52 protein-coding genes (2 of these 52 running past the window's edge) are annotated in these 56482 nt (G+C 69.8%); 20 read left to right on the forward strand and 32 right to left on the reverse strand.

The window, feature by feature from the left end:
- From ACLQ2O_RS22840 to ACLQ2O_RS22850, 3 genes are all read left to right on the forward strand, one after another.
- Positions 1-1362: the 3' portion of a serine/threonine-protein kinase gene (locus ACLQ2O_RS22840; RefSeq protein ID WP_425834588.1), read on the forward strand. It extends 99 nt beyond the left edge of the window; 1362 of the gene's 1461 nt are visible here — the last part of the coding sequence; its start codon lies off the left edge, out of view; its stop codon occupies positions 1360-1362.
- A gap of 110 nt (positions 1363-1472) precedes the next feature.
- Positions 1473-1760, forward strand: coding sequence for a YiaA/YiaB family inner membrane protein (locus tag ACLQ2O_RS22845; protein WP_425834590.1), 288 nt, complete (start codon positions 1473-1475; stop codon positions 1758-1760).
- 101 nt (positions 1761-1861) lie between these two features.
- Positions 1862-2686, forward strand: a complete 825-nt coding sequence (locus ACLQ2O_RS22850) for an alpha/beta fold hydrolase (RefSeq protein WP_425834592.1) — start codon at positions 1862-1864, stop codon at positions 2684-2686.
- Here ACLQ2O_RS22850 and ACLQ2O_RS22855 read toward each other — a convergent pair.
- The 3 genes from ACLQ2O_RS22855 to ACLQ2O_RS22865 all read right to left on the reverse strand — a co-directional run bounded on the left by ACLQ2O_RS22855 (position 2683) and on the right by ACLQ2O_RS22865 (position 3763).
- Positions 2683-3057: a YchJ family protein gene (locus ACLQ2O_RS22855; RefSeq protein ID WP_425834594.1), complete on the reverse strand. Its 375-nt coding sequence runs from the start codon at positions 3055-3057 to the stop codon at positions 2683-2685. The two genes, ACLQ2O_RS22850 and ACLQ2O_RS22855, sit on opposite strands and share 4 nt — an antisense overlap.
- 24 nt (positions 3058-3081) lie before the next feature.
- Positions 3082-3498, reverse strand: a complete 417-nt coding sequence (locus tag ACLQ2O_RS22860; RefSeq protein WP_425834596.1) for a hypothetical protein — start codon at positions 3496-3498, stop codon at positions 3082-3084.
- A gap of 85 nt (positions 3499-3583) precedes the next feature.
- On the reverse strand, positions 3584-3763 hold the full coding sequence (locus tag ACLQ2O_RS22865) for a hypothetical protein (RefSeq protein WP_425834598.1): 180 nt from the start codon (positions 3761-3763) through the stop codon (positions 3584-3586).
- Between the two features lie 152 nt (positions 3764-3915).
- Between ACLQ2O_RS22865 and ACLQ2O_RS22870 the strand changes: the two genes are divergently transcribed.
- The 3 genes from ACLQ2O_RS22870 to ACLQ2O_RS22880 all read left to right on the forward strand — a co-directional run bounded on the left by ACLQ2O_RS22870 (position 3916) and on the right by ACLQ2O_RS22880 (position 5912).
- Positions 3916-4599 carry a PadR family transcriptional regulator gene (locus tag ACLQ2O_RS22870; RefSeq protein WP_425834600.1) on the forward strand — a complete coding sequence of 228 codons (684 nt, stop codon included), beginning with the start codon at positions 3916-3918 and terminating at the stop codon, positions 4597-4599.
- Positions 4599-5099, forward strand: a complete 501-nt coding sequence (locus tag ACLQ2O_RS22875; RefSeq protein ID WP_425834602.1) for a DUF1707 SHOCT-like domain-containing protein — start codon at positions 4599-4601, stop codon at positions 5097-5099. The genes ACLQ2O_RS22870 and ACLQ2O_RS22875 overlap by 1 nt, the downstream gene beginning before the upstream one ends.
- 75 nt (positions 5100-5174) lie before the next feature.
- Entirely contained in the window at positions 5175-5912 is a 738-nt protein-coding gene (locus ACLQ2O_RS22880) for a DUF2993 domain-containing protein (protein ID WP_425834604.1), read from the forward strand.
- Between the two features lie 60 nt (positions 5913-5972).
- Here ACLQ2O_RS22880 and ACLQ2O_RS22885 read toward each other — a convergent pair whose 3' ends face one another.
- Positions 5973-6242: a DUF3817 domain-containing protein gene (locus tag ACLQ2O_RS22885; protein WP_425834606.1), complete on the reverse strand. Its 270-nt coding sequence runs from the start codon at positions 6240-6242 to the stop codon at positions 5973-5975.
- Between the two features lie 2 nt (positions 6243-6244).
- Positions 6245-6799, reverse strand: coding sequence for a hypothetical protein (locus tag ACLQ2O_RS22890; RefSeq protein ID WP_425834608.1), 555 nt, complete (start codon positions 6797-6799; stop codon positions 6245-6247).
- A gap of 142 nt (positions 6800-6941) precedes the next feature.
- Between ACLQ2O_RS22890 and ACLQ2O_RS22895 the strand changes: the two genes are divergently transcribed.
- On the forward strand, positions 6942-7913 hold the full coding sequence (locus ACLQ2O_RS22895; RefSeq protein WP_425834610.1) for a GlxA family transcriptional regulator: 972 nt from the start codon (positions 6942-6944) through the stop codon (positions 7911-7913).
- Positions 7914-7938: 25 nt separating this feature from the next.
- Entirely contained in the window at positions 7939-8619 is a 681-nt protein-coding gene (locus ACLQ2O_RS22900) for an ANTAR domain-containing protein (RefSeq protein ID WP_425834612.1), read from the forward strand.
- A gap of 375 nt (positions 8620-8994) precedes the next feature.
- On the opposite strand, the gene ACLQ2O_RS22905 is transcribed toward ACLQ2O_RS22900, so the two are convergent.
- Entirely contained in the window at positions 8995-12648 is a 3654-nt protein-coding gene (locus ACLQ2O_RS22905; RefSeq protein ID WP_425834614.1) for a CARDB domain-containing protein, read from the reverse strand.
- Between the two features lie 284 nt (positions 12649-12932).
- On the reverse strand, positions 12933-13757 hold the full coding sequence (locus ACLQ2O_RS22910) for an SAM-dependent methyltransferase (protein WP_425834616.1): 825 nt from the start codon (positions 13755-13757) through the stop codon (positions 12933-12935).
- A gap of 250 nt (positions 13758-14007) precedes the next feature.
- Between ACLQ2O_RS22910 and ACLQ2O_RS22915 the strand changes: the two genes are divergently transcribed.
- Together ACLQ2O_RS22915 and ACLQ2O_RS22920 are read left to right on the forward strand one after the other, a co-directional pair.
- Positions 14008-15435, forward strand: a complete 1428-nt coding sequence (locus tag ACLQ2O_RS22915) for a polysaccharide lyase 6 family protein (protein WP_425834618.1) — start codon at positions 14008-14010, stop codon at positions 15433-15435.
- A 61-nt stretch (positions 15436-15496) separates the two neighbouring features.
- The gene (locus ACLQ2O_RS22920; RefSeq protein ID WP_425834620.1) at positions 15497-16039 is read left to right on the forward strand and encodes a dihydrofolate reductase family protein; all 543 of its coding nucleotides are present in this window, start codon (positions 15497-15499) and stop codon (positions 16037-16039) included.
- Here ACLQ2O_RS22920 and ACLQ2O_RS22925 read toward each other — a convergent pair.
- Positions 16017-16340 (reverse strand): YciI family protein, encoded by a 324-nt coding sequence (locus ACLQ2O_RS22925; protein ID WP_425834622.1) that lies wholly within the window; start codon positions 16338-16340, stop codon positions 16017-16019. The two genes, ACLQ2O_RS22920 and ACLQ2O_RS22925, sit on opposite strands and share 23 nt — an antisense overlap.
- A gap of 285 nt (positions 16341-16625) precedes the next feature.
- Positions 16626-17552, reverse strand: a complete 927-nt coding sequence (locus ACLQ2O_RS22930) for an SDR family oxidoreductase (RefSeq protein ID WP_425834624.1) — start codon at positions 17550-17552, stop codon at positions 16626-16628.
- A gap of 94 nt (positions 17553-17646) precedes the next feature.
- On the opposite strand from ACLQ2O_RS22930, the gene ACLQ2O_RS22935 reads away from it, so the two are divergent.
- Positions 17647-18321: a TetR family transcriptional regulator gene (locus ACLQ2O_RS22935; RefSeq protein ID WP_425834626.1), complete on the forward strand. Its 675-nt coding sequence runs from the start codon at positions 17647-17649 to the stop codon at positions 18319-18321.
- On the opposite strand, the gene ACLQ2O_RS22940 is transcribed toward ACLQ2O_RS22935, so the two are convergent.
- Positions 18302-19141 (reverse strand): HAD family acid phosphatase, encoded by an 840-nt coding sequence (locus tag ACLQ2O_RS22940; RefSeq protein WP_425834628.1) that lies wholly within the window; start codon positions 19139-19141, stop codon positions 18302-18304. The two genes, ACLQ2O_RS22935 and ACLQ2O_RS22940, sit on opposite strands and share 20 nt — an antisense overlap.
- Before the next feature lie 225 nt (positions 19142-19366).
- Here ACLQ2O_RS22940 and ACLQ2O_RS22945 point away from each other — a divergent pair, with 225 nt between their 5' ends.
- Positions 19367-20542: an MFS transporter gene (locus tag ACLQ2O_RS22945; protein ID WP_425835269.1), complete on the forward strand. Its 1176-nt coding sequence runs from the start codon at positions 19367-19369 to the stop codon at positions 20540-20542.
- A 56-nt stretch (positions 20543-20598) separates the two neighbouring features.
- On the opposite strand, the gene metH is transcribed toward ACLQ2O_RS22945, so the two are convergent.
- The 5 genes from metH to ACLQ2O_RS22970 all read right to left on the reverse strand — a co-directional run bounded on the left by metH (position 20599) and on the right by ACLQ2O_RS22970 (position 29213).
- Positions 20599-24201, reverse strand: a complete 3603-nt coding sequence (gene metH, locus ACLQ2O_RS22950) for a methionine synthase (RefSeq protein WP_425834630.1) — start codon at positions 24199-24201, stop codon at positions 20599-20601.
- 145 nt (positions 24202-24346) lie between these two features.
- The gene (locus ACLQ2O_RS22955) at positions 24347-24901 is read right to left on the reverse strand and encodes a TetR family transcriptional regulator (protein WP_425834632.1); all 555 of its coding nucleotides are present in this window, start codon (positions 24899-24901) and stop codon (positions 24347-24349) included.
- On the reverse strand, positions 24898-26313 hold the full coding sequence (locus ACLQ2O_RS22960; RefSeq protein WP_425834634.1) for an MFS transporter: 1416 nt from the start codon (positions 26311-26313) through the stop codon (positions 24898-24900). Before ACLQ2O_RS22960 ends, ACLQ2O_RS22955 begins: the two co-directional genes overlap by 4 nt.
- Positions 26314-26726: 413 nt before the next feature.
- The gene (locus ACLQ2O_RS22965) at positions 26727-28100 is read right to left on the reverse strand and encodes a S1C family serine protease (RefSeq protein WP_425834636.1); all 1374 of its coding nucleotides are present in this window, start codon (positions 28098-28100) and stop codon (positions 26727-26729) included.
- A 480-nt stretch (positions 28101-28580) separates the two neighbouring features.
- Entirely contained in the window at positions 28581-29213 is a 633-nt protein-coding gene (locus tag ACLQ2O_RS22970; RefSeq protein WP_425834638.1) for a TetR family transcriptional regulator, read from the reverse strand.
- Between the two features lie 103 nt (positions 29214-29316).
- On the opposite strand from ACLQ2O_RS22970, the gene ACLQ2O_RS22975 reads away from it, so the two are divergent.
- Entirely contained in the window at positions 29317-30144 is an 828-nt protein-coding gene (locus tag ACLQ2O_RS22975) for an oxidoreductase (protein WP_425834640.1), read from the forward strand.
- Here ACLQ2O_RS22975 and ACLQ2O_RS22980 read toward each other — a convergent pair.
- Together ACLQ2O_RS22980 and ACLQ2O_RS22985 are read right to left on the reverse strand one after the other, a co-directional pair.
- Complete coding sequence (locus ACLQ2O_RS22980; RefSeq protein WP_425834642.1) at positions 30138-30941, reverse strand: alpha/beta fold hydrolase; 804 nt, start codon at positions 30939-30941, stop codon at positions 30138-30140. The genes ACLQ2O_RS22975 and ACLQ2O_RS22980 overlap by 7 nt on opposite strands.
- A 10-nt stretch (positions 30942-30951) precedes the next feature.
- A complete protein-coding gene (locus ACLQ2O_RS22985; protein WP_425834644.1) occupies positions 30952-31884 on the reverse strand; it encodes a helix-turn-helix transcriptional regulator in 933 nt (310 codons plus the stop codon).
- Positions 31885-31947: 63 nt separating this feature from the next.
- On the opposite strand from ACLQ2O_RS22985, the gene ACLQ2O_RS22990 reads away from it, so the two are divergent.
- Complete coding sequence (locus ACLQ2O_RS22990) at positions 31948-33096, forward strand: epoxide hydrolase family protein (protein ID WP_425834646.1); 1149 nt, start codon at positions 31948-31950, stop codon at positions 33094-33096.
- On the opposite strand, the gene ACLQ2O_RS22995 is transcribed toward ACLQ2O_RS22990, so the two are convergent.
- The 9 genes from ACLQ2O_RS22995 to ACLQ2O_RS23035 all read right to left on the reverse strand — a co-directional run bounded on the left by ACLQ2O_RS22995 (position 33077) and on the right by ACLQ2O_RS23035 (position 45035).
- The gene (locus ACLQ2O_RS22995) at positions 33077-33496 is read right to left on the reverse strand and encodes a nitroreductase family deazaflavin-dependent oxidoreductase (RefSeq protein WP_425834648.1); all 420 of its coding nucleotides are present in this window, start codon (positions 33494-33496) and stop codon (positions 33077-33079) included. The genes ACLQ2O_RS22990 and ACLQ2O_RS22995 overlap by 20 nt on opposite strands.
- Before the next feature lie 28 nt (positions 33497-33524).
- The gene (locus ACLQ2O_RS23000; RefSeq protein WP_425834650.1) at positions 33525-34433 is read right to left on the reverse strand and encodes a ribonuclease Z; all 909 of its coding nucleotides are present in this window, start codon (positions 34431-34433) and stop codon (positions 33525-33527) included.
- A gap of 4 nt (positions 34434-34437) precedes the next feature.
- Positions 34438-36726 carry an aminotransferase class III-fold pyridoxal phosphate-dependent enzyme gene (locus tag ACLQ2O_RS23005; RefSeq protein WP_425834652.1) on the reverse strand — a complete coding sequence of 763 codons (2289 nt, stop codon included), beginning with the start codon at positions 36724-36726 and terminating at the stop codon, positions 34438-34440.
- A gap of 2 nt (positions 36727-36728) precedes the next feature.
- The gene (locus tag ACLQ2O_RS23010) at positions 36729-37415 is read right to left on the reverse strand and encodes an MBL fold metallo-hydrolase (protein ID WP_425834654.1); all 687 of its coding nucleotides are present in this window, start codon (positions 37413-37415) and stop codon (positions 36729-36731) included.
- Positions 37415-38395: a threonine/serine dehydratase gene (locus ACLQ2O_RS23015; RefSeq protein ID WP_425834656.1), complete on the reverse strand. Its 981-nt coding sequence runs from the start codon at positions 38393-38395 to the stop codon at positions 37415-37417. Before ACLQ2O_RS23015 ends, ACLQ2O_RS23010 begins: the two co-directional genes overlap by 1 nt.
- A gap of 86 nt (positions 38396-38481) precedes the next feature.
- Positions 38482-39681, reverse strand: coding sequence for a C45 family autoproteolytic acyltransferase/hydolase (locus ACLQ2O_RS23020; protein ID WP_425834658.1), 1200 nt, complete (start codon positions 39679-39681; stop codon positions 38482-38484).
- A 65-nt stretch (positions 39682-39746) separates the two neighbouring features.
- Positions 39747-41540, reverse strand: coding sequence for an aldehyde dehydrogenase family protein (locus tag ACLQ2O_RS23025; RefSeq protein ID WP_425834660.1), 1794 nt, complete (start codon positions 41538-41540; stop codon positions 39747-39749).
- Between the two features lies 1 nt (position 41541).
- The gene (gene acnA, locus ACLQ2O_RS23030; RefSeq protein ID WP_425834662.1) at positions 41542-43968 is read right to left on the reverse strand and encodes an aconitate hydratase AcnA; all 2427 of its coding nucleotides are present in this window, start codon (positions 43966-43968) and stop codon (positions 41542-41544) included.
- The gene (locus ACLQ2O_RS23035; RefSeq protein ID WP_425834664.1) at positions 43965-45035 is read right to left on the reverse strand and encodes an isocitrate/isopropylmalate dehydrogenase family protein; all 1071 of its coding nucleotides are present in this window, start codon (positions 45033-45035) and stop codon (positions 43965-43967) included. The genes acnA and ACLQ2O_RS23035 overlap by 4 nt, the downstream gene beginning before the upstream one ends.
- Before the next feature lie 175 nt (positions 45036-45210).
- On the opposite strand from ACLQ2O_RS23035, the gene ACLQ2O_RS23040 reads away from it, so the two are divergent.
- The gene (locus ACLQ2O_RS23040) at positions 45211-45894 is read left to right on the forward strand and encodes a GntR family transcriptional regulator (RefSeq protein ID WP_425834666.1); all 684 of its coding nucleotides are present in this window, start codon (positions 45211-45213) and stop codon (positions 45892-45894) included.
- Entirely contained in the window at positions 45887-46885 is a 999-nt protein-coding gene (locus tag ACLQ2O_RS23045; RefSeq protein WP_425834668.1) for a GDSL-type esterase/lipase family protein, read from the forward strand. Before ACLQ2O_RS23040 ends, ACLQ2O_RS23045 begins: the two co-directional genes overlap by 8 nt.
- Positions 46886-47015: 130 nt before the next feature.
- On the opposite strand, the gene ACLQ2O_RS23050 is transcribed toward ACLQ2O_RS23045, so the two are convergent.
- The gene (locus tag ACLQ2O_RS23050) at positions 47016-47435 is read right to left on the reverse strand and encodes a DUF1761 domain-containing protein (RefSeq protein WP_425834670.1); all 420 of its coding nucleotides are present in this window, start codon (positions 47433-47435) and stop codon (positions 47016-47018) included.
- A 51-nt stretch (positions 47436-47486) separates the two neighbouring features.
- Between ACLQ2O_RS23050 and ACLQ2O_RS23055 the strand changes: the two genes are divergently transcribed.
- Complete coding sequence (locus tag ACLQ2O_RS23055) at positions 47487-48158, forward strand: winged helix-turn-helix transcriptional regulator (protein WP_425834672.1); 672 nt, start codon at positions 47487-47489, stop codon at positions 48156-48158.
- Positions 48159-48253: 95 nt separating this feature from the next.
- On the opposite strand, the gene ACLQ2O_RS23060 is transcribed toward ACLQ2O_RS23055, so the two are convergent.
- Positions 48254-51232 carry a glycine--tRNA ligase gene (locus ACLQ2O_RS23060; RefSeq protein WP_425835270.1) on the reverse strand — a complete coding sequence of 993 codons (2979 nt, stop codon included), beginning with the start codon at positions 51230-51232 and terminating at the stop codon, positions 48254-48256.
- A gap of 313 nt (positions 51233-51545) precedes the next feature.
- Here ACLQ2O_RS23060 and ACLQ2O_RS23065 point away from each other — a divergent pair, with 313 nt between their 5' ends.
- Positions 51546-52565 carry a methyltransferase gene (locus tag ACLQ2O_RS23065; RefSeq protein ID WP_425834674.1) on the forward strand — a complete coding sequence of 340 codons (1020 nt, stop codon included), beginning with the start codon at positions 51546-51548 and terminating at the stop codon, positions 52563-52565.
- Here the strand turns inward: ACLQ2O_RS23065 and ACLQ2O_RS23070 are convergent.
- Entirely contained in the window at positions 52558-52914 is a 357-nt protein-coding gene (locus ACLQ2O_RS23070; protein WP_425834676.1) for a winged helix-turn-helix transcriptional regulator, read from the reverse strand. The two genes, ACLQ2O_RS23065 and ACLQ2O_RS23070, sit on opposite strands and share 8 nt — an antisense overlap.
- A gap of 109 nt (positions 52915-53023) precedes the next feature.
- On the opposite strand from ACLQ2O_RS23070, the gene ACLQ2O_RS23075 reads away from it, so the two are divergent.
- Both ACLQ2O_RS23075 and ACLQ2O_RS23080 read left to right on the forward strand, forming a co-directional pair.
- Positions 53024-53971 (forward strand): NADP-dependent oxidoreductase, encoded by a 948-nt coding sequence (locus tag ACLQ2O_RS23075; RefSeq protein WP_425834678.1) that lies wholly within the window; start codon positions 53024-53026, stop codon positions 53969-53971.
- A 277-nt stretch (positions 53972-54248) separates the two neighbouring features.
- The gene (locus ACLQ2O_RS23080; RefSeq protein WP_344180851.1) at positions 54249-54875 is read left to right on the forward strand and encodes a superoxide dismutase; all 627 of its coding nucleotides are present in this window, start codon (positions 54249-54251) and stop codon (positions 54873-54875) included.
- Between the two features lie 57 nt (positions 54876-54932).
- Here the strand turns inward: ACLQ2O_RS23080 and ACLQ2O_RS23085 are convergent, their stop codons facing one another.
- From ACLQ2O_RS23085 to ACLQ2O_RS23095, 3 genes are all read right to left on the reverse strand, one after another.
- Positions 54933-55379: a YdeI/OmpD-associated family protein gene (locus ACLQ2O_RS23085; protein WP_425834681.1), complete on the reverse strand. Its 447-nt coding sequence runs from the start codon at positions 55377-55379 to the stop codon at positions 54933-54935.
- Positions 55376-56152 (reverse strand): alpha/beta fold hydrolase, encoded by a 777-nt coding sequence (locus tag ACLQ2O_RS23090; protein ID WP_425834683.1) that lies wholly within the window; start codon positions 56150-56152, stop codon positions 55376-55378. The genes ACLQ2O_RS23085 and ACLQ2O_RS23090 overlap by 4 nt, the downstream gene beginning before the upstream one ends.
- A 94-nt stretch (positions 56153-56246) precedes the next feature.
- A protein-coding gene (locus tag ACLQ2O_RS23095) for an RNA polymerase sigma factor (protein WP_425834685.1) crosses the window boundary here: on the reverse strand, positions 56247-56482 show its 3' portion. 1021 nt of this gene lie beyond the right edge of the window; 236 of the gene's 1257 nt are visible here — the last part of the coding sequence; its start codon lies beyond the right edge, outside the window; its stop codon occupies positions 56247-56249.

The raw sequence follows: 56482 nt of genomic DNA on the forward strand, positions 1-56482 counted from the left end.
GCGGTCAAGTTGCTGCTGCCGAACGACCACGACCCGAGCGCTGCCGAGCGGTTCCACCGTGAGGCGCGGGCGGCGGCGCGACTGAGCGACCCGCACGTCGTGTCGGTGTACGACTTCGGCAACCACGAGGACGGGTTCTTCCTCGTGATGGAGCTGGTCGAGGGCCCTACGGCGGCCGGCGAGCTCGAGGCCAACGACGGGCCGCTGCCGAAGGACCGGGCGATCGACATCGTCGAGCAGGCCGCCGCCGGTCTCGCGGCCGCGCACCGGGAGGACATCGTCCACCGCGACGTGAAACCCGGCAACCTGCTGGTCGCCGCGGACGGGACCGTCAAGGTCGCGGACTTCGGGATCGCGCACGTCGCGGACCAGGGATCGGCCACGCTGACCGCGACCGGGCAGATCATCGGCAGCTCGCGCTTCCTCGCGCCGGAGCGGGCACGGGGTGGGCGGGCCGGCCAGCCGTCGGACGTGTACGCGCTGGGGTGTGTGCTCTACCAGCTCGTCACAGGGCAGCCGCCGTTCAACGCGGACAACCCGACGGCGATCCTCTACCAGCACGTCGACGCGGTGCCGACGCCGCCGAGCGTGGAGCGGCCGGAGCTCGGCGGCGCGTTCGAGCAGGTACTGCTGAGCATGCTCGCCAAGGACCCGGCGGAGCGTCCGACGGCCGCCGAGATCGCGGGCGGGGCGTTGCGGGCTCGCAGCGTCGGGGACGACTGGCGCGGGCTTGCGGCGGGCGCTGCTGGAGCCGACGCGCCCACTGTCGCTGCTGGGGCTGCAGGAGCTGCGGGCCTCGCCGGTGCGACAGCCACGAGCCCTGAGCTTGCCGGTGGAGGCGCGCCTGGCGACCAGGGGCCGGCCGGCGGCGTACCGCCCAAGCCCAGCTCGCGGACGAAGCAGCTGCTGATCGGCGCCATCGCCGTACTGGCAACCGCCGCGGCCGCGATCACCGGCGTCGTGCTCTTCGGCGACGAGCCGAGCCAGCCGCCGACGACCGACCTCCGTCCCGACGTCACCCCGACGCCGGGCGTCAACCCCGGTACGACGGACCCGAGCACCAGCAACGACCCGACCCGGACCGGCCCCACAGGTCCGGCGACGTCCAGCCAGCCCACCCAGACGCCGTCGAACAGTCCGACCCCGACCACGACGCCGTCCAGCACGCCGACGCCGACGACGTCGCCCACCGTGCCGGTCCAGCCCAGCAACACCCCCTCCAGCCCGACCCAGACGACGTCGACGCCGGAGGACACCCCGTCGAGCACGCCGCCGCCCGACACCCCACCGCCGAGCACGCCGCCGCCCAACTCCCCCACCCCGCCCGACGAACGCAACAGCGCGACACCTCAGTCGGACTGAACTTGCTGGCAGTCGGCGGCCGCCCATGCCACATCGGCGGCAAAGGACTCTGACCGAGCTGAGTGTTTCTGCTCATGCGCCGAATCCTCCGGGCCCGGAGGATTCGGGGCATGACAAAACCAGTTCAGCCCTCCCAGACGGGGGCGTTCTACGCGCAGGCGGTGGCATCCTTCGGGATCTCGGTGACGGCGATGGTGATCGGCCTGATCTACCTGCCCGCCCAGCCCTGGGTGCGAGGTTTCCTCGCCTTGGGCCTGCTGTACGTCGTGACGTCAACAGTCGTGCTGTGCAAGGTGGTCCGCGACCGCCAGGAGCTGGCCGGCGTGACCAACCGGGTCGACCAGGCCCGCCTGGACAAACTCCTGAGCGAGCACGACCCTTTCAAGGTGGAGGTCTGATCGAGCTGGTCGCAAGCCATTGGAAGGGCTGCCTGGCCGGAGTTAGCGTGGGCAGGTGCTGGGGGCGCGTCTTCTACTCATCGAGAGACAGGGGCGGGACAGTGGGCACCATCACGACCAGCGACGGTACGGAGATCTTCTACAAGGACTGGGGTAGCGGGCAGCCGATCGTGTTCAGTCACGGGTGGCCGTTGTCGAGTGACGACTGGGACGCGCAGCTGCTGTTCTTCCTGCAGCAGGGGTACCGCGTCGTCGCGCACGACCGGCGCGGGCACGGGCGGTCGACGCAGACCAGCGACGGGCACGACATGGACCATTACGCCGACGACCTCAAGGCTGTCGTCGACCACCTGGACCTGAACGACGCGATCCACGTCGGGCACTCGACCGGCGGTGGCGAGGTCGTGCGCTACCTGGGCCGGCACGGCGACGGGCGCGCGGCGAAGGCGGCGATCCTGTGCGCCGTACCGCCGCTGATGGTGAAGACCGACGCCAACCCCGAGGGCCTGCCGAAGGAGATCTTCGACGACCTGCAGGTGCAGCTCGCGGCGAACCGTTCGCAGTTCTACCGGGCGCTGCCCGAGGGACCGTTCTACGGTTACAACCGCCCGGGCGCCGAGCCGTCCGAAGCGGTGATCGCGAACTGGTGGCGCCAGGGCATGATGGGCGGCGCGAAGGCGCACTACGACGGCGTCGTGGCGTTCTCGCAGACCGACTTCACCGAGGACCTGCAGAAGATCAGCATCCCGGTCCTGGTGATGCACAGCGAGGACGACCAGATCGTCCCGTACGTCGCCGCCGGCCCGAAGTCCGCCGAGCTGCTCGCGAACGGCACGCTCAAGACCTACCAGGACTTCCCGCACGGCATGCCCACCACGCACGCCGACGTCATCAACGCCGACCTGCTGGAGTTCCTGAAGGCCTAGCGAGCCTCGACGTAGACCCAGTCGCCGTGCTCGCGGGTGAAGTAGCTGTTCTCCTGCTGGGCGCCGCCGGCGTACGAGGCGCGGAACTCGACGGTTCCCTCGCTGTGGAAGGCGGTCCCGGCCGTCGTGCCGAGGATCTCGAGGCCGGTCCAGTCGGTGGCGTCGAGCTCGAGGGACGGCGGCCGGGTCTTCGTCGACCAGGTGCGCAGCAGGTACGTGACATCGCCGACGACGAACGCGGAGTAGCGCGAACGCATCAGCTGCTCCGCGGTCGCGGCGGTCTTCTCGCTTCGGTGGAGCAGCCCGCAGCAGGACTCGTACGTCGTACTCGAGCCGCAGGGGCAGAAGACCGCCGGTCGCCGTTTCGCCATGCCGACGATTGTCGCGTACGGCGTTTAGCGCTGCGTCGGGTCGATGTGGTTGCCGGCGTTGTCGACGTGCCCCTGGGCCTGGTCGGCGAGGCCGTCCACGTGGCCCTGGGCCTGGTCGGCGTAGCCCTGCGCGGCTTCGGTGGCCTGGTCGACGGGGACGTCCACACCGGTGGCTTCGGTGAACTGGTCCGCGGCGCCTTGCGCGTTGTCGACGTGGCCCTGCGCCTGGTCGGCGAGGCCGTCGACGTGGCCCTGCGCCTGGTCAGTGACGCCTTGGGCCTGATCGGTGACGCCCTGGGCTTGGTCGGTGACGCCCTCGGCGGCGCCGCCGACGTGGTCGGTGACGCCGCTGACGTCGATGCCGGTGGCCTCGGTGACCTTGTCACCGGCGCCCTGCAGCATCTCGGTCGCCTTGTCCTTGAACTTGTCGAAAATGCTCATCGCGAAATCCTTCGGGTCTCAGGGTTGGGGACGAGCTAGGAACTCTCCAACCTACAGACCGCGTTCAACTGAGCGCTCAACGTCGTCATTGGTCGTCGGCCGGCGGCGTCCCGTCGTCGTGCAGGACCTCGCGGTCGGCCAGGCCGGACTCCTCGACCACGCCGTCGCGCTCCAGGGCCTCGTTGATCTCGGAGTCGGTGACCGAGTGGGTCTTCTCGAACCGGGTCGGGGTGAGGTTCTCGTAACGGTTGCTGGGATTCGTCATCGCACATCCCTCCTAAGGCAGTGAACACCTCAGGTACCCGGCGGCACACCACCTCACGATCACCCCTTGGGTGGCGACAGTTCGCGATATATCGTCGAACTATCGCAACCTCTGGGCAAGCAACCTCTGGGCGAGAGAGACGGTGGTCGGAGATGGGTGGATCGGCGTACGCGGCGGGATGGCCGTTCTGGCAGTTCGGGCAGGACAGCCGCGGCTGTTCGTCGTTCGAGGAGATCAAGGAAGAGCTGCGGGCCGCGATGACCGGCCGGCAGCGTCACGGCGGTGGCAATCACCACCAGGCGTTCGGCGGCATGTGGGGTCCGATGTTCGGTGGGCCGCCGTGGGCGGGCGGGCCGGGTCCGCGCGGCTGGCGGCAGTCGAAGGCTCGGCGCGGCGACGTGCGAGCCGCGATCCTCGCCGTACTGGCCGAGGAGTCGATGAACGGCTACCAGATCATCCAGGTCGTGGCCGAACGCAGCGGCGGGGCCTGGAAGCCCAGCCCTGGTTCGATCTACCCGACCCTGCAGCAGCTCGAGGACGAGGGTCTGGTGACGGCCGACGCGGCGACCGGGCGGCGGACGTTCTCGCTGACCGACGAGGGACGCGCGTACGTCGCCGAGCACGCCGACGAGGTCTCGGCGCCGTGGGAGGCGATGAGCGCGACCGCGGACGACGACGAGAACGGGCTGAAGCCGTTGCTCGGCCAGGTCGGCGGGGCGCTGTGGCAGGTGCTCGCGACCGGGACCCCGGAGCAGCAGGCCAAGGCCCGCAAGGCGCTGATCGAGCTGCGGCGCACGCTGTACGGGATCCTCGGCGACGACGAGCAGGACCGGTGATGACCTTCCCTGAACGGCTCGGCCCTGAACGGCTCGGCCCTGAACGGCTCGGCCCCGAACGGTTCGGGCCGGACCATGTTGGCTCGTTGCGGATCGGTGACGCCGAACGCGACCAGGCCGTCGCCTCGCTGGGCGACCACTTCGTCGCGGGCCGGCTGACGCAGGACGAGTTCGAGGAGCGCAGCGAGCGCGCAACCAAGGCCCGGTACGACGACGAGCTCACGCCGCTGTTCGCCGACCTGCCGGACGAGACCGCGCTGGTGCAGGTCGCCGGGCGGCAGCAGCCCGCGTGGGCTGCCGGTCGTGGCAGGCCGCCGTCCTGGGTGGCGCAGGGCCGCCCGCCGGCGTTCCTGTTCCTGCTGCCGTTCCTGATGGTCGGACTCGTCGTCGCGAGCGTCTCGTTCGCGGCCCCGTGGGTGCTGTGGGTGTTCTTCTGGATCGCCTTGTTCGGCGGTCCGCTGCAGCACCGCCGGCGCCACCACCACACCCAGCGGCGCTGATCGGGCCGGGCGCTCGCCGTACGACGCACGACGTCGTACGGCGAGCGCCCTCCGGTATGCCCTAGGCTCCCGCCCGTGAGTACTCGTGCAGACCGCCCGAAGCCGCGCCGCCGGGGCCGTGGGTTCCTGATCTTCCTGGTGATCGTGCTGCTGATCCTGGTGATCGGCGACCGGGCCGCCGAGTCGGTGGCCGAGAAGCGGCTGGCGACCGAGGCGGTCAACGAGGCGGCGCAGTACGACGTGACCGCGGCGAGCACGAAGGCGGAGGTCGGCGGGTTCGGCTTCCTGCCGCAGCTCGCGAAGGGCGAGTTCTCCGAGATCACCGTGACGATGGACCAGCCGAGCGTCTCGAACGTGGCGGCCGAGGAACTGACGATGGTGATGCAGGGGATCCAGGTCCCCCGCGCGATGCTGACCGGCGACACGAGCGCGACCGTGACCGTCAGCCGCGCCGACGTTCACCTGAAGATGTCGCCGGCCGCGTTGACCAAGCTGACGGCGGCGGCGAGCGGGATCGAGGGCCTGAACCTGTCGGCCGTCGGCGAGAAGCTGCAGGCCAAACTGACCGTCCGCGGCTTCGACGCGGTGGCGACCGTGCGGCCCGAGGTGCGCAACGGGCGGATCGGGCTGGTCGTCGAGAACCTGCCGGACGGCGTTCCGTCGCAGGTCAGGACGGTGATCACCGCATTGCTCGCGCGCGGGGTGCGCATCCCTGACCTGCCGTTCGGGGCGCGCGTGACCGGCGCGGACGTCGAGGGCCAGTCGTTGCGCGTCACGGCGACCGCGACCGACGTGAAGCTCTCCGGGTCTTAGTCCGTACGACGTATTCCGGGCGCCGAGCAGCGGATGTCCCACCTGATGGATCCCGCGCGGCTACAGCTCCACAGGATCGTTGTCTTGGGCAACGGTGTTGAGGCGGCGTAGGACGAGCAGGCCGCCGATGGCGGGGACCAGCGCGAGAAGCTTGGTGTTGGTGGTCGCTCCCGCCGAGCGCGCCGTGAGGATGACGACGAGCAGGTAGCAGCAGCCGTGGGTCGGGCCGATGAGGGACGAGACGGCGGGCCAGTGCACGGTGAAGAGGTTGGTGAAGAGGATCACCAGCGAGACGACCTCGGCGGTGGCCGCGGCGCGGAGTGCGGGCATGGTCAGACTCCTGTGGTTGAGCCGGGGCGGGTGATCATCAGGACCGTCACGGTGGCCCAGAGCAGGTTGAAGAGGCCGGCGTGCATCGCGAGGCGAGCAGGAGTCTTCTCGTCGGGCGTGGCGGTCAGGACGCGTTCCTGTCCAGGGAGAACGAGCAGAACCAGTACGGCGGCCGCGATCGCGGTGAGCGTGATCGAGATGATCAGCCACGGATCGCCGAGCACGTCGAGACTGCGCGCCGTCGCCAGTCCGAAGGCCGGTACGGCGATGCCGACGACGGCGTACACCCTGCAGATCCTGTGCAGCGTTCGAAGCTCGCTCACCTCGCGTTCCGCACGCACAGCGAGCGCGGCCTCGACCGCGCGGTTCATCGCAGCGGGCGGCACCGCGGCCGTCGGGTCGGGAGCACCGGCAGGCGGCTCGGGAGCACCGGCAGGCGGGTCGACGACGGCGAGCAGGCGGCGGGTCGCCGCCGGGAAACGGCTGGCGGCCACCGCCACGGGGCCGATGGCGAGGATGGCCGCGATGACGTGGATCGAGAGCAGCAGCTTGGTCACGCGGTGGACGGTAGTGGCCGCCACGACTCCCACGGAACTGGCTAGCGAGCCAGAGACCAACGGATTCTCGCCAACTCCTTCAACAGGCGATTTGTCAACACCAGGCGTTGGCTGGAATCGGTGGAGCATCTACGATCCAGCCATGCACACCGTGGCCGTGCTCGCTCTCGACGACGTGATCCCGTTCGACCTGGCGACGCCGATCGAGGTGTTCAGCTGGGCTCGGCTGCCCGACGGGCGGTCGGCGTACCAGGTGAAGGTCTGTGGCGCGACGGCGTCGGTCGCGGCCGGTGCGTTCGCGCTGCAACCGCCGTACGGGCTGGAAGTGCTCGCCGAGGCGGACACGATCGTCCTGCCGGGCTGCCGTGATCTCGACCGGCCGATCCCGGAGCCGGTGCTCGACGCGCTCCGCGACGCCGCTGCGCAGGGCACGCGGATCGCGTCGATCTGCATTGGTGCGTTCGTGTTCGCCGCGACCGGGCTGCTCGACGGCCAGCGGGCGACCACCCACTGGTTCGCCGCCGACCTGCTGACCGAGCGGCACCCCGAGATCGAGGTCGACCCGAACGTCCTCTACGTCGACAACGGCCAGTTCCTCACGTCGGCGGGCGCCGCCGCGGGGCTGGATCTCTGCCTGCACCTCGTACGCCGGGACTACGGCTCGGCCGTCGCCGCGGACGCCGCTCGGACGGCGGTGATGCCCCTGGAACGCGAAGGCGGCCAGGCCCAGTTCATCGTGCACGACCAGCCGCCGACTCCCCGCGGCTCCGAGCTCGAACCGCTGCTGCGCTGGATGGAGGAGAACTGCGCCGGCGACCTCACCCTCGACGACCTCGCCGCCCAGGCCGGGATGAGCACCCGCACCCTGAACCGCCGCTTCCGCGAGCAGACCGGGACGACTCCCCTGCAGTGGCTGCTGCGGACGCGAATCCGGCGGGCACAGTCGTTGCTGGAGGCCACCAGCCAGCCGGTCGACCGCATCGCCGGCCGCGTCGGCTTCGGCTCCCCCACCGCCTTCCGCGAACGCTTCAAACGCGTCGTCGGCACCAACCCGCACGCCTACCGCGCCGCCTTCCGCCAGGCCGACCCCGCGGGCCGCGCACCGGTTCGCTGAGCCCTGCGATGGGTACCCGGAGAGCATGAATGACTCGCGCCTGCTCGAAACCGCTCGGCTGCTGCGCCGTGCGCTCACGCCCGGCGATCTCGACCACACGTTGAGTCAGATCACGCACGCCGCGGTCGAGATGATCCCTGGGGTCGACTACGCGAGCATCACCGTCCTGCAGAGCGACGGCAAGCTCGGTACCAGCGCCCCGACCGACCAGCGGCTGCTGCCGCTCGACGCCGCGCAGTACGAGTTCCGCGAAGGACCGTGCTACTACGCGGCCGTCGACGCCGTGCACGTGATCTCCCCGGACCTCGCCCGGGACAGCCGCTTCCCGCGCTACGCCACGGTCGCCCTCGCCGCCGGCATCCGCTCACAGGCCGGCCTGCGTCTCTTCGACGCCCCCAAGTCCCAGGGCGCCCTCAACCTGTACGCCACCGAGGTCGGCGCCTTCGAGGACTTCGCCACGGTCAGCGCCCTGTTCACCCACCAGGCCGCGACCGCGATCGCCTACGCCCAGGAGATCAACGACCTCCAGCAGGCCATCCAGACCCGCGGCGCGATCGGCCAGGCCGTCGGCATCGTGATGGAGCGCTACCAGCTCAACGACGAACGAGCCTTCGCCTTCCTGGCCCGCCTCTCCCAGGACCACAACATCAAGCTCCGCCGGGTAGCCGAAGAAATCGTCACCGAGCTCGACCAACGCAGCAGCTGACTGGGGAGGGGTAAGGGGAGCCGCCGCCCCGACGGCTAGGCGCTTCGCGCCTGCCGGCCCCGCGCCCGCCGACCGAACACCCCCGCGCCGATCCACACCCCGACCAACCCAACACCCCACACCCACCCCACCCCACCCCACCCCACCAACACCCCACGCCTGCCGACCGGGCCTGATCCCCACCTCCGAGTTCGACCCCGTCGAGAGTCCACCGCCAACTGCCTGGCGCTGGCCAAGTAGTTGGCCGGCCGGCCGTGGATCCTCGCCCGGCCTTCTTGTGCTTCGCGCCTACCCGCCCCCACCAGCGTCCGCCTCCCCCCAACGCAAGCCCGGGCCCGGCGCTGTGGCGCCGGGCCCGGGGTTTTCAGGTGCGGACTACTGACCGGAGATCGTGAACTGCGAGCCCGGTTCGATCAGGACGTTGCCGTCGCGGGAGTTGGTGATGGTGGTGTTGGTGAGGGTGGCGTTTCCTCGGGCGCCGCCCATCGCCAGGATGCCGGAGCCGTTGGTGGACTTGTCGATGCGGACGTTCGTGATCGCGACGTTCGCCATCACGCCGCCGCCGGTCTTGAACTGGATGCCGTCGTAGGTGGAGTCGAGGATCTCGGTGTCGCGGATGGTGACGCCGGGGATCGGGAGGTTCTGCGGGAACAGCGTGATCGCGCCGAACTCCTGGTCCTCGTTCCAGAACGCGCCGCCGGTGCGGTAGAGGCCGTTGTTGGCGATCAGCGTCTGGCCCGAGAACGGCAGCGGGTCGTGGTCGGTCGCCAGCATGATGCCGGGGTAGTTCATCGTGTCGTAGATCAGGTTGTTCTCGATCTTGTTGTCGTAGCCGCCGTACACCGCGATCCCGTTGGCCCGCCAGGGCAGCTGGATCGTGTTGTTGGTGAACGAGTTGGTGTGCGCGACGTCGACCGCCTGGTCCTTGACGTACTTGTTCGCCCAGACCGCCAGCGAGTCGTCGCCGGTGTAGCGGAACGACGAGTTGAACACCTTGGAGTTGCGGGTGCCGTTGGTGAAGTTGATCCCGTCGGCGTAGGTGTTCCGGATCCGCATCCCGCTGAACTCGAGCCCGTCGCCCGGGCCCCACAGCTCCTGGATGTTGTCGTAGTCGCGACCGACCCAGACCCCGACGTTGGCGTGCTCGATCCACACGTTGGTGATCTTGGTGCCGACCCCGAACCGCCCGTTCAGGCCGACGCCACCCTCGGCGTTGCCGTCACCGCCGCGGATCCGGCCCGACCCGAAGATCGCGATGTCGGAGATCTGTGTGTTCTTGTCGATGTCGAACCCGAAGTTCCCTTCGTGCGGGTGGTTGATCCCGCCCGCGTTCTGCGGCTCGACCGTCGAGTACAGCTGCGAGTGCCACATCCCGGCTCCGCGGAGGGTGACGTTGCTGATCCCGACCTGGTTGTACTGACCCCGGTTCAGCGGGTCGTCGGTGAGGATCTTCTTCTCCTGCCGCCACTGGCCGGCCGGGATCCAGACGCAGCCGATGACGCCGTTCTGGTCGTCGGTGACGGCCCGCTGGATCGCGTCGGCGTCGTCGATCCCGTCGTTCGGTACGGCGCCGTACTGAGTGATTGACGTACAACCGGTTGGCTGGCTGAGAGCGGGAGCGACCTGCTCGAGGTCGATCGTGTCGATGACGTAGAACGACGCGCTGTCGCCGGCGTCGCGCTGCAGCTTGAACTTCGTTCCGGCCGGGTACGACGTGCCGAGCAGCGCGCTCGACTCGTCGAACAGCCGCCGGGCGTCGCCGCCCGGCGTGTTGGTCAGCCCTTCCGGCTGGTCGGTGTTCCCGTACAGCCAGCTGTGCCGCGACGACAGCGTCAGCTTGCGGCTGAAGGTGCCGTTCACGTACAGGCTGATCGTTGCCTCAAGCCCCTGTCCGTTGGCGGAGTCGGGGATCGAGTTGCGGACCACGATCGAGTTCGACTGGTTGGTCGAGGTGAACTCGACGAACTGGCCCTGGCTGGTCAGCCGCACCGAGCTGCGCCCGGACGACTCGGTCGCGAAGTTCGTGTGACCGAAGGTGCGCAGCGCGTCGGTGACGAGCAGCTGGCCGGTGTAGTTCGCCGCTTCCGCCTCGTACGACGTGTACGGTACGGCGGCGCCGCGGCCGACCACGATCGCCCGGGTGAACACGTTGTTCGTCTCGTTGGTCTCGGCAACGACCCCGGTCGCGTCGGCCGTGGCGGTGATCGTCGCGCCGCCGTTCCCGGCCGTCCAGGTTCCGCTGATCGCAACGTTGCTGGTGGCACCAGCTGCGACAGCCGCCGTGGTGCCGTTGAGCGTCGTACCGCCGACGACCACGCGGGTCACCGAAGCAGCGGACGCGGAGGTCCCCCGGTTGTTGACGGCAACGGTGAAGCTGACCGCCTGACCGACCGCCGGGTTGGCCGGGTTGGTCGTGACGCCGGTGACCTGGAGGTCCGGGCCGGCCGCCTGCGCAATCACCAGTTGCGTGGGCGCCGTGAAGGCGTTGTTGTCGTTGTTCTGCTCGACGACGGTGTTGGTCGGGTCGACGACCGCGCCGACGGTGTACGAGCCCTGCGCGCGGGGGCCGGCGTTGAAGGTGACCGTGGTCGAGGCACCGGCGGCGAGCGCGCCGACCGGGGAGCTGCCGACGACCGTGCCGCCGAGGGTGAAGTTGACCGTGGTCGCGGGCGCCGCGGCCGAACCGACGTTCCGCACGGTGCCGGACAGTGTGATCGGGCTGGTCTCACTCGGTGAGGCCGGCGTCCAGGACAGGGCGCTGACGACGAGGTCCGGGTTCGGAGCCGCCGTACCGATCACCTGGAGCTCGGCGACCTGGCCGCCGGGTGCGCCGGTGTTGCTGAAGAACTGCAGCCGCAGGTCGGCGATCCGGCCGCTGACCGGGATCTCGACGGTGCTCTGCGACGAGGGGTTGAAGGTGTAGTTCGCGCGGCCGGACAGGGTGGTGAAGGCGGTCGCGTTCTGCTCGCGGCCGAGCACCTCGAAGTTCTGGGTGCGTGCGCCCCAGGACTGGTCCGGGTTCAGCTTGACCACGACCGAGCTGACGTCGGCGTTCGAGCCGAGCTTGACGGTCAGCGTGGCCGGGAGGCCGTTGGACTCCCAGTACGTCGCCAGGTTGTTGTCGTTGGCGTTGGCCGCAACGAAGGTGTGGATCGTCGACGACGCCTCGATTGGCTTGCCGGTGGCGAGGTTGGTGCCGCCGCCCTGGCCGGCCCGACGGACCCGGTTGCTGTCGACGGACTCGTTCCCCGCGGCATCGCGGGCGCGGACGGAGTACTCGACCGTCGCTGACGCCGGCTGGTTGTCCGTGTAGGTGAGGACGTTGCCCGCGACCGTGGTGACGGCAGTGTTGTTGCGGTAGACGACGTACCCGGTGACGCCGACGTTGTCCGTCGCGGCCGACCAGGCGAGCCGGATCTGGCCGCTCGCGGGCTCGGTCAGGCTCAGGTTTCCGGGTACGGTCGGCGCCTGGGTGTCGCCGCCGGTGTCCGGGCCGTGCACCTCGAACTCGGACAGCTGACCGGCGGCCCAGCCCGTGTTCGCGGTGATGTTCAGCCGGACGTACCGGACGCTGGTGGCCGGGAAGGTGATCGTCACGGTGTTCGCGTCGGCCGGCGTGAAGTTGTAGCCGGTACCGGTGACGATGTCGCTGTACGCCGTGCCGTTGGTGCTGCCCTGGACGGCCAGGGTCTGGGTCCGCGCACCCCAGCCCGCCGGGAGCTTGAGCACGACCCGGTCGACGCTCTTGGTGGCGCCGAGGTCGGCGCGCAGCCACTGCGGGAACTGGCTGTTGTTGCTCTCCCAGTAGGAGTTCTGGTTGCCGTCACCGGTGTTGGTGGCCGGGTACTCCCCCAGCTGGCTGCTCGCGGACAGGGTCTTCGGGAGCGCGGCCGCGGGGGCGGCGGCTGCGGTCGGGGCGGTCGGGGCGGTGACGGTCGCGGAGGCGATGGCCGGTGTGGCACCGGCGAGGATCAGGGCTGCGGAGAGCAGGCCACTGATCAGCCGCCTGCGGGGCTGGCTCCGTTTCATGGACGTCCTCAGGTCTGGGCGGGGAACTGCAGTCTGAGCTACGTAACTTGCGCTGTGTTGCGAGTTTCTTGCGCCGTAGTAGCCAAAGCTTGCAGGCGTCGCAGCCGTTCGTCAACGGCTCGTCAACGGTTGATCACTCGCTGGTGCACGTGGGGAGTGCAAGGGAAGGAAAGCCCCGACTGGGGTGGTGGAGGGGGATTGGTGATGTGCGCCTGGCGGGGCGACTACTTGCTGGGGGGCACCGTCGGGCGGGCGACTACTTGCTGGGGGGCACCGTCGGGCGATTACTTGCGGGCGAGTGCTGCCAGCACCAGGCGGGTGACGCCGGTGGGCTTGGCGGATTGTTCGGCGCTCGGGCACGAGTCGGCGATCGTGGTCAGGCCGGGCGGCAGCAGCTCCAGCCCCTCGACCAGCTCGGCCACCTCGGCCGGCGTACGGAACGCGATCGTCTTGACCGCCGGCCGTAGCGCGTCCTCGACCGAGGCCGAGAAGTCCGCGAGCCGTCCACCGTCGCGCGGGTTGATCGGATGCGTCAGCGCGAGGTACGAGCCCGGCACCATCGCCGACAGGTACCCGACGACCGCCTGCCGCGCGCGTTCCTGCCCCGGGACGTGGTGCAGGACCAGGCCCTCCAGTACGCCGACCGGCCGGCTCAGGTCGAGCGCCTTCTCGACCACCGGATCGCCCAGTACGGCGGCCGGGTCGGTCAGGTCGGCGTCGACGAAGTGGACCGTGCGCTCGTCGGCCAGCAGGGCGAGCCCGTGGGTGGCGACGGTCGGGTCGTTGTCGACGTACACGACGGTCGCCCGCGGGTTCAGCCGCTGGACGACCTCGTGGGTGTTGTCCGCGGTCGGCAGGCCGCAGCCGAGGTCGAGGAACTGGTCGACGCCGCCGTCGCGGACCATCGTCTCGATCATCCGGGCCTGCCAGCGGCGGTTCTCGCGGACCAGGTTCGGGATCTCGGGGGCGACCTTGATCAGCTCGGCGTACAGCTGCCGGTCGACCTCGAAGTTGTTCTTGCCACCCAGCAGCAGGTCGTACACGCGGGCCGCGTTCGGGCGGCTGGTGTCCACGTCCGGCAGGAAGGACCGCCGGCTGCCGTCAGCCACCACTCGCGTCACCCCACCCGCGCCCGAAGGATCCGAAAACCTGGATTGTCGGCGAGGTTATCGCAGGTCGGCGGTTGCCTACATCTTCCTGCCCCACGGAACACCGAGACGTGATCGTTCCGGTGCACAGAAATCGTTCACCCGTTCCCCGGCAAGCGCTTGCCACGCAGTGGCCGGGACCCCAGACTGAGCGCCACCCGGGCCCGTGGAACACGGTCCCGGCACCGCCCCGACGTACCGGAGGACCGCCATGCACCGCCGTACCTTCCTCGCCTCGACCGCCGCGCTGGCCGTCGCGGGTCTCACCGCGAGCCCGGCCCACAGCTCGACCACCACCCGGGCCCGCCCGGCCCGCGCCCGCACGCTCGACGAGCTCCGCGGCCAGATCGCCTCGGCCGGCCCGGGCGCGTCGATCAGCCTGGCCGACGGCACGTACGACGTACCGGCCGATCGCCCGCTCGCGGTCAACGGCCGGCGCGGTACGGCGGACGCGCCGATCACGATCGCCGCCGAGCACCGCGGCAAGGCGGTCCTGACCGGGCAGCGCGGCTTCACGTTCGCCGACTCGTCGTACGTGACCGTGAACGGGTTCGTGCTCAGGCAGCGCTCGACGCTCGAGCTGCCGCTCACCTGTCACCACCTGCGGCTGACCCGGAACGACGTCCAGCTGACCGACTCGGACGGGCTGAACTGGTTGCTGGTCAAGGCCGACAACACCAAGCTGGACCGGAACCACTTCCACGGCAAGGCCACCCTCGGGGTGTTCGTCGGGGTCGAGGGTCCGAACGGCGACGGGATGGCGCGCGGGCTGCACATCCTGCGGAACTACTTCTCCGACCACACCTTCACCGGCGACAACGGCGGCGAGCCGATCCGGCTCGGGCTGAGTGGCCGGTCGCTGGCCGACGCCGGCGCGCTGATCGAGCAGAACCTGTTCGAGCGCGCGAACGGCGACCCCGAGGCGATCTCGGTGAAGTCGAGCGGCAACACGATCCGGGACAACACGATCCGCAACAGCCTCGGCGGGATCGTGCTGCGGCACGGCAACCGAACGCGGGTCGAGGGCAACTTCATCCTTGCCGGAAGCAACGGGATCCGGATCTACGGCAACGACCACCTGATCGTGAACAACTACGTCGAGCAGGTGGCGAGCGCCGGGATCGTGCTCGGCAGCGGGTCGGTCCGCGACCACCTGGCCACCGACTCCCCGGAGAGCCGGCGCGGCAACGACGCCCCCGACCGGGTGATGATCGCGCTGAACACCGTCCTGTCGTCCGGCTCCGCGATCAGCGGCGAGAGCCAGCGAACCCTGCCGCCGCTGGGCTGCACGATCTCGGACAACCTTCTGGTGGGTGACTCCGGGGACCTCGTCGCGATGCCTTACCAGCAGGGCATCACCTGGTCGGGCAACCTGCTGTGGGGCGCCGCCGGCAACGGCAACATCCCGTCGGGCGGCTACCGCCGGGTCGACCCCAAGCTCACGACGTCCGGCGTACGGCGGTTGACCGCGGGCAGCCCGGCGATCAACGCGGCCGGCCGGTCGTACCCGTCGGTGACCCGCGACCTCGACGGTCAGCCGCGCTCGGGCAAGGCCGATGTCGGCGCCGACGAGTACAGCACCGCCGTACCGCTCAACCGCCCGCTCACGCCGGCCGACGTGGGACCGTCCGCCCCCTGACCGATGAGTTCTTCCGGGGTCGCTCGTCTCAACAACAACTGGCAACCCCGGAAGGAATCCCATGGCCAAGACCCTCTACTCCGTCTCCATGTCGCTCGACGGCTTCATCGCCGGCCCCGGCGGCGACATGTCCTGGCTCACCGACCACCTCGGCCCGAACCCGGTGATCGGTGAGCTGCTCGGCGACATCGGCGCCCTCCTGGTCGGCGCCACGACGTACGGCGGCGACGACCCGCACAAGGACGACGACGGCGCCGGCAAGGCCTTCGGCGGTGGCTGGGACGGCCCGCAGTACGTCGTCACGCACCACCCGGGCACGCCTGAGGACAAGGTCTTCTTCGTCCCCGACGTCGTCACCGGCCTCGACGCCGCCGAGGCCGCCGCCGGCGACAAGTACGTCAACATCATGGGCGCCGACGTCGCCCGCCAGGCCGTCGAAGCGGGCCGGCTGGACGAGATCCTCACCATCATCGTTCCCGTCCTCCTCGGCGACGGCACTCCCCTGTTCCGCGGTCGCAGCGTCCAGCTCGAACGCATCCACCACAGCGCCGTACCGCAGGCGAACAACCTCTGGTTCAAGGTCAGTAGTCGCCGGCCGCTGTGAACATCACCGGGCGGATGTCGACGCCCGCGCCCTCCCGCGTCGCCTCGGGCAGCAACGACGCCAACTCGACCGCCCGCGCCGCGGAGTCGACGTCCAGCAGGTAGCAGGCGTGGATCGGAGCACCCGGCGAACCGAGCACGGTGGCCAGCGAGGGGTCGGCGAGCAGGTGTCCGTCGACCAGTTCGCCCGCGTCCTGGGCCGTACGGCGAAAGGCCGTGTGGTCCGGCGGGCGGGACTGGTCGACGGCGTGCAGGATCACCAGGTACTTCATGCGGCCGCTCCGATCGTCAGGTGCTGTCATCAACCAGACGGTGCCGGGCGGTGGATTTTGACATCATCGGCCCATGATCCTGGCGTACTGAGCGCGAGGGGATGCGCCGCGCGGCGAGCTGGTGGAAGGGCGAATGGACCGACGACCTGGTCTTCGGGCGGCTGCACCCGGACTGGCCCAGGGCCCAGTAGTGCCGCGCGGTCAGCCTGATCTTGCCGTCGTCAGCAACAGGAAGCCTTTCCCGCAAGGCATCCCGGACCTCGAAGTCCGCGGCCACCCGCTGCCGGGCGTGCTCGACGAACCGCCGGCTAGAGCTCAGGCGGCGACGGTGGGAAGGGTGACGCCGGTCAACTCCTCCGCCGTCTTCCAGAGCCGGGCCGCGACCTTGTCGTCGAGCGCGCTCTTCGGCGTCTTGGCGAGCTCGGTCGGTCCAACCAGGCCGAACCACTGCGACGGCCCGTAGTACTCGCGAGGCTTGACCTCCGGACCCACCGCCGCGACCAGCAGCGGCTCAGCACCCTGCTCGACGCCCTGCGAAGGAAGCGGCATTTTGACGAGCACCTGGGCCAACAGCGACGGCTTGTCCCGGCCGAGGCTCGCACCGGCGGTCTGCAGGTTCGTGCGGGTGTAGCCGGGGTGGGCGATCGTGCTCACCAGCGGCCAGCCGCGCTCGGCGGCAATCGTGGCGAGCTGTCGGCCCATCATCAGGTCCGCGAGCTTGGACTGCGCGTACGCCGCCGTCGGGCGGTAGCGCTGCTCGGCGTTCAGGTCGTCGAAGTTGATCTTGCCGCGGTTCGCCATCCCGCTGCTCATCGTCGCGACCCGCGGCGCCGGCGCCTTCAGCAGCAACGGGAGCAGCCGCAGCGTCAGCGCGAACGGGCCGAGGAAGTTGCTGCCGAACTGCAGCTCGAACCCGTCGGCCGTGGTCATCCGCTGCGGCGGGACCATCACGCCGGCGTTGTTGACGAGCAGGTCCAGCGGTACGCCGTCCGCGATCAGCCCGTCGGCGAACTCGCGCACCGACGCGAGGTCGGCCAGGTCGACCCGCCGGACGTCGAGCAGGGCGCCCGGGTGCTCGGCCAGGATCTCGGCGCGCGCCGCCTCACCCTTCGCGACCGTGCGCACGGCCATCACCACGTGGGCGCCGGCCGCGGCCAGCCGCTTGGCGGTCTCCTTGCCGGTCCCGCTGTTGGCACCGGTGACCACGGCGTACTTGCCGGTCTGATCAGGGACCTCGTACATGTCTCACTCCTTAAAAGACTGCCGGTCTGTTGTCTTCGACAGTAACAGACCGGTGGTCTGATCACAACAGACCATCGGTCTGTAGACTGGGAGCATGACTTTCCAGCGAGCGCGCAGCGAGGAGCAGCGAGCCGAACGGCGCCGGGTGATCCTGGCGACCGCGCGGGAGATGCTGACCGAGCAGCCGGTCGCCCAGCTCACGCTGAACGAGCTGAGCCGTCGCGTCGGCCTGGCGAAGTCGAACGTCCTGAACTACTTCGACTCCCGCGAAGCCGTGCTGCTGGCGCTGATGACCACCGAGACAGCCGACTGGCTGGTCGCGCTGGAGACCGCCGTGAGCGGGTTCGACCAGGCGAGAACACTCACCCACAGAGCAGAAAAGCTGGCGAGCACGCTCGTGTCGACGCTGACCGCGCGGCCGATGCTGTGCGAGCTGATCAGCGCACAGGCCGCCGTGCTCGAGCACAACATCTCGACCGAGATGGCGCTGAACTACAAGCGGTCCGCGGTCGCGGACTTCGGGCGGATGGCCGCGGCGGTCCGCGTCGCCGTACCGGAGCTGGACGAGGAACGGGCTGCCCAGTTCATCACTGTCGCGGCGCTGCTGGCCGGGGCGATCTGGTCGCACTCGCGGCCGTCGGCGGCGGTCCTCGCGGCGTACGAGGCCGCGCCGGAGCTCACCGCGATGCGGGTCGAGTTCGGGCCCGCACTGCGGATCGCTCTGGACGGCCTGCTGTTCGGGCTGTTGCCTAGGGCAAGTAGTAGTTAGGGTTCGGCAGCTTGAAGGTCTTGTCCGCGGAGCCGCCCTTCAGGTCGCTGAACTGGTCGCCGAAGTTCGCGACCACGTCGTACCCGAGCGATTCGATGTGCGCGCGGGTCGCCGACTTGTAGTGGATCGTCGTGCAGGATCCGTTCGGGTCCGCCGCGCACGCCTTCTTGAGGTACGCCGGGTAGTCGGCGACCGCCGGCTTCGTGAACAGCCCGTCCTCACCACCGCGCAGCGTGGTCGGCTTCGGGAACCCCGCGTCGATGCCGACACCGTCCGCGGTCAGGTTGCCGAGCGTCGCCTGCTCCTGCGCGGCGCCACGACCGGTCAGGAAGAAGACCGCGTACCCCTCACGCTCGGCGGTCTTCACCAGGTCGACCATGCCCGGCACGGCCGGGAACTTCTGGCCGGTCACGAACTCGCCGTTGGTCGTCGGGTTGAACGCCCAGTTGTTGGCGATCTCGTAGTTCCAGGTCGCCAGCGCGGTGTCGTCGACGTCGAGCAGGATCGCCTTCGTACCGCGGGTGTGGTGCCGCGTCGAGAGGAAGCGCTTGCCGTCGGCGGCGACCCCACGGGCCTCTTTGGCGTAGTTGCTGTCCGCGGTGAACGAGCCGGTGCCGAGCGGGTCACCGTAGTAGTTGCGGAGCTGCTGCCGCAGTACGTCGATGTTGGTGACCTGCTTCTCGGTCCGCGGCGTGGAGGTCTTGATCGCGGGCTGCTGCGCCGCGACGCCGGCCGAGTAGGCGACCCCACCGACCACCGCGACGCCCGCGACAGCCACGACCCCGGTCAGCACCAGCCGGCGCCAGGAACGGTTGAACATGATGACCCTCTCCCAAATGGATAGCTAACCAATGCAAACTAACCCCGGAAGCGGTGGTCGGCGCCACACAGCGCCGAGATGTGGGGGAATCCCTCAGCACTCCTCATCCGGACACTGAGACACCCGGCCAACGGAGGCTGAACTGGTTTAGATTTCAGCTTCCGACAGGTGTCTTCTTAAGGGTGGCTAATGGCCTGCGCTGTTGAACTCGCACCGGTGCGGCCGATGTGGTCGTCGAACTTCCGGCTGTACTTCGGGGCCCGGACGACCTCGTTGCTCGGGGACGCGATGATCCCGGTGGCGTTGTCGGTAGGGGTGCTCGACGCCGGGTACGGCGCGACCGGCGTGGGCTACGCGCTGGGCGCGTGGCTGGCGGCCGTTGCCCTGTGCATGCTGTTCGGCGGCGTGCTGGCCGACCGGTTCACGCCCCGCCGGATGATGGTGCTGGCCGACTTCGCGCGGTTCGCGCTGCAGGCGGTGACCGCGATGCTGTTCCTGGCCGGTGCGCCGTCGCTGGTGCTGATCGTCGTGCTGCAGTTCCTCAGCGGCGCGGCGACCGCGATGTTCCAGCCGGGCGTCGCGAGCATGGTGCCGCAGGTCGCGGACGACGTGCAGAAGGCCAACGGGACGCTGCGGATCGCGGAGTCGATGGCCGGCGTGCTCGGCCCGGCGCTGGCCGGCGTCCTGGTCAGCGTCTCCGGGCCCGGGGTCGTGTTCGGGATCTACGCGGCGACGTACGCCGTCAGTGGTGCGTGCCTGCTCGGGCTGAAGCTCGACACCGCGCCGGCTTCGACCGGCGAGCCTTTCCTGGCCGAGCTGGTCGCCGGGTGGCAGGCGTTCCGGGCGCGGACGTGGCTCTGGTCGGTGATCGCGATCTTCGGCCTGTACGGCTGCTTCGTCGTCGGTACGTCGTTGCCGATCGGCGCCGAACTGGTGATCGGGCACCTCGACTCGACCGCGCTCGGGCTCGGGCTGGCCGCGTTCGGCGCCGGTGGCGCGATCGGCGGCACGCTCGCGATCCGCTTCCGGCCACGGCGTCCGCTGGCGGTCGGCGCGATCGGCTGGGCGCTGTTCGCGATCTACCCGCTGGTCCCGGCGCTGCGCCCGAACCTGACCGTCCTGATGATCGGCTGGTCGATCGCGGGCGCCGGGATCGCCTTCTGGTCGGTGCTCTGGTCGACCACCGTCCAGACCCAGGTCCCGCCGGACCTGCTCAACCGCGTCTACGCGTACGACGTCGCCGGGTCCCTCGTGACGATGGCACTCGGGCGGACGGTCGCGGGTCCGCTGGCGGGGATCACCGGCGAGGTGCCGTTGATGGTTTTCGCTGCTGTTCTCGGGGTGTTCTGCGCGGCGCTGCTGGTCGTCGTACCGGCTACTCGGCGGCTGACGACTTCTTGACGTCGTGCCAGGTAGCGGGGTGGCGGGGCGCACTCGCATGCGCCCCACCGTGCCGCCTACTGCGGCTCGTACGCCAGGTTCGGGCGCAGCCAGCGCTCGATCTCGGCGAGCTCCATCCCGCGCCGCTTGGCGTAGTCCTCGACCTGGTCGCGGCCGAGCCGGCCGACGCTGAAGTACCGTGCCGACTCGCTGGCGAAGATCAGGCCGGACACCGCGGCGGCCGGGGTCATCGCGAACGACTCGGTCAGTGCGAGGCCCAGCTTGTCGGCCTCGATCAGGTCGAACAGTTCCTTCTTCTCGCTGTGGTCCGGGCTCGCCGGGTACCCCAGCGCGGGCCGGATCCCGCGGAACCGCTCCGCGTGCAGGTCGGCCAGCACCGGCTCGACGTCCGGCTCGAACCAGGCCTTGCGGGCCTCCAGGTGGATCCACTCGGCGAAGGCCTCGGCCAGCCGGTCGGCCAGCGCCTTGACCATGATCGCCCGGTAGTCGTCGTTGTTCGCCTCGTACGACGCCGCCAGCTCCTCGGCCCCGTGGATCGCGACGCCGAACCCACCGAGGTGGTCGCCGGCGGGCGCGACGTAGTCGGCCAGGCAGCGGTTGTGCCGTCCGGCCGGCTTCTCGGTCTGCTGGCGCAGCATCGGGAACGAGACACCGCGGTCGTCCAGGACGATGTCGTCGCCCTCGCTGTGCGCGGGCCAGAACCCGTACGCGCCCTTAGCGGTGAACGACTTGTTCGCGATGATCTGGTCCAGCAACGTGTTCGCGTCGTCGAACAGCTCGCGCGCGACCTCGTTCTCCAGGATCGCCGGGTACTTGCCCTTCAGCTCCCAGGCCAGGAACAGGAACTGCCAGTCGATCATCTCCCGCAGCGTCTCCAGGCTCGGCGTCTCGCGCCGCAGGCCGGTGAACGCGGGCACCGGCAGTTCGCCGTACTCGACCGGTTCGGCGTTGGCCCGGGCCTGCTCGACGGTCAGCAACGGTGCGCGCTGCTTGTTCGCGTGCTGCTCGCGGAGCCGGTCCTGGTCCTCACGGTTGCTGATGGCAAGGGCCGCGGACCGGTCGTCGTCGAGCAGGTCGGAGACCACGCCGACCACCCGCGACGCGTCCAGCACGTGCACGGTCGTCTGGTCGTACGCCGGTGCGATCCGGACAGCGGTGTGCTGCTTGGACGTCGTCGCGCCACCGATCAACAGCGGCAGCTCGAGCCCACGGCGCTGCATCTCGGCGGCGACCGCGACCATCTCGTCCAGCGACGGCGTGATCAGCCCGGACAGGCCGACCGCGTCCGCGCCCTCGGCGATCGCGGTGTCGAGGATCTTGGCGGCCGGCACCATCACGCCGAGGTCGATCACCTCGTAGTTGTTGCAGCCGAGCACGACGCCGACGATGTTCTTGCCGATGTCGTGCACGTCGCCCTTGACCGTGGCCAGCACGACCTTGCCCTGGCCGCGGACGTCCTCGGCCCGGCCCTCCTGGCGGGCCAGCTCCTTCTCGGCCTCCATGAACGGCTCCAGGTAGGCGACCGAGCGCTTCATCACCCGGGCGCTCTTCACCACCTGCGGCAGGAACATCTTGCCGGCGCCGAACAGGTCGCCGACGATCTTCATGCCGTCCATCAGCGGACCCTCGATCACCTGCAGGGGCCGCGGGTACTGCACCCGGGCCTCCTCGGTGTCGTCCTCGATGAAGTCCACGATGCCGTGCACGAGCGCGTGCGACAGCCGCTCCTGGACGGTTCCCTCGCGCCAGGTCAGGTCGACCTCGCGCCGGGTGCCCTTGCCCTTCACGTTCTCGGCGAAGCTGACCAGGCGGTCGGTGGCGTCGTCGCGCCGGTTGAAGATGACGTCCTCGACCAGCTCCAGCAGGTCCTTCGGGATGTCCTCGTAGACCGCCAGCTGCCCGGCGTTCACGATGCCCATGTCCAGGCCGACCTTGCCCGCGTGGTACAGGAACGACGAGTGCATCGCCTCGCGCACGATGTCGTTGCCGCGGAACGAGAACGACAGGTTCGAGATGCCACCACTGATGTGGACGCCGGGACAGCGTTCCTTGATCAGCGGCAGCGCCTCGAGGAAGTTCAGCGCGTACCCGTTGTGCTCGGACATGCCGGTCGCGACGGCCAGCACGTTCGGGTCGAAGATGATGTCCTCGGGCGCGAACCCGATCCCGGTCAGCAGGTCGTACGCGCGGCCGCAGATCGACACCTTGCGCTCGACGGTGTCGGCCTGGCCCTGCTCGTCGAAGGCCATCACCACCGCGCCGGCGCCGAAGTCCATGATCCGCCGGGCCCGCTCGAGGAACTCCTCCTCGCCCTCCTTCAGGCTGATCGAGTTCACCACGCCCTTGCCCTGCACGCACTTCAGGCCGGCCTCGAGCACGGTCCACTTCGAGCTGTCGATCATGATCGGGATCCGGGCCACCTCGGGCTCGGTCGCGATCAGGTTCAGGAACGTGGTCATCGCCTGCTCGCTGTCGAGCAGGTCGGCGTCCATGTTCACGTCGAGCAGGTTGGCGCCGCCGCGGACCTGCTCCAGCGCCACGTCGACCGCGGCCTGGTGGTTGTCGGACTCGATCAGCCGGCGGAACTTCGCCGACCCGGTCACGTTGGTCCGCTCGCCGATCATCACGAAGCCGGTGTCGGCGCCGATCTTGAACGGCTCCAGCCCGCTGAACCGGGTCCGGGTCTCGTGGTCGGCGAGCTTGCGCGGCGCCTGGCCCTTGACCGACTCGGCGATCTTGGCGATGTGCGCGGGCGTCGTACCGCAGCAGCCGCCGACGACGTTGACCAGGCCGGACTCGGCGAACTCGCCGATCATCCCGGCGGTCTGCTCGGGCGTCTCGTCGTACCCGCCGAAGGCGTTCGGCAGTCCGGCGTTCGGGTGCGAGGCGACGTAGGTGTCGGCGAACCGGGCCAGGTCGGCGACGTGCGGGCGCATCTCGTGCGCGCCGAGCGAGCAGTTCACGCCGACGACCAGCGGCTTGGCGTGCTCGATCGAGCTCCAGAACGCCTCGACGGTCTGGCCGGACAGCGTCCGCCCGCTCAGGTCGACGATCGTCACCGAGATCCACAGCGGCAGCTCGGGGGCGACCTCGCGGGCCGCGGCGATCGCGGCCTTGCAGTTCAGGGTGTCGAAGATCGTCTCGATCAGCAGCAGGTCGACGCCGCCGTCGCGCAGTGCCGCGATCTGCTCGGCGTACGAGTCCTTGACCTGCTCGAACGTCACCGCCCGGTACGACGGGTCCTCGACCCGCGGCGACAGCGACAGCGTGACGTTCAACGGGCCGATCGAGCCGGCCACGAACTTGCCGCCGGCCTCGTCGGCGGCCTGGCGGGCCAGCCGCGCGCCCTCGAGGTTCATGTCCCGGACCAGCGACTCCAGGCCGTAGTCGGCCTGGCCGATGCTGGTCGCGGTGAAGGTGTTGGTGGTGGTGATGTCGGCGCCGGCGTTCAGGTACTGCCGGTGCACGTCGAGGATGACGTCCGGACGCATCAGGTTGAGCAGGTCCGGGTCACCGGTCACGTCGTGGGTGTGGTCGACGAAACGATCGCCCTTGTAGTCCTCGGGGGTCAGCTTCGCGCCCTGCAGCATCGTGCCCCACGCACCGTCCAGCACGGCGATGCGCTGGTCGAGCAGGTCCCGCAACGAGCTTGTGGTCACCCTTAGCCTCCAGAAGATTCCCGGAGGCGCCCTTGCAGTAGTGACTCAGGACGAGCGTGGCGGGCCTCCGGCCCGTTGCAGCGCCTCTCGGCCCAAGCAACGATCGTACTGGCGTTGAGCGCTCACACCAGCACAAAATGTCCAGTTAATGAGACTGCTGTCCACTTTGATCGACCAGCTGCTGCAGCGCGGGCCCGTAGAGGTCGGCGACCAGCTCCGGATCGGTGGTCGCGGCCGGCCCGGTCTTCTGCAGGGCGATCATCGCGCCGAGCCCGAGCAGGTGCGCGACGATCAGCTCGGCACGCAGCTCGCTGTCGTCACCGTCGAGCCGATCGGCGAAGGCCTGCACGACCTGCTCGCGGAACTGGTTCCGCATCCTGGCCCGCTCGTCCCCGTCACCGGCCGCGAAGACGACCCGAACCAGGAGATCGCTGTCGTTCTGGCGACGCCAGCGGATCAGCGTCAGTACGGCGTGCCGCCCGAGCGACTCGTTCGGAGCCGCCACCAGCAGCTCCCCCGCACCGCTGAAGTCGGCGACCACGTCGAACAGCTGATCCTTGCCGCCGAAGTGCTTGACGATCAGCGAGGCGCTGACACCGGCGTCGGCGGCGATCCCACGCAACGTCACCGCGGAGTACGGCTGCCGGGCGAACGCCCGCCAGGCGGCCCGAAGAATCGCCTGCCGGCCGGCGTCGTTCACGCTTTCACCGGAGTCGGCACGGCGGCCTGGCGGCGGGCCGGGATCAGCAGGGTCAGACCGACCGCCACGAGCGCGGCTGCGCCGGCGATCACGAAGACGATCAGGTACGCGCTGAGCTTCGGGGCGGTGTGGCCGGCGTTCGTCGCCACCACCGCGGTCAGCACCGTCGCCACGATCGCGCTGCAGACTGCCTGGCCGATCGTGCGCATCAACGTGTTGAGGCCGTTCGCCGCGGCCGTTTCGGTCACCGGGACAGCATGCATGATCAGGGCGGGCAACGCCGAATACGCGACCGCGGTCCCGGCCGACACCACGGTCGCGCCGGCCACGATCGCGAACAGGTTCTCGCTGGTGAACAGGCGCACGACGTACCCGACGGCCATCAGCGCCGAGGCAACCGCGAGCGTGAACCGCGGCCCGCGGGCAGCGGAGATCCGGGCCGAGACCGGCGACAGCAGAACCATCGCGATCCCGCCGGGCAGCAGGCACAGACCGCTCACCACGATCGACGCGCCGAGCCCGTACCCGGTCGACACCGGTTCCTGGACGAGCTGCGCGGTGGACAACGAGTTCGCGTAGAAGGCGAAGCCGATCAGCAACGCGGCCAGGTTGGTGAACAAGACAGCAGGCCGCGCCGAGACGCGGAGATCGACCAGCGGGCTCGTCGTACGGAGCTCGAAGAACACCCACAACGGCACGATCAGCGCCGCCCCGGCGAAGGTCCCGATCGTGGCGGCCGACCCCCAGCCCCACGCGCTGCCCTTCGACACCGCGAGCAGCAGGCAGACCAGGAACCCACTCAGCCCCAGAGCACCCGGTACGTCGAACCGCCCTCTGGTCCGCAGCTTCGACTCGGGCACGATCAGCAGCACGACGGCGATGTCGAGCAGCCCGAGCCCGGCGCAGATCCAGAACATCGTGTGCCAGTTGGCGTACTCGACCACCAGCGTCGCGGCCGGAATACCGAACGCGGCGCCGACACCGAGCGTCGAGCTCATGATCGCGATCGACGGGATCACCCGCTCCGCGGGCAGCTCGTCCCGCAGAATGCTGATCCCGAGCGGCACCACCGCGACCGCCGCCCCCTGGAACGCGCGCCCGACCACCAGTACCGGCAACAGCGAGCTAGTTGCACAAAGCAACGACCCGAGAACCATCGAGACCAGGGCAATCAGCAGCACCTTGCGCTTGCCGTACATGTCACCGGCCCGCCCAAGCAGCGGCGTGAAAACAGCACCGGTCAGCAACGCGACCGTCACCAGCCAACTGACGTCGGCAGGCTTGCTGTGCGTCAACCCGGGCAACTCGGGCAACAGCGGTACGACGATGGTCTGCATCACCGAGACCAGCACCCCGCACGACGCGAGCGCAGACAGAATCAGACGGGGATGGGCGGTCGGCCGAACGGTCACGCAAAATCCTCACTCGCGGCAGCGACGAACAGAAGCTCACCTCTAGAGTAAACAACTGTTCACCCCAACCTCAACCGGGTTCCCCACCACACGGCACCGACACGCGAAAAACGGCAGCACTCGCGCGACGGGGAGCGCGGGCGCGGGGAGCGCGGGGAGCGGCGGGCGCGGGGAGCGGCGGGCGCGGGAGCGGGAGCGCGGGGAGCGGCGGGGCGCCGTAGCCCGGGGCGCAGGAGCGGGAGCGCGGCAGGCAGGCAGGCAGGCGCACGAGAGCGCGGAGACACCCGCGCTCGGGGAAGCAGCCGGGAGCGCGGGGCCCCGTACCGGACGTGCAGCCGGGCCCGGGGGCGCCTGAGGGGGTTAGGCGCCGGGCCGGGCCCGGTTTGTTCGGTCCGCTGGGTGTGGGGGAGGCGTCAGCGGACCGGTCCGGTGGTGAGTTCGATGTCGGCTGTGTGCCGCTGGCCGGTTTGGTCGGTCCAGGTGACGGAGACCTTGTCGCCCGGGTGGTGCTGGTCGAGCGCGGTGGCCAGCGCCTCGGGCGAGCTGACCGTCGTACCGCCGAGGGAGGTGATCACGTCGCCGGCCGCCAGGCCCGCTTCGGACGCCTTGCCGTTGGCGACCACGTCGTTGACGACCGCGCCCTGGGCGCCGTTGGTCAGGACGGTGATGCCGAGCATCGGGGAGTCGCCGATGTGGACGTCGGCCGAGGACTGGCCGGCCTCGATCTGGTCCGCGATCGCCATCGCCGCGTTGATCGGGATCGCGAAGCCCTGGGTCTGGCCGGCGCCGTTGCCCTGGTCGCCCTGGCCATCGTCGCCCTGGCCCTGCTGGCCCTGGCCATTGCCCTGATCCTGACCATTGCCCTGGCTCTGGCCGTTGCCCTGCCCCTGGTCGTTGCCGAACCCACCGAAGCCGTTGCCGTCACCGAAGCCGCCCTCACCAGTGCCGGAGCCCGGGTTGCTCGGGTCGAAGGCCGTCTGGCGACCGTTCTGGTTGCCGTTTCCCCCGGAGCCGGCGGTGTCGACGCCGATCACCTCACCGGCCGCGTTCGCCAGCGGGCCGCCGGAGTCGCCGGCCTGGATGTTCGCGTCGGTCGCGATCAGGCCGGTCAGGTTCTCCGGGTCCTGCCCGGACTCGTCGGTCGCGGTGATCGCCTGGTTCAGCGCCGTCACCTCGCCGGCCGCGTAGCTCGGCGTACCCCCCTTGCCGCCGGCATTGCCGATCCCGACCACGTCGTCGCCGACCTTGACCGTCGAGGAGTCGCCGATCTTGGCGGTCTGCAGCCCGGAGGCGTCCTTCAGCTTCAGTACGGCGATGTCGTGGTTGTCGTCGTACCCGACAACGCTCGCCTGGTACGTCTTGCCGTCGCCGACGTTCACCACGCTGATCTGCGTCGCGCCCTCGACGACGTGGTGGTTGGTGAGCACCTCACCGTCCGGCGTCAGCACGATCCCGGTCCCGGCGGCGCGCGCTCCCTCGTACCCGAGCACGGTGTTGACGTTCACGAGCCCGGGCGACACCTTCGCGGCGACGGCGGACGGTGTCATGACCTGGGCCAGCTGCGAGGAGTTCGCCACGTGCTGGTCGATGCCCCACGCCACCGATCCGGCCACGAGCGCGGCGGCGAGACCGAACGCGCCGACCATCGCCGGCACCCGGCGGCGCCGCTTCGGCGGCTGCGGCTGGTACGGCGGCTGCCACGGCCCCGGCTGCGGGTACCCGTACGACACGTAGCCGTGCGGCGGGTAACCACCCTGCTGCTGATTCTGCTGCCCCTGCTGGTCCATCGTCCCTGCGCCTCCTCAGGCTGTTCCTTCCTGAGATCGAGTAGACCGCGCGGACCTGAGAACGCCATCGGACCAGTAGAGGAATCACCTGAGAATCCGGTGTGTGCCACAACACACGCCCAGGGCAACTACTTCAGCAGCCGCCCAACAGCTCGTCGCCGTACCGGCCGTCCGACCGACTGAGCGCGTCCATCACACCCCCCGCCCGTGCCCCGCCACTTCGCGCTTTGAGCACCACCCAGCTACCGATTCGCACGAATGCGGCTGCGCCGTGCCCAAGGTCGCCCCCGGCCACCCACGGGGCCACCCACCACCGCGCCCACTGCCGCCGTTCAGGACGACTGCAGCCGAATGTCACGACTGGCGCAGTACACCGCATCAGTCATCGAACTACGCGTCAGTCGTGAAACAACGCATCAGTCAACGCACCCTGGGACGGCGGATGCGCACCGACGGCCCCACGACACACGCCGTGGGCAGCTACTTCAGCAGCCGCCCGACCGCCTCAACCACCGCGCGCCGACGTACCGGCTGAGCCGGCACCGCGGACTCGAACTCCGGGTTCATCGAGGACCAACTCGTCGCGATCGCCTGCACCAGCGACAGCAGCTCGACCGCACTGAAGTCACTCACCACAGCGCCGGACCCCAGAGCCCGCTCCAGCTCGTCGAGCCGAGCCGTGTTGACATCGAGCACAGCCTCTAGCCGCGCACTCCCCGGCCGCTCCAGCCGGTACCAAACCGCCAGCCGCAGGTGCTCCGGGCGCTCCTCGAAGTAGTCGAACACCCGCCCCGCGTACGCCGGCAGGTCGTCCGCACTGAACCCGACCTCAGCCAGGTAGGCCTCGACGTACGCCGTGAACACCGCGTCGAACAGCCCGTCCTTGTTCCCGAAGTAGGCGTAGATCATCGCCTTGTTGCACCCGGCGACCTCGGCGATCTTGTCCACCCGAGCCCCCGCGATCCCGAACTTGGCAAACTCATCAGTCGCCGCCACCAGAATCTGTCCCCGAGTCCGCTCGGCGTCACGAGTCTTCCGCCGACCCCGGACCGGCCGCACCCGCCCCGCTATCCCGCTGTCCGGCATCGGTCCGTCCAGCTCCTCGGGCTCCATACCAAGCAGCTTACCAACCAACTGGTCAGTTGCTTAACCGGCGGAAGGGGTGTTCCATGGATGTATCCAACCGGTCAGTTAGTTAGTGGAAGAGGGAACGAAAATGTCCAAGACGTGGCTTGTTACCGGGAGTTCTCGGGGGCTTGGGTGGGAGTTGGCGGTGGCGGCGCTCGAGGCGGGTGATCGGGTGGTGGCGACTGCTCGGCGGCCTGAGCAGCTTGGGGAGTTGGTGGCGAAGTACGGCGACCGGGTGCGGGCGGTGGCGCTTGACGTGACCGACGCGGCGGCTGCGCGGGCTGCTGTGCAGGTGGCGGTGGATGCGTTCGGCGGGCTCGATGTGGTGGCCAACAACGCCGGCTACGCGAACAGTGTGGCGATCGAGGAGATGGGTGAGGACGACTTCCGGGCGCAGGTGGAGACGAATCTGTTCGGGGTGGTGAACGTGACGCGGGCAGCGTTGCCGGTGTTTCGGGGGCAGCGGGGCGGGCACTTTCTGCAGTTCTCGTCGGTTGGTGGGCGGGTCGGTGGGACGCCGGGGATGGGTGCTTACCAGACCGCGAAGTTTGCCGTCGAGGGGTTCAGCGAGGTGCTGAGCAACGAGGTCAGGCCGTTCGGTGTGAAGGTCACCATCGTCGAGCCCGGCGCCTTCCGGACCGACTGGGGTGGTTCGTCGATGACGATCCCGCCGGTCGGCGCGGACTACGAGTCGACGGTCGGCGCGATGAACACCTACCGCCGCGAGAACGACGGCAAGCAACCCGGCGACCCCGCCAAGGCCGCTCGTGCGATCGTCGATGTGGTTGCCCTCGACAACCCGCCGCTGCGGCTTCTGCTCGGCAAGGACGCGCTCGAAGCGACCCGCAAGTCGTCGGCCGCGCGCGCCGCCGAGGCCGAGCAGTGGGTCCACATCAGCACCTCGACGAACTACTGAACCAAGAACTCCTCGATCAAAGCGTTCACCTCGGTCGGGTTCTCCAGCGCGGCCAGGTGCGCCGTCTTCTCCAGTACGACGAACCGCGCGCCCGGGATCGCGTCGGCCATCACCCGTGTCTCCGCGACCGGGAAGGTCGCGTCCTCCCGCCCGGCCACGACCAGCACCGGCGCCTTGATCGACGCGAACAGCTCCCGCTGGTCCGGCCGCCGCGGGACGACGCTGGTCACCGCGTGCCGGACCGAGGAAACGTCGGCCCGCGACGCGAGATCGTTGACGACGGCAACAACCGCGGGACGTTCCCGTTTGGTGGTCGGCCCGAGGAACGCGTCCCGCACCGGCCCCACCAACGGCCCGCGCATCCCACCCAGCAGACGCGCCGAGACAACCAGCAACGGGTACTCGATCCGATGCCGCACCCCGGCCGGCGAAGCGGTCGCGTTCATCAGCACGGCCCGATCGACCCGCTCGGGGTGCAGCGCGGCGAACGTCCCGCCGATCATCCCGCCCCACGAGTTGCCGACCAGGTGCGCCCGCTCGATGCCCAGGGCATCGAGAATCTCCACCACCACCTGCGCACACTCGGTAAAACTGAACGCCCGCGTCAAGGGGCTGCTCCCACCGTGCCCCGGCGGATCCACCAGTACGACGCGGAACCGGTCGGCGAAGTACGACGCCTGGGCGTTCCACAGCGTCCCGTCCATCAGCAGACTCGGCCAGCACACCATCGCCGGCCCCTCGCCCCCGACCCGTAGCCGGATCCGCCCGAGCACCGTCTCGACGTACTGGTCTTCCATGAGCGGGACCTTAAGCCCCCGCAAGCCGCGCCGCTACTGTCCGGGCATGCTCGGCGACCTCGGGTGGTGAGACGACCTCGAACGCGAAGCCCAGCAGGCCCATGTGGAGCACGAGCTCGTCCATGGAGTTCGAGCCGGTCCGCACCAGACAGCTCTGCTCGTCAACGGCCTCCACGGAGGCAACCGACGAAGCCAGCCGGTCGGCCACGGAGGCAGCCGGCGCGTGCATCCGGAAGACGGCTTGGTAGCGGTAGGCCCCGGACGCGATCCCGGCGCCGACCGACGAAAGCTCCGGCACCTCGCGCGGAGTGAACCGCGGCCCGGTCGGAACGCGCAGCACCATCCGATCCAGCCGGTAAGTCCGCCAGTCCGAGCGATCGAGATCCCAAGCCGTCAGGTACCACCGCCGCCCGGTGTGAACGAGCCGATGCGGCTCCGTCGTCCGCACACTCGCCGTACCGTCATGGGCCGAGTAGTCGAACCGCAACCGCTGACGATCCCGGCACACCGCGGCCACCGCCAGCAAAACCTCCGGGTCGACCACAGCCCCCTGCCCAACCGGTACGGCGGCCGACTGCAACAGCCGAACCCGATGCCGCAACCGCGAAGGCAGCACCTGCTCCAGCTTCGTCAACGCCCGCACCGACGACTCTTCCAACCCAGCCACTCCCCCGGCCGCCGCACTCCGCAGCCCGATCGCCACGGCCACGGCCTCCTCGTCGTCCAGCAGCAACGGCGGCAACGACGCCCCGGCCCCCAGTCGATAGCCGGCCACGCCAGGCACAGCCTCGACCGGATAGCCGAGGGTGCGCAGCTTGTCGACGTCCCGCCGCACGGTCCGGACGCCGACGCCCAGCTCGTCAGCCAGCGTCGTACCCGACCAGTCACGCGGAGTCTGCAGCAAGGACAGCAGCTTCAGCAGCCGTGCGGAGGTTTCCAGCATGCCGCGAAGTCTGTCACCAAGCTAGGACCGAAGCTGTCCTAACCGGCTGAAACAGTCGAAGGCATGACGATCACCCCGTTCCGCATCGACATCCCGCAGACCACGCTCGACGACCTGCAGAGCCGGCTCACCAACACTCGGCTCCCGGCCAAGCTGCCGGGTGACGGCTGGGACACCGGCGTGCCGGTCAGCTGGCTGGGCGACCTGGTCGACTACTGGCGCACCGAGTACGACTGGCGCAAGGTCGAGCAGCAGCTCAACGAGTTCCCGCAGTACACGACCGAAATCGACGGGCAACGGATCCACTTTCTGCACGTCCGCTCGCCCGAGGCGGACGCGTTGCCGCTGCTGCTGACGCACGGGTGGCCCGGCTCGTTCATCGAGTTCGTCGACCTGATCGGCCCGCTGACCGACCCGGTCGCGCACGGCGGGGAGGCGGGCGACGCCTTTCACTTGGTGATCCCGTCGCTGCCCGGCTTCGGGTTCTCGACGCCGGTCGCGAGCGACGGCTGGACCACCAAGCGGATCGGCCGGGCCTGGGCCGAGCTGATGAGCCGGCTCGGTTACGAGCGGTACGGCGTACAGGGCGGTGACATCGGGGGCGCGGTCTCGCCACAGGTCGCGCGCGAAGACCGCGAGCGCGTCGTCGGCGTGCACGTGAACGGCGGGCCGGCGATTCCGCCGTACCCGCTGCCGGACGAGGAGCTCGCGACGCTCACGCCGCTCGAGCAGGACCGGGTCGCGCGGGTCGGCGCGTTCATGCACGAGGAGTTCGGCTACATCGCGATCCAGTCGACCCGCCCGCAGGCGCTGGCGTACGGGCTGGTCGACTCACCGGTCGGGCAACTGGCCTGGATCATGGACAAGTTCCGCGAGTGGACCCACCCGCGGGCGACGCTGCCGGACGAGATCATCGGGCGCGACAAGCTGCTCACGAACGTGATGATCTACTGGCTGACCGGTTCGGCCGGCAGTTCAGCGTACGTCGGCTACGCGCAGGGCGGCGCCTGGGGCGCGCAGCTGGAGAACTCCGGCGTCCCGACCGCGGCGATCGTGTTCGCCCACGACGTCGGCATCCGCCGGTACGCCGAGCAGGAGAACACGATCACCCGCTGGACCGACGTCGACCACGGCGGTCACTTCGCGGCGCTCGAGGAGCCGGAGCTCCTGCTCAGCGACGTCCGGGCGTTCTTCAGGACCGTTCGAGGATGACGATCGGGATCTGGCGGTCGGTGCGCGTGGTGTAGGTGTTGTAGTCGGGCCACACCTCGACCATTTTCGGCCAGATCTTCGCGCGCTCCTCTTCGGAGGCGACGCGGGCGTGCGCGGCGAACCGGTCGCCCTTGATCTGCACCTTCACGTCGGGGTTCGCCTCGAGGTTGAAGTGCCAGCCCGGGTGCGCCTGGGCGCCGCCGTTGGAGGAGACGATTGCGTAGCCGCCCTCGACCTCGCGGTAGATCAGCGCGTTCTTGCGCTCCTCGCCGGACTTGCGGCCGACGGTGGTCAGGACCAGGATCGTCGCGCCGTGGTCGCCCCAGGTGTACCCCACCGCGCCGTCGCTGTCCTCATAAGCCTTGATGTGCTCGGCTCCGTACAGTGCTTGTTCTGCCATACCGTCTGTAGCCACCCGGCCACGGGTTCTATTCCCGCCGCGGCACCGCTACGCGGGCCAGGTCGGCGGCGATCACGACCTCACCGTCGAACTCCGCCCGCGCCTCCTCCTCGAAGGGCGTCATGTCGGTGTAGCGCTGCGAGAAATGCGTCAGCACGAGCGTCCGTACGCCGCATTCCTGCGCCACCCGCGCGGCCTGCCGCGCGGTGAGATGCCCGAAGTTCCGGGCCAGCGTGGCCTCCGACGACAGGTACGTCGACTCGATCACCAGCAGGTCCGCGCCGTCGGCCAGCCGGAAGACGCCGTCGCACAGCCGCGTGTCCATCACGAACGCGAACCGCTGCCCGCGCCGCGGCTCGCTGACCTGCTCGACCGTGACCGTGCGACCGTCCACCACCAGCGATCCCGCCGCCTGCAACCGCCCGACCGCGGGACCATGCACGCCGTACGCCGCCAACTGGTCCGGCAGCATCCGCCGGCCGTCGGGCTCGATCAGCTGGTACCCGAACGCCTCGACCGGGTGCTCGAGGCGTCGTACCCAGAGCTGTCCGAACGAGCCGACCGACAGCAGCCCTTCCTCGTCGATCGGCTCCTCGCGCAGCTCGGCCCGCTCGAAGAACGACGCGGCGTACCGCAACCGCGTGAAGTACTCCTGCCCGGACGCGGGGTAGTGCGCGTGCACCGGGTGCGGCACGCCGTCGAGCGACAGCCGCTGCACAACACCCGGTACGCCGAGGCAGTGGTCGCCGTGGAAGTGCGTGACGCACAACCGCGTGATCGCGCCGGCCGCGACCCCGGCGTACAGCATCTGCCGCTGGGTGCCCTCGCCCGGATCGAACAGGAAGCCCTCGGAGTCCCACCGCAGGAAGTAGCCGTTCTGGTTCCGCTCACGCGAGGCGACCTGGCTGCCGGTGCCCAGCACAACTAGTTCGCGCACGCCCTCACAGTAGTGCGAACGCCTTCAGGAAGATCTCGACGTGCTCGGTCTGCCAGATCAACGGCGGCCGGACCTTGAGCACCTGACCACCAGGACCGGTCGTTCCGACCAGTACGCCGTGGTCGCGCAGCCGCTCGGCGAGCTCCTCCGCGGTGACCCCGGCCTCGGAGGGGATCTCGACGCCGACCATCAAGCCCTGGCCTCGCACCCGAACGGCCGGATGGATCGCAGGCGCCAGCTCGGTCAGCCCGGCGGCGAGCTGCGCACCGACCTCGCCGGAGCGCGCGACCAGGTCCGACTCCTCGATCACGTCGAGCACCGTGTTCGCCGCGGCACAGGAGACAGGGTTGCCACCGAACGTGCTGAAGAACTCGTCGACCCCGGCGAACTGCTCGGCGATCTCGCGGCGGGTGATCAGTGCGGCGACCGGGTGCCCGTTGCCCATCGGCTTGCCCAGCGTGACGAAGTCCGGCGTCAGTCCGTAGTCCTCGAACCGCCACAGGTGCCGCCCGCCGCGACCGAACCCGGCCTGCACCTCGTCGGCGAGGAACAGCCCGCCGGCGGCCCGCACCTCGTCCTGCAGCCCGCGCATGAAATCACCGGTCGGCGTCAAGATCCCAGCGCTGCTGAACACCGAGTCGACGGCGAGCAACGCGACCTCATGTCCCTGCAATTCCGAACGGCCGGCGCGAACTCGTTGCCTGGCGTCCTCCTCGGTCGGCTGCCGCCCGTCGGCGTCGGTCCGCGGTGCCTCGAACGTGCCGACGTGCGCCGGGCGCGCGGACGGCGGGTAGGTGTTGGTCGAGAACGCCGTCGTCGCCTCGCTCACGCCGTGGTACGCGAGATCTGCCGCGAGCGCTCCCGACCGTCCGGTGACGATCCGCGCCATCCGCCAGGCCAGGTCGTTGGCCTCGCTCCCGGAGTTCATGAACACGCAGGTGTCCAGCCCGTCCGGCATCGACGCGGTCAGCCGCTCGGCCAGCTCGATCGCGTGCGGGTGCAGGTACCGCGAGTGCACATTCAGTACGCCGGCCTGCCGCGCGATCGCCTGCACCACGGCGGGATGCGCGTGCCCGACGACGGGAACGTTGTTGTAGGCATCGAGGTAACGCTTGCCGTCGGCCCCTTCGATCCAAGCCCCTTCAGCCCGGACCGCCTGCAACGGCTTCCGATAGAACAGCGGCGACAACGTCCGCCCGCCGAACACCGAGTCCCGGCGCCCGAGCAGGGCAGGCTCCGCCGAAACGTCGACGCGCGACGTGCCACAGATCCGGTGGAACCGATCGGCCAGTTCCCGCGGATCCAGATCGGCCCACAGATCCAGCACGTGCCAGCTCCCGGCGACGAGGCTGGTCAGGTACTCCTCGTTGCCCGGGTACAGCGGCGCCCGCCAGGCCGAGATCAGCGTGCTCGCCGCACACCGCGCAAGCACCAGCTCCCCGATCAGCTCGACCTCCTCCGGCTCCAGCGGAAGCACCCGCTGGTACGCGTCGAGGAACTCCCGCGCGGCCGGCCACGGATCGTCCGACTCCCGCAGCAACGAGGTCAGGCTGATCGCCAGGTCCGCGACCCGCGCGGTGTGGTGCATGTCGCCGAAGTCGATCACCCCGTCGATGCCGTCGGCACCGAGCAGCACGTTGCTCAACGTCACGTCGGCGTGCAGGACGAAGGCCGGCAGCTTGGCCGTTGCCTCAGGCAATGACTCGAAACGGTCGAGCAACCGCTGCATCGGAGCCCGGCGGCGCTCCTCGGGCAGGCGTTCGGCGTACTGGCGCAGGGAGGAGACGATGCGTGGATCCCAGTCCAGCCGGCGATGCGCCGCCGGGTCGCCGAAGCCCTGCAGCGCCTTGACCAGCCGGGCACAAATGGTCCCGAACGACGCCGCGAACCAGCTCGGCAGGCGCACCAGATCGCCGACCTGACCAGGCATCACCGTCATCAACCGGGTCAGGTGCTCGCGGCCGTCCTCGGCCTCGGCCAGGACCACCGAGCTGCCGTCGAGCGCCGTGAGCAACCGCGGGATCGGGAGCCCGGGATCGGTCACCTCGACGTGCCGCATCGCCGCGCTCTCCATCGCGATCTGCGCCGGGTCGTCGCCGGTGTTGGAGATCTTCAGCACCAGCTCGCGCCCGTCGTCGGCGACCGCGAGGAAGTTGCGGTCCCGCTCGCTGCGCAGCATCCGCAGCTCGGCACTGATCCCGTACGCCGACCGCAGTAGTGCGGCCGCCGCGGCGACGCTCACCTCGGGCGGATCCTCGACCATGCTCGGGGTCTGGCCGGCTGCTGTCTCCACGCTCACTCCTTCACGCCGCTGAACACCAACGGCGTCCGTGCCCGCGCTGTCTCGAAGGCTCCGTCGGCGGTCCGCCGGAGCAACTGATCGTGTCCCGGCTGGACGAAGTCCGCCAGACCGGCGACCCGCGCGATCGACGCGTTCGCCTGCTCCGGGTCGGTCGGCTGCCCGGACGCCTGACCGGACCGCAGCACCTTCAGCGTCGGTACGGCGTCGCCGGTCAGCACGACGGTCCCCTCGTCGGTCGCGACGGTGAGCCCGATCGATCCGGGCGTGTGCCCGGGCAGCTCGATCACGTGCACGCCGGGCAGGACTTCCTCACCCTCGGCGGTCTCGGTGACCTTCAGCCCGGCCAGCACCGAGCTCGTCCAGCTCGGGGTGTGCGGTCCGGCCGGGTTCGCCAGGAACGTCAGCTCGGCGGGATGCACCAGCACCCGGCTCCGGTGGAACAGGTCGACGTTCTGGATGTGGTCCCAGTGCCCGTGCGACAGCACGACGGTGTCGATGTCGGCGGGCTCGAGGTCGCGCTCGGCCAGGACCCTGCGCAACGCCCGCCGTCGGCCGACGTGCCCGAAGTCGAACACGAGGCGCCGCCCTTCGCTCTCGACCAGCACGATCGAGCAGAACGCCGGACTGCCCTGGTCGGACGACAGCGAGTACCCGTTGAGCAGCGAGGTGTAGGTCGGCATCAAGACAGGGCAGCGACAAGCGTGCTCGCCGAGATGTTGCCGCCGCAGGACACGATCGCGACCCGCTTGCCTTCCAGCTCGGTACGCCGGGCGCGCGCCGCGGCGAACGCCATCGCGGCAGACCCTTCGATCAGCTGGTGCTCGGTGTCGATCACCATCCGCAGCGCGGCGGCGATCGCGTCCTCGCTGACCAGCACCCAGTCGTCGACCAGCTCACGGCACAGCGCGAACGTGATGCTGCCCGGCTCGACGCTGCCGGCCGTCCCGTCGGACAGGCTCTCCTGCGGCTCGACCTGGACGATCTCCCCGGCGACGACCGAGGCCGCCATCGGCGCTTCGCGCACCGGCGACGCACCGATCACCTGGATCCCCGGCCGGTGCTTCTTCAGTACCGACGCGATCCCGCTGACCAGCCCACCGCCGCCGACCGCGACGACCACCGCGTCCAGCGGCTGACCGGCCAGCTGCTCGAGGATCTCCACCCCGGCCGTGCCCTGCCCGGCGATCGTGTCGGGGTCGTTGTACGGCGAGACGTAGACGAGATCGTGCTCGGCGGCGTACGCCCGTGCCTTCGGCTCCAGCACGCCGGAGTCGAACCCCTCGGCGCGCAGCTCCAGCCCGAACCGGCGCAGCGCGGCGACCTTGCCGGCCGCCGCGTTCTCCGGCAGGTAGACGATGCCGCGACCGCCGAGCGTCGCCAGCGCGTTGCCGACCCCGAGCCCGTGGTTGCCGGTCGACGCCGTCACCACGCCGCGCTCACGCTGCTCGTCGGTGAGCGTGAGGATCTTCGCCATCGAGCCACGCGCCTTGAACGAGCCGGTGCGCTGCTGGTGCTCGCACTTGACCAGCACCTCCGCGCCGAGCTCCTCGCTGAACGCCTCGTAGCGCACCAGCGGCGTGACCGGCAGGTGCCGGCGGAGCTTGGGCGCGGCCTGCTCGGACCGGGCCGCGATCTCGGCGGGGGTCGGTGCTTCAGTCATTCAAGGTCTCCCTGTTCGGAGGTGCTCAGCCTGGAGGTGCTCGACCTGGAGGTGCTCGACCTGGAGGTGCTCGGCCTGGAAGGTGCTCAGCCGCGACCGGCGAGTACGGCGGTCGGCGCCGGGACGTCCGGCCGGTCCTCGGGCCCCGGGCCGTCGTACAGGTTCCAGGGCACCTGCTGGTAGCTGTTGCTGCAAGGCAGGCCCGGGGTGAGCTGGTACACACCCGTGGTCAGGTCGACCAGGCTGGACACGATGGTCTCGTTGCGGTCGAGCTCGTGGCGGCGCGGGTCGGAGTGCTGGCAGACGGCGTTCGGATGGCCGAAGTGGTCGCTCATCGCGGACTGGACGATGCGCGCGACCGCCTCCTCGCTGGTCCCCTCGGTGCGGAGCGGCGCCAGGCCCTCCTCGACCCGGGGCAACCGGTAGAGCGAGTCGACCGAGAACGGTTTGTAGCTGCCGCTGACCTGCTCGGGGATGAACGACTGGAAGTGGTTGCCGTGCACGAGCAACCCGTCGGTCGGGTACATCCAGCCGTTGCGGCCGGGGGTCGTCTCGATGTCGATCGCGAAGCCGTCCCGGTGGGTGAGCAGCAGGTTGCTCGACAGGCTCTGCTGCGCGTCGAAGATCACCTGCAGCGCGTCGTGGAAGTCCCAGCACTCCAGCACCGTACGACGAACGACCGTGCCCGGGATCCCCGCGCCGGGGCCGAAACCGGCGCCGAGGCCGTTGGCGTTCAGGGCGATCCCGGCCGAGTTCGCGCCGTGCCGCGCGACCTGGCCGGCCTCGACGTGACCGATGATCGTCGGCTTGCCGGGCTGCGTGATACGCAGGACGACGACCGTGTCGGCAACGCCGGAGTACAGGTCCCAGTTCTGGCCGGCGTACACGTGACCGAGCGGGTTGGCGCCCGGCAGCAGCGCGAACGACGTACAGCCGTCGTCCTCGTCGTTGGCCCCGTCGCTGGCCTCGTCATTGGTCGACAGCACGTCGCCGCGGAGCAGCTCGCCGCGGACGTTGAGCGTGAGGATCTCCTCGACGCTGCGGTTCGCGCCGAGCGCGATGCCGCGGATCTCGGCCAGCAGGTCGGGCGCGAAGCCCTCGATCAGCGGCACCCACTGCGGCGCCCGGGCGACCACCTCGGCCCAGGGCAGCCCGGTCTTGCGGGCCACCGACTCGGAGTAGAAGGCCAGCGAGCGCTCGATCTGGGCGCGGGCGGCCTCGCCGTACTGGAGACCGCGCTCGCGGGGGTCGGCGGCGGTGAGGTCGATGGTCGGCAACTGGGTCACGGAAGCTACTCCCGGTATGTTCGTTACGAATCTTGGCCTGACGGTAGTGATCGTTACATCACCTGTCAACGGGTCGTGACCGCGCCGCGATCGCCGTCCGACAGGTGGGCGACCGTGATGCCGGTCTCCGTCAGCGTCCGGGTCACCGCGCGGCCGCCGTACACCCAGTAGATGGTCATCTCGTCGTCGCCGACGTTGAGGAAGTGATGCGGGACGCCGGCCGGCACCCAGGTCGCGTCGCCGGCCTTCAGCTCGACCCGCTCGCCGCCGATCACCGCGACCGCGCTGCCGCGCAGGATCAGCACCGACTCCTCCACGTTGTGCGAGTGCAGCGGGATCTGCGTGCCGGCCTTGAAGGTGGTCGTGCCGGTGGTGACACCGTTGTGCGTGGCGTTCCAGCTTCCGACGTACGGCGTGGTGACGACGCCGTTGCCGCGGTCGAAAATCTCTGTTTGGCCTGGCCTGATGACAAGGCACTCCGACTCCGGCGTACTGGCCGGGCCGACCCAGACGGTCTTCGTGTTCATGAACTCGCGCATCCCGTGCGGGCCGAGCTCACGTCCGTAGCCGGACCGTTTGATCCCGCCGAACGGCAGTCGGGGGTCGGAGACAACCATTCCGTTGACGAAGACCGCCCCCGCGTCGAGCCGGCGGCTGTACTGCTCGGCCTTGTCCGGATCACTCGTCCAGAGCGCGGCGCCGAGTCCGAACTCGGTCTGGTTCGCCAGCCGGATCGCTTCGTCGGCGTTCGCCGCACGCGTGATCGCCGCGAGCGGGCCGAACGTCTCCTCGTCGAACGCGGCCATCCCCGGTACGACGTGGTCGAGCACGGTCGGCTGGTAGTAGTAGCCCGGCCGATCGACCGGCCCACCGCCCCGCAGGAGCTTCGCCCCGGCCTCGACCGAACGGCGGGTCTGCTCGTGCAGCGTGACCCGCAGGTCCGCGCGGGCCAGCGGGCCGATGGTCGTCCTGGCGTCGAGCGGATCGCCGACGACCAGCCGGTCGGTCGCCGCGCAGAAGGCGTCGACGAACTCGTCCGCGACCGCCTCCTCGACGATGAACCGCTTCGCGTTCACGCAGCTCTGCCCGACGTTGATGAACCGCGCCTTCACCGCGGTCTCGGCAGCGGCCTGCACATCGGCGTCCGCCAGTACGACGTACGGATCGGAACCGCCCAGCTCGAGCACCTGCTTCTTCAGCGCAGCGCCGGCCTGGGACGCGATGATCGTGCCGACCTCGGTCGACCCGGTGAAGGTGACGGCCGCGATCCGGTCGTCGGCGATCAGCTCGGCGACCTTCTTGGTCTCCACGAGCAGGACCTGGACCAGGCCTTCCGGCGTACCGGCTGCATGGAGCACGGCGGCGATCGCGAGCGCGGACTGCGGAACAGAGTTCGCGTGCTTGAGCACGATTCCGTTGCCTGCGGCAAGGGCTGGGGCGGCGAACCGGAAGAACTGCCAGAACGGGTAGTTCCACGGCATCACCGCGAGCACGACGCCGAGCGGGTCGTAGACGATCCGGCTCTGGCCGGCGTTGCTGCGGACGGGCTGGTCGGCCAGGAAGCCGATCGCGTTCGTTGCGTAGTACTCGCAGGTGATCGCGCACTTCTCGATCTCGGCGCGGGCCTCGGTCAGCGGTTTGCCCATCTCCTGGGAGATGAGCAGGGCGAGGTCTTCGGACTTGTCGCGCAGGGATCTCGCGATCCGGCGGAGCAGTTCGGTGCGTTCGCCGACCGGAGTCTGGCGCCAGACTGCCTGCGCTTCTGTGGCAGTGGTCAGGCGCTCGTCGACCGACGCGTCGGAGTCGGGATCGAACGTTGCCAGTTGCTCACCGGTGGCCGGGTTGACGGAACGGATCATCTCAGAGCTCTCCTGCCTTCAGGCGCTGCAGCACGTAGGGCAGGACGCCGCCGTGCTGGTAGTACTCGGACTCCCGCGGGGTGTCCAGGCGGATCCGCAGGCGATAGGTGCGTCCGCCGGACTCGACGGTCGCGAACCCGTCGTCCCCGAGGGTGATGTCGATCGGGTGCTCGCCGGTCAGGTCGTCGCCCTCGCCGGGGAGGAACTCCAGCGGGAGGATGCCCATGCCGACGAGGTTGGACCGGTGGATCCGCTCGAACGACTGCGCGAGCACCGCCCGTACGCCGAGCAGCGCCGGCCCCTTGGCCGCCCAGTCCCGCGACGACCCGGTCCCGTAGTCCTTGCCCGCGACAACAACCACTGGCGTCGCTTCTGCTGCGTACGCCGCGGCGGCGTCGTACACCGGCAGCAGTTCGCCGTCCTTGGTGGTGAATCCACCTTCCCTGTCCACCAACTGGTTCTTGAGCCGGAGGTTGGCGAACGCGCCCCGCATCATCACCAGGTGGTTGCCGCGGCGGGAGGCGTAGGTGTTCAGCTCCTTCACCCCCAGCTCGCGGAGATAGCGGCCTGCCACGCTGTCCGGCGGGATCGCTCCGGCCGGCGAAAGGTGGTCGGTGGTCACCGAGTCCCCCAGCCTGACCAGCGCCCGTGCGTTCTTCAGGCCGGTCGGCGCCTTGACCTCCAAGTACGGCGGCCGCCGCAGGTACGTCGAGTCGTCCTGCCAGGCGTAGGTCCTGCCGCTCACGACCTCGAGGCTCCTCCATCGCGCGTCACCGGCGAACACGTCGGCGTACGCCGCGGTGAACATCTCCGGCTCGAGCGCACTCTGGATCACCTCGTCGATCTCGGCCCGGGTCGGCCAGAGATCCCTGAGGTAGATGCCGTTGGCAATCGGCTCGGTCGTGAGATCGATCCCGAGCCGCCCCGCCAGCGCGTACGCGACGACCAGCGGCGGCGACGCCAGGTAGTTCTGCCGGACGTCGGGCTGGATCCGGCTCTCGAAGTTCCTGTTGCCGGACAGCACGGCCGCCACCGAAAGGTTCTTGGCCCGGACTTCCTCAGCCACCCCGTCCGCCAACCCACCCGACGCCCCGATGCACGTCATGCACCCGAAGCCGGCCAGGTGAAACCCCAGCTTCTCCAGGTACGGCGTGAGCCCAGCGGCGGCGTAGTAGTCCATCACCACCCGGGACCCGGGCGAGAGCGTCGTCTTCACCCAGGGCTTGGTCGCGAGGCCGAGCTCGACAGCCTTCTTGGCCAGCAACCCGGCGGCAACCATCACGCTGGGGTTGGAGGTGTTCGTGCAGGAGGTGATCGCCGCGATCACCACAGCGTCTTCACCAAGTCCATCTGCAGACGATTTGCCGTCGGCAACCTCCGTCAACGGGATCCGCTGGTTCGGCCGGTTCGGCCCCGCGATCGAGGCGACCACCTCACCCAGGTCGACGGTCAGCTCCTCGTCGTACCAGAGTTCTTCGGTGCCGTGCCAGAGACCCTGTTCCTTCGCGTAGTTCTCCACCAGGTCCACGTGCTCCCGGCCGGTGAAGCGCAGGTAGTCCAGCGTCTGCTCGTCGATCGGGAACCATGCCACCGTCGACCCGAACTCCGGGCTCATGTTGGCGATCGTCGCCCGATCCGGCACCGGCAGGTCATCCAGCGCCGGCCCGTAGAACTCCACCAACTTCCCGACCACCCCGTGCGCCCGCAGCCGTTCGGTGATCGTCAGCACCAGATCCGTCGCCGTCGACCCGGCCGGCAGCGCACCGACCAGCCGAACCCCGACCACCTTCGGAATCATCATCGAGACCGACTGCCCGAGCAGCGCCGCCTCGGCCTCGATCCCGCCGATCCCCCAGCCCAGTACGCCGAGCCCGTTCACCATCGTCGTGTGCGAGTCGGTCCCCAGACAAAAGTCCGGAAACGCCATCCCGTCCCGCACCTCGACCACCCGGGCAAGCTTCTCCAGGTTGACCTGATGCATGATCCCCGCCCCCGGCGGCACCACCTTCAACCGCTCGAACGCCTCCTGCCCCCACCGCAGGAACTGGTACCGCTCCCCGTTCCGCCGGTACTCCAGCTCGACGTTCCGCTCCAACGCATCCGCCCGCCCGAACACGTCCGCGATCACCGAGTGATCAACCACCAACTCAGCCGGCACCAACGGCTCCACCCGCGCCGGATCACCCCCGAGCTCCACCATCGCGTCCCGCATCGCCGCCAGATCAGCAAGCACCGGCACCCCGTTGGTGTCATGCAGAAACACCCGCGACGGGTAGACCTCGATCTCCCCCGTCACCCCCGGCACCCAACTGGCCAGCACCTCACTGGCCGTCCCCCGCCGCAACGCGTTCTCCAGCAGGATCCGCAACGTCCGCGGAAGATGATCGGGAGCAGCCCGCCGAAGAGCTTGGTAGTCGTGGGCAATCATTCTGAGGCAACCGCTTTGGCCACCGCAGTACCGAACTCCGCCGTACCAGTGTCTCCGCCGAGGTCCGGTGTGCAGACTCCCGACCTGATCGTGCTGAACAGTGCGTCGTCGACCAATTGGGCGGCTCTGGTCGCCGCCGGGTCGTCCACGCGGCGGCCCAGCCAGGCCAGCAGCATTCCGCCGGAGGCGATCATCGCGGTGGGGTTGGCGAGGTCCATCCCCGCGATGTCCGGAGCCGAACCATGCGCCGCCTGCGCCATCGCGCGTTCGGCCGACGCGTTGATCGACGGAGCGATCCCGAGCGACCCGGCGAGCTCGCCCGCGAGGTCCGACAGGATGTCGCCGAACATGTTCTCGGTGACGACCACGTCGAAGTCGGCGGCCCGGCGTACGAGGTGGACCGTCATCGCGTCGATGTGGAAGTCGTCGACCTCGACCTCGGGATACTCCGCCGCGAGCTCCCGGCAGACCCCCAGGAACATCCCCGTGGAGAGCCGCAGCACGTTCGCCTTGTGGACCACGGTCAGGTGCCGCCGCCGGCGCATGGCGAGCTCGAACGCCTCCCGCGCGATCCGCTCGATCGCGGGCCGGGTGAAGACACCCATCGCGATCGCGACGTCCTTGGTCGGCATGTACTCCCCCGTGCCGGCGAACGTGTTGCGGTCGGCGTAGAAACCCTCGGTGTTCTCCCGTACGACGACCAGGTCCGTCCCGCGGTCGTCGAAGGACCGCGCGGGCCGGATGTTCGCGTACAGGTCGAAGTGCTTGCGGATCGCGCCGCTCGGATTCAGTCGGCGGCGATGCGGTTCCGGGTACGCCGCGCTGTCGTGCGGACCGAGCAGCCAGCCGTCGAGCTCGCCGAGGGTCTCCAGCGTCGCGGGCGGAAGCGCGCTGCCGTGCGTCGCGATCGCCGCGGCGCCCAGCGGCAGCGGGACCCACTCGATCGGGGCCGCGCCGGCGGCGGCGACGGCCGCATCCATCACCTCGACCGCGGCCGGGATGATCTCGGGGCCGATGCCGTCGCCGAGCAGGATGCCGAGCCGGTAGCTGCGGGTCGTTGGGTTCACGCGGGGTCCTCTCCGGGGTGGTCGCCACTACTGTGCGACGTTATAACCTGCGACGTCAAGATCATCACTGCGTGATCTCATGCGTTGAAATCGGCGGCTTTGCTCCCAATGTGCGTTATAACGAGCTAACAGAACCGGCTTGCGATAAGTTTGAGCCCGGCTGGAGGGAGGTGCGATGGACGAGCAGAACGGGAACCGCCCGACCAAGGCGGAGGCGGCGTACGGGCTGGTCCGCGCGCGGATCCTGAGCGGCGAACTGATCGCCGGCGCGGTGATCCAGCAGGGCCCACTGGCCCGCGACCTCGGCATCAGTACGACGCCGCTGCGCGAGGCGCTGCGCCGGTTGATGAGCGACGGGCTGGTCGAGCTGGACGCCCACCGCGACGCCCGCGTCACCGCGCTCACCGCGGAGGAGGCCCGCGACCTGCTGGAGATCCGGCGCTCACTCGACCCGCTCGCCGCCGGTCTCGCGGCCGAACGCCGTACGCGAGATGAGCTGGAGGCCATCCGCGCGACCGCCGCCGAGCTGCTGCCGCTCCGGAGCGACCCGGCGACGTACGAGCTGGACACGCACCGGCGATTCCACGCCGCGATCTACCAAGCGTCGCACAACCAGCTGCTCATCCAGTCCCTCGACGGCCTGTGGGACAAGGCCGATCGGTACCGGCGCCTGGCGCTGGAGAACGGCCGCTCCGAGGAAGACCTGGAGCGCACCCGCGCCGACCACCTGGCCCTCGTCGAAGCCATCGCCGCCCGCGACACCGAAACCGCAGCGACCGTCATGCTCGCCCACGTCAACGCCAGCCTCGGCGCCCGAGCCGCCACCCACCTCACCACCCCGGAAGACAGCCATGTCTGATGCCCTCTGGACCGGCTACCGGTTTCGTGAAGTCGACGCCGACGGCTGGTCGACCTTCTGGCGCCTCGACCCCCGAGGCCAAGCACCCGGCCTGCACGACTGGCACGGCCGTCCCGACCGTCCGGGCGACCGCCTCTGGTCCCGAGCCGCGACTCCGGCCGGCGTACGGGCCTCTTGGCGCACCTCGGCGACCCAAGTACGCCTGGAGCTCCGAGCCGCCCTCGACATCTACACGACCATCGCCCCGGTCGACGTCCTCGTCGACGGCGAGCTCCACCAACGCTGCGAGGTGGCGATCGGCGAGCAGCAGCTGCTCATCGACCTCCCTGGAACCGACCTCGACCTGACCATCTGGCTCCCCCAAGCCGGCGCGATCGCCGTACGGGCTGTCGACTTCACCGGCGAAGCAGTCCCCTCACCGCCGACCGGCCCGCGCTGGATCACGTACGGCAGCTCGATCACCCAGTGCACCGGCGCGTACGGCCCGTCCGAGACCTGGCCGGCCCTCGTCGCCCGCCGGCACGGCTGGGACCTGACCGCGATGGGTTTCGCCGGCGAGTGCCACCTCGACCCGGTCGCGGCCCGCACGATCCGCGACACCCCCGCGCGCCTGATCTCCCTCTGCCTCGGCATCAACATCTACGGCGGCGCCACGTTCAGCGGCCGCACCCTGCCCGGCCAGGTCGAGTCGTTCCTGCACACCGTCCGCGACGGCCACCCGCACACGCCGATCGTGCTGATCACCCCGATCGTCGCGCCGAAGCTCGAGGGCAAACCCAACGAGGTCGGCCTGACCCTCGACGACATCCGCGCCTGCGTCGAGCTCGGCGCCCGCTCGCTGGCCGACCCCGACCTGCAGCTCATCGACGGCCGCACCGTGCTGACCCCCGAGGAGGCCAAGGCCCTGTACGCCGACGACCTCCACCCCGGCCCCGACGGCTACCGCCTGATCGCCGACCGCCTCGCGCCGCTGCTCACGCTCCCTCTCTGAGCACCTCGTCCAGCACCACCGCAACCCCCTCCGCCGCACTCCCCAATCCCCCGTGGTCCCCGGGGAACACCGTCGCCGTCTGCCCCAACCCCTCAGCCAAAGCAATCGCCGCCCGCCCCACCGCTCGCTGCTACTGCAGCAAGCCGATCGGGATCGCCATACCTAAGAACAGCACAAGCTGATAGGCGCTGTTGATCACGGTGAGGCGGCCAGGCTTCTGCTCGAAGCCGTTGTGCTGCGCCAGGGTCGACAGCGAGAAGCCGAGCCACGCCACGAGTCCGACCGCCAGGGCGATCCAGAAGGAGTCGGTGCCGGAGAAGCCGGACGCGACGGAGCTGGCGGCCGCGAGCGCGAGTGCGGTGACGACGATCGACGCCACCAGGACCACGAACGGACCCTTACCGGCCCTCACGGAGTCTTCCTTGGTCACCCCGGTCAGCTTCCGCCAGACGCCGCCGGCCAGCCCCCAGTCGCTGTACCAGACCCAGGCCACCGCCATTCCGACCACGATCGCGGCGACGACGGCCGGCCAACTGATGCTCAGCTCCACGGATCTCCTCTGCTCGACACGGGCTCCGGGTACTTGATAAAATCAACCGTGATGGAGAAAGTCAATCAGGTGAAGGGCTCGCGTTCCTACGGCCAGTACTGCGCCCTCGCGCGCTCTCTGGACGTCGTCGGCGACCGGTGGACGTTGCTCATCGTGCGCGAGCTGCTGCCGGGTCCGATGCGCTACACAGAGCTGAAGACCTCGCTCGAGGGCATCGCCACGAACCTCCTGGCCACGCGGCTGAAGACCATGGAGGCGAACGGGATCGTCGAGCGTCGCCTCGAGGACGCGGGCGTCGTCTACGCCCTCACGCCCTGGGGCACGGGGTTGCGCGAGCCGATGGAAGCGCTCGGCCGGTGGGGCGCACCGCTGCTGGCGACCGGCCAGGGCGACGACGCCTTTCAGCCGCGCTGGCTGACCCTTGCGCTGCCGGCCCTCCTCCAAGGCGCGACCGCCTCTCCTCCCGTCGAGCTCGGCATCGAGACGGACGGCTTCCTCATGATCCTGAGGGTCGACGAGGACGGTCCGAGCGCCTTCGTGCCCGATCAGGATCCGGCGTCAGTACTCACAGCCGCTCCCGACGTGATCGTCGCTCTGGCCGCTGGAGCGATCAGCATCGAACAGGCCGTCGCCGCGGGCGAGTTCCGCGGCGACGCGAAGGTACTCCGTACGGCGTTCGTCCCTGCCCGTACGAAGGTGACTCCGCCGACCAACGGCGACTGACGACCGCACACAACGTCCTGCGCCGCAATGTCCTTCCCACGCGAACGGGGTGTCCGGCCGTTTGGCTGGACACCCCATTCGTTGGTGGCTGCTTGTCAGGTCAGGCTGGTGCCCAGGGCCTGCCAGTCGAGGATGGGGGCTGCCAGGTCGCGGATGGTGGCCAGGAGACCCAGGCGGGCTGCCTTGACCTCAGGGTCCTCGGCCATCACCAGGATTTCCTCGAAGAACGTGGTGATGGGCTCGACCAGCACCGACGCCGCCGGGACGAACTCGGCGAGGGTTGTCGGCGCGGGGGTGACCTTCTGGACGGCCTCGTGCAGGACTACCTCGGCGGGCTCCGTCAGCTTGCCGGCGTCGTACGACGGGTTGGTGTCGGCCGGGACGATCCGCCGGACGCGCTGGAGTACGGCGACGAGGTCGGCGAAGCCGTCGGTGTCGACCTGGCGCTGGAGCTCGGCGAGGGTTTCGTCGGCGGTGGCCGGCGCCTCGGCGAGCGGGAGGACGGCGGCGACCTGGAGGTGGTCGTCGCCGCGGTCGATCAGCTGCTGCTCGTACCGGCGTACGGAGAACTCGGAGACCTCGGCCAGCGACTCCGCCGGTACGTCGATGCCCTGGGCACCGATCTGCGCGGCGGCCGCCGCCAGACCCACCGGCAGGGTGATCGCGCGCAGCTCCGGGTGCTCACGCAGGATCGCGACCACGCCGGCCGCGGCCCGCCGCAGGGCGAACGGGTCCGAGCTACCGGTCGGCTTCGCGCCGATCGCGAACAGCCCGGCCAGCAGGTCGAACCGGTCGGCGAGCGCGAGCAGCGCACCCGGTGTCGTCGAGGGCAGCGGGTCACCGGCCGACCGCGGCAGCTCCATGTCGAACAGGGCCTGCGCGACCGCCTCGGTCTCACCGGCACGCCGCGCGTACTCGCGCGCCATCGTCCCGGCCAGGCTGGTCAGCTCGACCACCATCTGCGACCCGAGGTCGAACTTCGCCAGCTCGGCCGCCCGGTTCAGCGTGGTCAGCTCGTCGCCACCCAGCTCGACGACGGACGCGAGCGACTGCGCGATCCGCCCGATCCGGCCGGCCCGCTGGGCCATCGAGCCGAGCTTCTGCTCGAAGGCCAGCTTGTCCAGCTCGCCCTTCATCGTCTCCGGCGTGGTCTGCAGGTCGGCCCGCCAGAAGAAGCTGGCGTCCTCGTACCGGGCCCGCAGCACGCCTTCGTTTCCACCGCGCACGAGGTCCGGCTTGACCGAACCGTTGGCCACGGCAACGAAATGCGGAAGAAGCTTGCCGTCGGCATCAAGGATCGGCAGGTAGCGCTGGTGCTTGCGCATCACCGTGGTCAGGATCTCGCCCGGCAGGTCCAGGTACGCCGGCTCGAAGCCGCCCAGGATCGGGGTCGGCTCCTCGACCAGGTTGACGATCTGGTCGATCAGCGCGGACTCGCCCTCGACGTCGACCTTGCCGCCGACCGTTGCCGCCAGCTCCTGCGCCGCGGCGACGATCTGCTCGCGGCGACGGGCCGGGTCGGCCTCGATGCCGTGGATCCGGAGCAGGTCGAGGTACCCCTCGGCGGCCGCGATCTCCACGGTCGGTTGCGCCGCCGTCCGGTGCACGCGCGTGATCCGGCCGGCGGTCAGCGTCGACGCGGCGACCGGGACGACCTGGTCGCCGAGCAGCGCGACCAGCCAGCGCACCGGCCGGGTGAAGGACAGCTTCGCGTCGTTCCAGCGCATGTTCTTGTCCGAGCGCAGCCCGGTGACGATCTCGCTCAGTACGCCGCTCAGCACCTCGGCGGCACCGCGCCCCGGGTCGGGCTTGGTCACCGCGACGTGGACGACCCCGCCGACCTCGAGCTCGTGCAGCTCGGACGGGTCCACACCCTGGCCGCGGGCGAACCCGGCGGCCGCCTTCGTGATGTTGCCCTCAGCATCGAACGCGGCGGCCTTCTTCGGGCCGCGGGCAACCTTCTCGGCGTCCGGCTCGAACGCCTGCACCTCGGTGACGAAGGCCACCACCCGGCGCGGAGTCGCGTACGTCGTCACCTTGCCGTGGCCGAGCCGCGTCGCGGCCAGCTTCTCGGTGAGGGCCTTGCGCACCGACTCGGCGGTCTTGGCGACCTCCGACGGCGGCATCTCCTCGGTACCGATCTCGAACAGCAGCTGACGGGTCCCGCTGACCTTCGGGAACTCGGTCGGCTCCGGCGCCGCGGCGGGCAGCTCGGCCTTGCCCAGCGGGTACTCCAGCTCGGTGCGCCGCTCGGCCCACAGCTGCGCGACCTCACGGGCCAGCGTGCGCATCCGGCCGAACGCCTTCGCACGTTCGGTCGTGCTGACCGCGCCGCGGGAGTCGAGCACGTTGAAGGTGTGCGAGCAGCGCAGCACGTTGACGTGCGCCGGGACCGGCAGGCGAGCGTCCAGCATCCGCCGGGCCTCGTTGGCGTACTCCTCGAAGAGCCGCTTCTGCGACTCCACGTCGGCGTCGTCGAGGTAGTACCGGCTCATCTCGTACTCGGCCTGGCCGAACGCCTCGCCGTACGAGATGCCCGGCGCGTAGGCGATGTCCTTGAAGTGCGAGACGCCCTGCAGCGCCATCATGATCCGCTCGATGCCGTAGGTGATCTCCACCGACACCGGGTCGAGCGTCATGCCGCCGGCCTGCTGGAAGTAGGTGAACTGGGTGATCTCCAGCCCGTCCAGCCAGACCTCCCAGCCCAGACCCCACGAACCGGTCGCCGGGTTGGCCCAGTTGTCCTCGACGAAGCGCACGTCGTGGGCGTGGATGTCGATGCCGAGCACTTCCAGGCTGGCCAGGAACAGTTCCTGCGGGTTGCCCGGGTCCGGCTTGAGCACGACCTGGAACTGGGTGTGTGTCTGCAGCCGGTTCGGGTTCTCGCCGTAGCGGCTGTCGTCGGGGCGCACGCTCGGCTCGACGTACGCGACCCGCCACGGCTCAGGACCCAGCACCCGCAGGATGGTGGCCGGGTTCAGCGTGCCGGCACCCACCTCGGTGTTGAACGGCTGCACCACCATGCAGCCCCGGTCGGTCCAGTACTTCGTCAGCGCGAGCAGCGCGTCCTGCATGGTGAGCACGACAACAACCTCGGGTTCGGTATGGGGATCTCAAGACCCTGGTGGCCGGGCTCACCACCGGGATCGACCTGCGAAGTCTATTAGCCCCCACCGCTTGCTCGCGCCACGCGTCACCGCACGACCACTCAGCGGCTCCAAATGGTGTCGACGACCGACGCCGAGGTGGCCTAGCGTGACGGGCGTGACCAGACCCGTGCACGCGCCCGTCGTTCACTGATCCAGCCGTTTCCGCTCCCCGGCGCCACTCGGCCGTCGGGTGAGCCGCGCTGCCCTCTGGTCAACTTCTTCGCAGCAGGAACGGCTGATGAACACACTTCTCGTCATCGACGACGCGTGGTCGGCGTCGCGGGCACTCCGGGCGATCGAGCAGGGCTCCCGCCTGCTCTGGCAGGGCGACTGGCACAACGGCAGGCAGGTGGTCGCCGCGATCAAGCGGCGACTCAGACCGGGTGGGACCGACTTCGGCACCTACCGCCGCCAGCGTGCCCGCCAGGCCCAGGCGGTCAACGCCGTCCTCGTGTCCCTCGATTCCACTGACTCGATCGGAGCCCGGCGAGCTCCCGACGTCCGACCGGCTTGCCTGGAGGCGTACGGCGAACCAACCACCGATCGGCTGGTTGCCCTGCAGGAACTCCTGGGTGTGATCGGCGCTCACCAGCTCCGTCGGCGCGGTGTGTACGTTCCGGCCTTGGACGCCCGGATCCATCCGCACTACGGAGTGTTCGCGCCGACGCGCTCCGAGTACGTCGAACTGGTGGCCGATGCCCCGCTGAACGGCAGGACAGCGTTCGACGTCGGGACGGGCACCGGGGTGCTGGCGGCCGTGCTGGCCCGGCGCGGGCTTGCCGTGACGGCGGCCGACAACAATCTGCGCGCGGTCGCTTGCGCCCGGGACAACCTGGCGCGGCTCGGGCCGGCGGTCGACGTCGTGTGCGCGGACCTGTTCCCGCCGGGGCGGGCCGAGCTGATCGTCTGCAACCCGCCTTGGATTCCAGCGCGGGCGATCAGCGCGCTCGATCACGCGGTCTACGACGAGGACAGCCGGATGCTGAGCCGGTTCCTGGCCGGGGCGCGGGACCATCTGGAGCCCGGCGGTGAGGTCTGGCTGATCCTGTCGGACCTGGCCGAGCACCTCGGGCTGCGGTCGAGAGGAGAGTTGCTGGAGCTGTTCGAGCGGTCGGGGCTGAAGATTGCCGGCCGGTCTGACGCCGTACCGACGCACCCGCGAGCGCAGGCAGCGCGGGAAGAACCGAGTGCGGACCGGGGCGACTCGCTCGCGGCGGCTCGGGCGCTGGAGGTGACCTCGCTGTGGCGGCTCAGGTGATCTCGTGCAGGTGGGACTCGACCCACGTCCGCAGCGAGGACAGCGGCACGGACACGCTGCGCCCCAGGTCCGTGAGCGAGTACTCCACGTGCAGCGGTACGGCGGGGAAGATCTCGCGGTGCAGGAAGCCGGCTTCCTCCAGACGCCGCAGCGTCTGGGTGAGGACCTTGGGGCTGATGCCTTCGAGGCGCCGCTGGAGCTCGCCGAAGCGCAGCGGGCCGGACTCGAGCGCGCCGATGGCGAGCGCGGCCCATTTGTTCGCGAGCAGATCGAGCACGTCGCGGCACGGGCACTGGGCGGCGTACACGTCGTGCTTGTCGTGCTGGCCAGTGACACAAGTGGCGGTCATGCCGACTCCTCACGGTAGTACTTCCCAATGGATAGTAGCAGTCCTTGCGGGAAAGTACGGTCCGAACGATAGCTTCACAGCGTCAGAGCAGGCCGTTGGAAGGAACGGGATGAGAGCGATCAGCCAGGACGAGTTCGGTGGGCCGGAGGTGCTGCGGCTTGTCGAGTTGGAGCGGCCGGAGCCGTTGCCGACCGAGGTACTCGTACGGGTGCACGCGGCGGGGGTGAACCCGGTCGACTTCAAGACCCGCGAGGGCAGCGGCATGGCCGGCGTGCTCGGCAAGCCGCCCTTCGTGCTCGGGTGGGACGTGTCCGGTGTCGTCGAGCAGGTCGGCGGCGGGGTGCACACGCTCGCGGTCGGGGACGAGGTGTTCGGGATGCCGTGGTTCCCGCGGGCGGCCTCGGCGTACTCCGAGTACGTCACCGCGCCGTCGCGGCAGTTCGCCCGGAAGCCGGCCAACGTGTCGCACGCCGAGGCGGCGGCGCTCCCGCTGGCCGGGCTGACGGCGTGGGAGATCCTGACCGCGGCCGCTCACGTGAAGCCGGGGCAGCGGGTGCTGATCACCGCGGCCGCGGGCGGCGTCGGGCACCTCGCGGTGCAGTTCGCGAAGCAGCTCGGGGCGTACGTCGTCGGTACGGCGAGCGCGGGCAAGCACGAGTGGCTGCGCGGGCTGGGCGCGGACGAGGTGATCGACTACCACAGCACCGCGGTCGAGGACGCTGTCGCGGAGATCGACGTGGTGGTCGACCTGATCGGGAGCGAGACGACGTCCACGCAGGCGCTCGCCGTACTGAAGCCGGGCGGGCAGCTGGTCGCGGTGCCGTCGGGGACGTCGGCGGAGCTGCTCGCCAAGGCTCGTGCCGCTGGGGTGCATGCGACCGGGTTCCTGGTCGAGCCGGACGGGCATGCGCTCGGGGAGATCGCGAGGCTGGTCGAGGCGGGCGACGTACGGGTGGAGGTCGAGCAGGTCTTCCCGCTCACGGAGGCAGCCGAGGCCCACCGGCGGATGGCGTCGGGCCGGACGCGAGGGAAGTTGGTGCTCGACACGATCAGCTGACCTGCTAGCCGGTGAGGGTCTTTGAGAGGCACCGGCTCTGACGCGGAGCGCTGTGATGAGACTGGGAGACCTCCGGCGTGGGTGCGTGGCCGGAGTATGTGAAGCTGGAGGCGACCGGCGCGTCCCGTGTGAACGGCGACGGACCGGGAACAGGTCAGGAATCACGTCGCCCCGCGTGGTGACTTGACCTCAACCGTGGTTGAAGTTTCAAGCTGGTGTTGCTGAGACAGGACATCGGAGACGACCGGCCCCCGCGGGCCCTGACGAAGGAGCAGAGTTGACCACGTACACGCTTCCCGACCTTTCCTACGACTACGGCGCACTGGCGCCGCACATCGCCGGCGAGATCATGGAGCTGCACCACTCCAAGCACCACGCCACCTACGTGAAGGGTCTGAACGACACCCTCGAGAAGCTGGCCGCGGCCCGCGAGAGCGGCGACTTCGGCTCGATCGTCGGGCTGGAGAAGACCCTCGCCTTCAACCTGGGCGGGCACGTCAACCACTCGATCTTCTGGAAGAACCTGTCCCCGGAGGGTGGCGACAAGCCCGACGGTGAGCTGGCGGCCGCGATCGACGAGTCGTTCGGCTCGTTCGACGCGTTCCAGGCGCACTTCACCGCGGCGGCGACGACCATCCAGGGGTCCGGCTGGGCCATCCTCGGCTGGGACGCGCTGCAGGGTCAGCTGCTGATCCACCAGCTGTACGACCAGCAGGGCAACCTGCCGGCCGGCCAGATCCCGCTGGTGATGCTGGACATGTGGGAGCACGCCTTCTACCTGCAGTACAAGAACGTCAAGCCGGACTACGTCAAGGCGTGGTGGAACGTGGTGAACTGGGCCGACGCCCAGGCCCGCTTCGACGCCGCCCGCACCAACGCCGGTGGCCTGATCACCGTCGGTTGATCCGTCCTGCAGCGTCCGGAAGAGGTCCCAGCCTCCTCCGGACGCACCGCAGGTGCTTCACCGCTGACCGCGACCTGACGCCAGGCGTTCGACGGCCTTGGTGATGCGGTTGGCCCTGGTCTCGGGCTTCTTGGCCTCTTCGATGCCGAGCACGAACCAGCGGCGCTGGCTGTACGACAGCGTCTCGTAGAAGGCCTTCGCCTTGGGATCGGCCGCGAGCGCTTCGGCGAAGTCCGCCGGTACGGCGACCTCCCGGGGCTCGGTGTCGAGCTCCAGGTCGACCTCGACCTCGTCGCCACCCTGGACTCCGGCGGCCGCCCGGTTCTCGGCGCTGACGCCGACCAGGTAGACCCCGCCCATCACCGCGACCGTGCTCCGGTAGGTGTGACCGCCGATCGTCACCCGGACCGCGGGCTTCTTGCCCGCGCCGAACGACTCGACCACTTCCACCGGGACCTCGAGACCGACCTTGGTCGTCCCGATCAGGACTGTCCGGAACTTCATCCGAAGAACTCCTTCAGCGCGCGGGCCATCGCGCCCGGGTCCACGTTGTGCTCCTGGCCGTCGAGCGTACGGTGACTGCCGTCCGCCAGCCGCGCGGCCGCGGCCTCGTTGCCGTCGACCATCCACTGCCACGAAGCACCGCCGGTCAGCACCCGTGTCGGCACACTGACCTTGCCCAGCGCATCGACCGGCAGCGAGTAGTCCCCCATCACCGTCGCGTCGTACGCGAGGGTGTGCGCGATCGCTTCCTGCGCCGGCCACCACGGCGACGCCTTCGCCATCTCGACGAACTCCGGCGGCAGCCCGACGACCTCGGCCATGAAGTGCTCCGCCGCCTTGTCCCGCCGGCCGGCCGCGACGAAGTCCCGGAAGATGTCGGCCGTGTTCGCCGGCGGCCGCGGCCGGCCGCCGTCCAGGATGTACGGCGGCTCCCACAGCGCCAGCCGCGAGGCCGGCCGTCCGGACGCCGTCGCGAGCAACGCCAGCGCCGCGCCTGACGACGTACCGTAGAGGGACGCCGATCCGCCCGCCGCCGCGAAGATCGCGTCGAGGTCCTCGAACTCGCGCTCGACGGCGTACTCGGCAGCGTCGCCGGAGTCGCCCCGGCCGCGGCGGTCGTAGTTGTAGACGGCGAAGTTCTCCGCGAGCAGTGCGGCCAGCGGTGCGTTCGACATCCGGTCGACCGAGCCTCCGCAGACCAGGACCACCGCGGGTCCCGTGCCGAGCCGGTCGTAGGCGATCGACGTACCGTCGGCCGAGGTGACCTTGTCCATGAGCTGTTCTCCTAGCGTCGGGGGCCGCGATCCCGGCCTCACACCACTGCGTCGAACACCTCGGCCCGGGATCGACACGACGTCGGAGAAAGTTTCAGCAGGCGGCGGCCCGGTCCAGCAGCAGCGCCCGTTCGCGCCCGTTCCGGGTCAACGACGCGGCCCGCTCGAACTCGGCCCGCGCCTCCTCCAGCCGCCCGAGCTTGAACAACAGGTCGCCCCGCACGCTCGGCAGCAGGTGGTAGTCCTTCAGCGCCGGCTCGTCGAGCAGCGCGTCCACCGCGATCAGCCCGTTCTCCGGCCCGAACGCCATCGAGATCGCGACCGCCCGGT

It is taken from the genome of Kribbella sp. DT2, from assembly GCF_049844575.1.
Classification (GTDB): Bacteria; Actinomycetota; Actinomycetes; order Propionibacteriales; family Kribbellaceae; genus Kribbella.

Bases quoted from the DNA above. Each gene is read 5' to 3' on its own strand.
- ACLQ2O_RS22860 (WP_425834596.1), bottom strand. From the start codon at position 3,498: ATGAGCATTTTCGACAAGTTCAAGGACAAGGCGACCGAGATGCTGCAG.
- ACLQ2O_RS22905 (WP_425834614.1), bottom strand. From the start codon at position 12,648: ATGAAACGGAGCCAGCCCCGCAGGCGGCTGATCAGTGGCCTGCTCTCC.
- ACLQ2O_RS22865 (WP_425834598.1), bottom strand. From the start codon at position 3,763: ATGACGAATCCCAGCAACCGTTACGAGAACCTCACCCCGACCCGGTTC.
- ACLQ2O_RS22935 (WP_425834626.1), top strand. From the start codon at position 17,647: ATGACTTTCCAGCGAGCGCGCAGCGAGGAGCAGCGAGCCGAACGGCGC.
- ACLQ2O_RS23085 (WP_425834681.1), bottom strand. From the start codon at position 55,379: ATGAAGTTCCGGACAGTCCTGATCGGGACGACCAAGGTCGGTCTCGAG.
- acnA (WP_425834662.1), bottom strand. From the start codon at position 43,968: ATGATTGCCCACGACTACCAAGCTCTTCGGCGGGCTGCTCCCGATCAT.
- ACLQ2O_RS23065 (WP_425834674.1), top strand. From the start codon at position 51,546: ATGAACACACTTCTCGTCATCGACGACGCGTGGTCGGCGTCGCGGGCA.
- ACLQ2O_RS22995 (WP_425834648.1), bottom strand. From the start codon at position 33,496: ATGGCAGAACAAGCACTGTACGGAGCCGAGCACATCAAGGCTTATGAG.
- ACLQ2O_RS22920 (WP_425834620.1), top strand. From the start codon at position 15,497: ATGGCCAAGACCCTCTACTCCGTCTCCATGTCGCTCGACGGCTTCATC.
- ACLQ2O_RS22875 (WP_425834602.1), top strand. From the start codon at position 4,599: ATGACCTTCCCTGAACGGCTCGGCCCTGAACGGCTCGGCCCTGAACGG.
- ACLQ2O_RS23090 (WP_425834683.1), bottom strand. From the start codon at position 56,152: ATGGACAAGGTCACCTCGGCCGACGGTACGTCGATCGCCTACGACCGG.
- ACLQ2O_RS23060 (WP_425835270.1), bottom strand. From the start codon at position 51,232: ATGCAGGACGCGCTGCTCGCGCTGACGAAGTACTGGACCGACCGGGGC.
- ACLQ2O_RS22975 (WP_425834640.1), top strand. From the start codon at position 29,317: ATGTCCAAGACGTGGCTTGTTACCGGGAGTTCTCGGGGGCTTGGGTGG.
- ACLQ2O_RS22915 (WP_425834618.1), top strand. From the start codon at position 14,008: ATGCACCGCCGTACCTTCCTCGCCTCGACCGCCGCGCTGGCCGTCGCG.
- ACLQ2O_RS22925 (WP_425834622.1), bottom strand. From the start codon at position 16,340: ATGACAGCACCTGACGATCGGAGCGGCCGCATGAAGTACCTGGTGATC.
- ACLQ2O_RS22885 (WP_425834606.1), bottom strand. From the start codon at position 6,242: ATGCCCGCACTCCGCGCCGCGGCCACCGCCGAGGTCGTCTCGCTGGTG.
- ACLQ2O_RS23045 (WP_425834668.1), top strand. From the start codon at position 45,887: ATGTCTGATGCCCTCTGGACCGGCTACCGGTTTCGTGAAGTCGACGCC.
- ACLQ2O_RS22945 (WP_425835269.1), top strand. From the start codon at position 19,367: ATGTGGTCGTCGAACTTCCGGCTGTACTTCGGGGCCCGGACGACCTCG.
- ACLQ2O_RS22990 (WP_425834646.1), top strand. From the start codon at position 31,948: ATGACGATCACCCCGTTCCGCATCGACATCCCGCAGACCACGCTCGAC.
- ACLQ2O_RS22980 (WP_425834642.1), bottom strand. From the start codon at position 30,941: ATGGAAGACCAGTACGTCGAGACGGTGCTCGGGCGGATCCGGCTACGG.
- ACLQ2O_RS22940 (WP_425834628.1), bottom strand. From the start codon at position 19,141: ATGTTCAACCGTTCCTGGCGCCGGCTGGTGCTGACCGGGGTCGTGGCT.
- ACLQ2O_RS23070 (WP_425834676.1), bottom strand. From the start codon at position 52,914: ATGACCGCCACTTGTGTCACTGGCCAGCACGACAAGCACGACGTGTAC.
- ACLQ2O_RS22895 (WP_425834610.1), top strand. From the start codon at position 6,942: ATGCACACCGTGGCCGTGCTCGCTCTCGACGACGTGATCCCGTTCGAC.
- ACLQ2O_RS22970 (WP_425834638.1), bottom strand. From the start codon at position 29,213: ATGGAGCCCGAGGAGCTGGACGGACCGATGCCGGACAGCGGGATAGCG.
- ACLQ2O_RS23025 (WP_425834660.1), bottom strand. From the start codon at position 41,540: ATGATCCGTTCCGTCAACCCGGCCACCGGTGAGCAACTGGCAACGTTC.
- ACLQ2O_RS22870 (WP_425834600.1), top strand. From the start codon at position 3,916: ATGGGTGGATCGGCGTACGCGGCGGGATGGCCGTTCTGGCAGTTCGGG.
- ACLQ2O_RS22900 (WP_425834612.1), top strand. From the start codon at position 7,939: ATGAATGACTCGCGCCTGCTCGAAACCGCTCGGCTGCTGCGCCGTGCG.
- ACLQ2O_RS22985 (WP_425834644.1), bottom strand. From the start codon at position 31,884: ATGCTGGAAACCTCCGCACGGCTGCTGAAGCTGCTGTCCTTGCTGCAG.
- ACLQ2O_RS22845 (WP_425834590.1), top strand. From the start codon at position 1,473: ATGACAAAACCAGTTCAGCCCTCCCAGACGGGGGCGTTCTACGCGCAG.
- ACLQ2O_RS22930 (WP_425834624.1), bottom strand. From the start codon at position 17,552: ATGTACGAGGTCCCTGATCAGACCGGCAAGTACGCCGTGGTCACCGGT.
- ACLQ2O_RS23010 (WP_425834654.1), bottom strand. From the start codon at position 37,415: ATGCCGACCTACACCTCGCTGCTCAACGGGTACTCGCTGTCGTCCGAC.
- ACLQ2O_RS23040 (WP_425834666.1), top strand. From the start codon at position 45,211: ATGGACGAGCAGAACGGGAACCGCCCGACCAAGGCGGAGGCGGCGTAC.
- ACLQ2O_RS23075 (WP_425834678.1), top strand. From the start codon at position 53,024: ATGAGAGCGATCAGCCAGGACGAGTTCGGTGGGCCGGAGGTGCTGCGG.
- ACLQ2O_RS22855 (WP_425834594.1), bottom strand. From the start codon at position 3,057: ATGGCGAAACGGCGACCGGCGGTCTTCTGCCCCTGCGGCTCGAGTACG.
- ACLQ2O_RS22965 (WP_425834636.1), bottom strand. From the start codon at position 28,100: ATGGACCAGCAGGGGCAGCAGAATCAGCAGCAGGGTGGTTACCCGCCG.
- ACLQ2O_RS23015 (WP_425834656.1), bottom strand. From the start codon at position 38,395: ATGACTGAAGCACCGACCCCCGCCGAGATCGCGGCCCGGTCCGAGCAG.
- ACLQ2O_RS23055 (WP_425834672.1), top strand. From the start codon at position 47,487: ATGGAGAAAGTCAATCAGGTGAAGGGCTCGCGTTCCTACGGCCAGTAC.